The following is a 43,004-nucleotide window of genomic DNA, read 5'->3' as shown; positions in this document are numbered from 1 at the left end:
GCAAACTGCTCACCATCCTCAACGCAATCATCCGGGACGAAAAACCATGGCAAAACGCTTGACTGCCAAGACAGTCGCTCTCCCCAGCGGGGAGAGGGAAGCCGAGCGCAGCGGACGCAGGGTGAGGGGGCGGGCGGGCAGCCACCCTCCCCTCGAGGGGGAGGGTCGGAGCGCAGCTCCGGGGTGGGGTGATGGCGTCAACCGTTTCCCTGCTTGATGCGTCGAACTCGCAGTGTGGTTCACCCCCACCCGCCGCTTTGCGGCGACCTCCCCCCTCAAGGGGGAGGTGGGGAAACCCGCCTCCGCCAGTCGCTCGGGCTTTCGCCGGTCACGCGCAGGAATTCTCGGTTGAAGTTGGATTTGGTCATGAAGCCCGCCTCGAAGAGGATGCGGGTCACGGGCAAGTCCGTCTCGGCGAGCAGGCGGCAGGCCTCGGTGATGCGGTGGTTGTTGACGTAGTGCGAGACGCTGACGCCGTGAACGCGGTTGACCGCTTCGGAGACGGCGCGGGCCGGCATGCCAAGGCGGCGGGCGAGACGGGCCAAGTTCAGGTTCGTATCGGTCCAGAGACGCTTTTCCGTCATCAGGCGGTCAAGATCAGCGGCAAGGCGGTGATGGTCTTCGGTGGCGGTCCTTGCCGTGGAGGCGGCCGCCGTTTGCAACCGGGCATCGGGGGACGCTGCAGGCAAGGCGGCGGCCTGACCCTGACCCTGACCCCGACCGGATGCCTGCCGATCCGGCCGGTCTGTTTCCGCATCCGCTCCATCGTCCCCACCTGTTTCCTCGCCGGCGGAGACGGCGCCGAGACCGAGCAGAAGCAGGATCAGCGTGGTGGCGGCGGAGACGACCATGGGCGAATAGCGACCGCCGGACCAGAGCATGTCGAGGCTGATCGCGACATCGGTCAGCGCCGAGGTGATCAGGGCAATGCCGGTCAACTGCAGCGCGCGCCAGGAGCGCAGGGAGCCGTCGAGGCGCGAGGCGACAAGGCCGTCGGGACCCAGCCGGGCCAGCCAGAGCAGCGCCAGACCATAGGCAAGGAATACGGCAATCAGGACGACATCGACGGGGATATGCCGGATGGGCGGAATGCCGAGACCCGCCGGCAGGTGGGTGACGATCAGAATCGCCGCGATCAGCAGTGTGGGCAGCAGATGCGGCCAGTCGGCGGCGGAAATTCCCTGCCGTTCCCGGGCGAGATCGCGAAAAGCCAGATAGGAAAGCGCCGGCATCAGACTTGCCAGGACCGGCAGGACGGCAAGCACCTGTGTCAGGCCATAGCCCCAGCGCAGGCCGACCAGCAGGCTCTGCAGGATGTAAAGGGCGATCAGAGGCAGGAAGAGGCCATGGGCAGTCCAGCTGTCGCGCCCCTCGCGCAGAAGACGCGCAAGGAAGATGCCAAGGAAGAGGGCAACGAGAAAGGAGAGCGGGACGAAGAGCATGGGGCGGTTTTCGGACTTTCGGCATCAGGATGGCGCGATCATGACCGCAAGCGCGATCCAGGTCGACCTGAAACGCGATCGAGGTCGAAGCTCCAGCGCGGCTTGGCGCAGATGAGGCATCGAAACGGCCCGGGGACCCCGACGGCGGACACCGCCGGGCCACAGCAAAGGAGCCTTATCATGCGCAAGAGAACCATCGTGCTTTCCATCCTCGGCGGCCTTGTCGGTCTCGCCATTCTCGACGGCAGCGTGCAGATGATCCGGGCCGACGAGGCGATCTCCGGGCCCCTCGACCTGACAGGCGTCACGCGGCTGGAGGTGACGGGCGCGGCGAGCGACATCGTCATTTCGACGCGCGGCGACGGCGCCCGGGAGGCGGTGCTGACCGGAACGCGGCGGGGCTGGGGCGCGCTGTGGCGCTCGGCCTGGTTCTCCCCCGGCTGTGCCCGGCAGGGCCGGATGGGCCGCGATGGCACGACGCTGACAGTGGACATGGGCGACCGGGGCGGTTTCTTCGGCTGGAACGACCTCGACGACTGCACGCTGACCCTGAATGCGACGCTGGCGCCGGATGTGGCGGTGTCGATCAACCAGAATGCCGCCCGCATGCGTCTTGATGGCGATTTTTCCAGCATCGACGTTTCCAGCGATGCCGGGGACTTTTCACTCGCCGGCCATGCCACACGCGTGGCGGTGGACGGGGCGGCGCTCAGGGCCCGGCTGACCTTCGACCGGGTGATGCGCAACGAGGCGGTGCTCGTTTCCGGAACGATGCTGGATGCCTCCATCCGCTTCCTCGTCCCGACCACCATTTCCTATGGCGTCGATGCCGTCGCGTCCTATGTCGACAGCGCACTTGCCAATACGCCGGGCGCGCAACCGGCCATCACCATCCGGGGCGAGATGGTACATGCCACCATCCGGTGACGGTGCATGGGAGTGCGGGGCTGGCCTGCCCCGCCTCTCACAGCAGCGAAAAGAGGAGCTCTGTCAGGCGGCAGCGCGGTCCATCGCCTTGATCAGACGGATGAGATGATCGCCGATCGCCTTGCCGAGCAGCGGTGGCACGGCATTGCCGACCTGCACATATTGCTCGGTTCGGGAGCCGGCAAATTCGAACCAGTCCGGGAAGGCTTGCAGGCGCGCCGCTTCTCGGACTGTGATCGCCCTATCCTGTTCGGGGTGGATATAGGCACCCCAATGAATGTCGCATTTGGTCAGCACCGTGCAGGAGAGCCCGTCCCAGGTCATCCGCCCATAACGTTTCGTGTGGTCCGAGCGTTTCGCCCGCTTCATGCCCTCCGGCAGGAGATCATGGGGAATGTCGCGCCAGCTTCCGCCCGGCGGAATGTAGGGCAGGCGCTGCATGTTGACCTTGCCCAACGTCGGTGCGGCATGGCCGTCCACGACCGTCTGATCGCCGCGCATCAGTTGCTGGAAATGGCTCGGAGCCACATCCCGGTAACGCACCCGGCCCTTGTCCTCACCATTTTCCAAGGGTGGCAGGTCTCCGATCGCATCCTTGATCGTGGTGAAGGGCTCGGCGCGATCCGGGCCATGCGTCGGCAACGGATGGGAGATCGGTACGCCCAGCCTGTTGCCGATGAAGACGACACGACGACGCTCCTGGGGCACGCCATAATCCTCGGATCTGAGGACCTGCTCCTCCACCGCATATCCCAGAGCGCCAAGCTCTGCCTTGATCGCGCGGACAGCCTCACCGCCACCGATCGAATAAATACCTGTGACATTCTCCATCACGATCCATTCGGGTCGCAGACCGTCGACGATGCGCAGATACTCCTTGAACAGAGTGGCCCGAGCATCATGCATACCGCGCTGGTGATTGTAGACCGAATAGGCCTGGCAGGGCGGGCCGCCGGCAAGTACGGTGAGTTCGCCCCGGCGAAGCCCCGTCTGCTTCATCAGGTCTTCGACGGTCAGCGCCTCGATCGGGCCGGGGATGAACTTCGCGTCCGGATGGGTGCGGGCAAAGGTCTCGCCGGCTGCAGCAAAGATATCATTGCCGGCCAGCACCTTGAATCCGGCCATTTCCAGGCCAGCAGACAATCCGCCTGCACCGCAGAATAGGTCGATTGCCGTCGGGCTCATGGTCGCTACCGCCTCGGTTGTTCTCATTTTGTACTCGTTATAGCAACAAAATATTCAACGAACAATGTGGTCCTGTTTCGTCTTCGATCTTATTCGCTGTTCAAACTCTGCCTTTGTCACCGGCAAGCCGCCGGTGAGGCCCAACGTGGCCGCGTCGAGCGTCGTACAGACCTCGCTGACCACCGTCAGTCGAAATGGGCCGCCATTTGGATTTTCAACAAAATCGACAAGAAACCAGACGATATCAGCGTTGGAGACATCGCTAACCGTTTCCATCGTGCCCATGGATTGAAAGAAGGGCGCATCAACCACTACGGCCATCTTGCGCCCCCAGCGCCTGAGCGTCGGCACCTTTGTCAGCAGTTGCGGCATCAGGCGCTTGACGCCGCTGCTGCGGTAATCGGGGCGCCGCTTGACTCGTGCCATCGACAGGGCGCCGCCGGTGTCCTTGATGTGATCGAACTCCAGGGACATTTTCTCGCCGGAGAAATAGACCGCCTGTATCTCGACCGCCACCCAGTCGATGGCATCGGACACTCCGCCATTACCCTTGACGAGGATCATGTCGATCCGACCGACGTCTTCACCCGCTGAACTGTCGAGATTGCCCGTCGACTTCAGGAAACCGACTTCACCGACACGGTTTGCCCGGGGATCGTCGAGCAGGCTCTCGCCGATCGCATCGAAGACGAGACCGCCCTGGTGAAAGCGCGCGGGACACAGGGCGCGGATTCGACCGCGATCCCCCTCGACCGGCGCGATCCGCCCCTCATCCTCGCCGTAGATGCGGATGGAGCAGACACCGCCCGGCTTGGTGCAGGTCGGGTGGGCGCTGTTGATCTTGAAGGGACAGGGGCGCTCCTCGGCCTGCTGTTTTTCCAGTTTGCGGCGCAGCTCTTCCAGCCGCTTTTCTTCCCGCGCACGCAAATTCCCAAGCTGCGTCTGGCGCTCAAGATCCGCCAGACGATCCAGATCCGCCTTGCTCATGGCCGCACCACCGACCTCATGGTCCGCCAGGGCCAGACGCTCGGCATCGGTCAGGGCCAGGAAGGGGTGCCCATACCATTCAGCAATGTGAAACCGTTCCTGGGACACGCAAGCACTCCAATGATCCAGCAGCCATTGGGCTGATTCGCACCTTTGCCGTCAACTGCGTGGCGGCGCCGGTCATGTCCTGCAGATGTCCAATCGTAGGGATGCCCCGGGTCGCTGGTCACCCCCACCCGCCGCTTTGCGGCGACCTCCCCCCTCAAGGGGGAGGTGGAACTTCACTCCCCGAGCTTCAGTTCCATCATCGTCAGGTCCAGCCAGCGGCCGAATTTCTGGCCGACTTCGTGGTGGGTGCCGACGAGGCGGAAGCCGAGGCTTTGGTGGAGCGCGATGGAGCCCTGATTGCCGGCTTCGATGGCGGCGATCATGACATGGATGTTGCCTGCCCTTGCCCGTTCGATCAGGGCCGCCATCAGGGCCTTGCCGAGGCCCCGGCCATAATGGTCCTTCTCGACATAAACGGAATGCTCGACGGTATGACGGTAGCCGTCGAAGGCGCGCCAGTCACCATAGGAGGCATAGCCGGCGATGCGGCCGTCCACCTCGGCGACCAGGACGGGAAAGCCCTTCGCGCGGCGCAGTTCCAGCCAGGCGCGGCGGTTATCGAGGTCGATCAGCACGTCGTTCCAGATCGCGGTCGTGTGTTCGACGGCGTGATTGTAGATGTCGCGGATAGCGGACAGGTCGGCTTGCGTTGCATCGCGCAGGGTGACGGGCATGGTCATGATCGGTATTCTACATTTTACGGCGGAAAAACCGCCATGTGGGACTGAGGTGTGACGGGCGATACTTCGCCGCATCGACACATCGGGCAACAAGGGTGCAAAGGCAAGACCCAAGACTTTCGGAAACCGATGCCCATGACCTCTCTGCTTCCCGGACTGCTGACCCGCTACGTTCTCGTGCTGATCGGCGCACAATTTGCGATCTTCCTGCTGGCGCTGGTGCTCGACGCCTTCGGCTGGGGCGACAGCCTGTCCTCGGCGGCCAATGTGGCCGTGCTGATCGCGGCCGGGTCTTCCGCCGGCAGCTTCGTTGCCCAGCGGCTGAAGGGGCGGCCGAGTTGGGGAGTAAGCCTGAAGCTTTCGGGTCTGCTTGCCCTTGTTGCCGTGGTGGCAGGCTCGCTGATGCTTGTCGGCATCGTGCTGCTGAACGGGATTACCGAAGCGGAACTGCAGCTTCTCGCGGCGCAGATGGGCATGACGCCTGCCATGGCTGCGCTGGTGCTTGCCGGTGTATCGCTGGTGCTGAGCTATCCCGTGACACTGGCAGGGTTCCGGATCGGCGCGGGCGCAACGGCAAAGCAGATGGCACGGCAGGCGGCGCTGACGGGGATTTGAGGCGATCCGCCCTTAACCGTCGGCATGTTGGGGCCGTATCCCGGGCATCCACTGCCGTTGCAACGGGTGTGGCGAGCGCGGATGCGTCGAGACCGGGGCCGGCCCCGGCAGATCCTCGGCAAGAGGGTCCGAGGATGACGATCCTTCGCGCCCGGGAGTGGGGTTTCCTCAGCCTAGGCTGATCGCCGTGAATACCGCCGAATAATGGACGATCGCGGCGGTCACGACGAAGGCGTGCCAGATGGCGTTCTGGAAGCGCAGGCGTTCCCAGACGTGGAAGACGACGCCGGCGGAATAGATGCAGCCGCCGATGATGATCAGCGTGAGCGTGATGCCGGGGATGATTTCCGAGAGCGGGCCCATGGCGAGCGCGCCGCTCCAGCCCATGCCGAGATAAAGCAGGATGGCGAGCCGGTCATAACGGCCGGGGAAGCGGAATTTCAGCCAGATGCCGGTGAAGGCCGTCGCCCAGATGCCGAGAAGCAGCGCCAGGATCAGCGGGCGGTCGGCGCCCTGGATGAGGAAGGGCGTGTAGGTCGAGGCGATCAGGATGAAGATCGCCGAGTGATCGCATCGGCGCAGCCACCACTTGATCTTGGAATGCGGCCACATGTTGTAGGTGAAGGAGACGCCGAGCGCGATGATGAGGCCGAGGCCATAGATCCAGCTGGCGGCGATATCGGCATAATCCGAATAGACGGTGGCGTAGAAGATCAGCGCGGTGGCCCCGACCAAAGCAAAGACGACACCGATGCCATGGATGATCCCGTCAGCGACCAGCTCGTGCAGGTCATAGGCGCGGCCAAACTTGAAATTCTCGGTGGTCATCGTGTCTCTTCGTCTTTTCTCATGGGCGGCAGCTTCAGGTTCCGAAGCAATGCTCGGGATGATGGCGGAATTCGCCGGGTCGAACAAGCAGTGCTGCCTTCACAAACATGCAGTGACCGTAACCTTCCTTGCTTGCCTAATCGTGGCACGCCGCCTACCAATCAATGGTTATCGCCAAAATTGATTGCCGAGAAAAATCATGCGTTTCACGATCCTTGCCACGTTTGCCGCGCTCACCACCTATTGCTGGTTTCTCCTCAAGGTCGGCCAGGCGCGCCGAAAGTTCGGGGTCGAGGCACCGAAGACCACCGGAAGCGCCGATTTCGAACGGGTCTTTCGCGTGCAGCAGAATACGGTGGAGCAACTGGTCCTCTTCCTGCCGTCGCTGTGGATCTTCGGCTTTTATGTTTCGGACGTTCTGGCCGGACTGCTGGGCCTCGGCTGGACGGCGGCACGGGCGCTTTACGCGGCGGAATATTACGACGATGCGAAGAAGCGCGGGCCGGGGGCAGCGCTGACATTTCTTGTTGGCATCGTGCTCTTGATCGGCGGCACAATCGGGGCGCTGGTCAAGGGGGGCTGAAGCCCCTACCCCTCCAGAAACCCTCCAGAACCCTTCCCGGCGCTTGCAGACTCTGCAAAACGTGCATTTCCCGCCGGCTCACGGCTTTGTGCGCGCGACGGTTGTCGCATTAACAAATAATTGTTCTGAATCTGCGCAAATACTCACATGCCAGGCGTATTTGAGGGCAAACTTTAGCAAAGCGTAAACGGATCACCCCTAGATTCTGCAGGGGTCGGCACATGCGACGGCAGAAGCTGGTTTTGCGTAGACCGACGAGCATGCCACCCGTGACAGGGGTTGAAGCCGGCTTTGGCCGGACAGACCCGTCATGTGTTTGCCCGCGCCGTTGTGACTTGAAACCGTAGACGCTTCCGAGGTTCTCATGACCATAAGATTGAAACTGCTGGCCTGCATTTCGCTTTTGACAGCTGCCATTTTCGTCATCTCGGCTTTCGCCTTTTATGCGAAGGAAGAGCAATCGAAACTGACCACGTCGATCGTGGCCGACCGGGTCATTCCGATGGAACAGCTCAAGGTGATCGCCGACTCCTATGCCGTCGACATCGTCGATGCCGTGCACAAGGTGCGCTCGGGCGCGTTCAGCTTCGAGCAGGGGCAAAAGAGCGTCGATGCGGCGATGGGCAAGATCGAGCAGAAGTGGGGCGAATACATCGTCACCTATCTGACGCCCGAGGAAAAGGGCATTGCCGATGAATTCCTGAAGGTCCGGGAGGGCGCCGATGCCGGCGTCAAGGAGTTGCAGGCGCTGCTTCTGGCCAAGGACATGGAGGGTCTGGCGAGCTTTGCCGACAAGAAGCTCTATCCGACGATCGATCCGCTGGGCACCGAGATTTCCCGGCTGATCGAGCTGCAGATCCGGGTGGCCAAGGAAAACCTCGAGACCGCCAATGCGCTGAAGGCCATGCTGACGACATTGATGGTAGCGATGTCCGTGATGGCGGCTGGCGTTGCGGCCTTTTCAATGTGGACCGTGGTTACCGGCGTCATTCGCCCGGTCAGTTCGATCACCACGGCCATGGACAGGTTGGCGCATGGCGATCTCAACGTCGCCATCTATGGCGAGGGCCGCCGCGACGAGATCGGCGTGATGGCCTCGACCGTTGCCGTGTTCCGCGACAATGCCCGCGAGCGCGTGCGGCTGGAGAAGGAGGCGGAGGCCAACCGCACGCTTTCCGAGCGGGAGCGCATGGAACGCGAACGCCAACAGGCGCAGGATGCCGCCGAAGTGCGCTTTGCCGTCGACAGGATCGGCCATGCGCTCGGCCAATTGTCGGATGGCAAGCTGACCTATCGGATCACGGAAGCCTTTGCCGAGCGGCTGGACGCGATCCGGGTGAATTTCAACGATGCGGTGGCAAAGCTCGAGGATGCGATGCGCCGCGTCGGCCAGAATGCCCAGGTGATCGCGGCGGGCTCGACCCAGATCCATGCCGCTGCCGACGACCTGTCGAAGCGCACCGAGCGCCAGGCGGCGTCCGTCGAGGAGACAGCCGCAGCGCTGGAACAGATCACCACCACCATCGGCGAAACCAGCCACCGCGCCCGGGAGGCCGGACGGCAGGTGCAGGAGACACGCGGGGCGGCAGAACGTTCCGGGACGATCGTCGAAAAGGCGGTTTCCGCCATGCAGGAGATCGAAGGCTCCTCGAAGGAAATCACCACGATCATCAGCGTGATCGACGAGATCGCCTTCCAGACCAATCTGCTCGCCCTGAATGCAGGCGTCGAAGCGGCCCGTGCCGGCGAGGCCGGCAAGGGCTTTGCCGTCGTTGCCCAGGAAGTGCGCGAACTTGCCCAGCGTTCGGCAAGTGCAGCCAAGGAAATCCGCTCGCTGATCGGCAAGTCCGGCAACCAGGTGAAGAACGGCGTCGACCTCGTGGTGGCGACCGGCAAGGCGCTGGAAGAGATCGTCGCCCAGGTTCAGGCCGTCAGCGTCAATGTGAACGCCATTGTCGAGGCTTCCGGCGACCAGGCAACGGGGCTGAAGGAAATCAACACGGCGGTCGCCATCATGGACCAGGGCACCCAGCAGAATGCCGCCATGGTCGAGGAATCGACCGCGGCCAGCCGCTCGCTGGCCAAGGAGGCGGAAGCGCTGTTCCAGCTGATCGGGAAATTCGAGATCGACGGACAGAGCGGATCCGGGCAGTCGGGCATGCGCCGGGCGGCGTGAGGCTTCAGGATCAGGCGGATAGTGCCCGGGCCTTTGCCCGCAGCGACATCTGCGTCCAAAGGGACGTCCAGGCGCGTGGCGGAGACTGGCTTGATGAGGTCAGTGCGCTGGCGTCCAAGCCGAGGCAGTTCAGGCTTCGGTTGACCCGATTTCGGACGGGCCGGAGGAATGAAAGGCTGGAGATCCGAATTGCAGCAAAGGCCGACGGTTTCTTTTTGTCCACGGTGTAAGGGAAGTCAGCGACCGCACTCGGCCCGAATCCGCCTCTGCCCTTAAGGGATACGAACCCACGGCCGCAAAGCTTTCAATACCAGCCATCCTAAACGAGTCATGGATAGCCGCACCAAATGGTGCTAAATTGGCCACTCGTCTGCGGGAGCATAGACATGCGGTCCACCATAAATCTTGATGATAACCTGTTGGAACGGGCGCGCTCCCTTACGGGCACGAAGGAAACGGCAGCACTTGTTCGACAGGCGCTCGAGACCCTTGTGCGTGTTGAATCGGGTAAACGGCTCATCGCACTCGGAGGCTCCATGCCAGAAGCTGAGGCCTCGCCGCGCCGCAGGAGCGACGGAGCAACGTGATCCTGGTCGACACGTCGATCTGGATCGACCATTTTCGCCATGGTGACGCAGACCTGCGAAACACAATCACTGATGACCGGCTGCTCTGCCACCCTTTCATTATCGGCGAACTGGCGCTTGGAAGTCTACGACAAAGGGAAGTCGTCATCGCTTTCCTGGCCGCTCAGCGCGAGGCAGCGATTGCGACGCATGCAGAGGTCATGATGATCATTGATCGACATTCGTTATTCAGCATGGGGATCGGTTACACCGACGCCCATTTGTTGACGTCAATATTGCTCGACCGGCGAGCCTCTTTATGGACAAGAGATAAGCGTCTGGCGGCCGCAGCACAGAAAATCGGTGCAGCGCTCTATCAGCCCGCGCAAGCGTCTCATTAGAACGGCAACGCCCAGACAGAGGTTTTGATGGGATGCGCACCCGCGACCCTTGTCCAGCGGCTGGATGGCATGAGTGCTGGGTATGTTGAGCACAAATGCCGCGCTGGATTGGGGCAGTCTTGGCGCGAAGCGGTCATCCAGATCTGAAACCCTGAAGGCAGCTGCGGCCCGAAGCGGACTTCCTGTTGCACCCTGAAACCGCTACTTCAATGCCATTGAATTGAGCGGAGGCGGTTTCAAGTGCGTGACTTCAGTTGCTGGTTTTGCAAGGGGACTATCAAAGAGACTGACGTCAAAGCGGTTTCAGTTGAGGTATCGAACCTCTGGTCTGACACCGCAGATATTCCTCGGCAAACTCTCTACGCGCACTCTGATTGTGCAACAACCTACCTAAGCGGGGCCTATCGCTTTGATCCGGAGGACCTCCGAGAACCGCGATAATCACAATGCGAATGACTGCTTGTGGCGCGAGGCGCGCATTACCAGTTAGCTTCTATGCCGATACTCCCACTCACCAATGCCATCGATCTTGAGCATTGCAGCCTCAATGCTCTTGCCACTTTCGCCTGCACATGTTGCTTTAAGAAAATCACCGAGGGAGTTTCGATCGAATCTGGGCATAAAGATCACATTGCGGCCGCTCGTCACCTCTTCTCCACGTTCACGGGCGAACCATGATGGCGTACAGACTAGGACGGTAAAGGCGTCACTTCCACTATCGTTACCGATATAGAAGTCCATCCAAAACCCGAAGTCTGTCAAATCAGCGGGTTGCCATTCGTCACCTTCAAAGATAACGAACCCGTTGTATCGCAAGGTCATGTTTTACCTCCGGTGATGGATAACACCGGCGATTGATCGCATGGACTTGATTTTAAAAACAAGTACATCGACAGCCTCCGGAGAATGTCCGCTCCTGGCGCGAAGCGGAAGCTTGTTATCCGCAGTCGAGCTGGCGAAGATATTCTTCACCGCTGATCGTCGTCCAGCCACCGCTCGGGAAACGTTGAGAGTCGAGCTCATCCGTTAAGAAATAGGCTCCGAAGAAGTCACACGCCGTATCAAGCAAGGCAATTCTTCGTCTTAGATCATTGCCGCAGTCGGAAATCTGATCTTCGAGTGTCTCCTGGTTCTCATTATCCATCAGGAAAGGGATCCGTAGGCATCCGATACAGATATCGAGAACCGGATAAAGTGGCTCGGCGCAGATGCCGACCTTCACCTTTTCCAGGTCCCACAAACCACTCCGCAGGAAGCCCGAAACCGAGGTCCCGATCATCGGAAAATCGTTGCGCATGCGAGCGTAGTAACTAAAGTTTGTCATCCTCCCCTTATGGGCACCCACGGGCGAAAGCTTGTACCACTCCAACAAATAGGGTGGTTCTGGTTCGAAACATAACTCGAGACCACCAGGATAAATCCAATATAACGGCACCGGCTGATCATCATGTGCATCAGTTATCCACCCTTTCGGTGGCCCAAACCTCTCTGCGATTTGCAGGAGCGGGGTGCCAAATTTGAGGAGTTCAATATTGAGCGACCTCAAGCTCTCTTTGAGAGAGAAGACGACTGGTTCTTTACGCATGATGTCCTTTTAATGGTTCGGAAGACCGTGGAGTGCTCGCTTGGGATGACCTGATGTCCGCACTTGGCGTCACGCCCCCCCCTCTTGCAGCCGCGATTTCGGCGGCTGCCTGTCTGCCTGTCCCAAACTGTTATCGGCAATACCGGGCCGCGAGGAGTGATCCTCGCGGCATTTTTTTTGTGGTGTGGCGGGGCGAAGGTGTTTGGGACGAACACTGGGGATGGTGGCGTTGTATGGCATTCGGTGATGTCTGTGTTCGGCCCATTGCGGACCCATTGACAAATCATGCAGCAGTTGGCCTGGATTTGCGCAGACAATGTAGGAGTTTACGTGTGAATGGCTTTCCCTGCTTCTGAAGAATGCATCCAAATTGCTGAAACGGCTTTAGGGAGGCGGTTGCCTCAGGAGCTTCGTGAGCGTCTTCGGATCAACAATGGCGGAGACGTATCGACGACGGAAGGCGATTGGATACTGAACCCAGTTCGGGATGCATCTGATCGAAAGCGTTCGGCAAGAACCGCGAACGATATGGTCAAGGAAACTCAGGAGGCCCGAGGCTGGCGGAGTTTTCCAACTGGTGGCATCGCAGTTGCTTCAAACGGGGCGGGAGACCTACTAATCCTGCAGGCTGGTTCTGAAAACATGTTTCTATGGAACCATGAAACAGGAACCACTTCTCCCGTATCTGTGGACTGGAGTTGAGTTACACAAGGTGATGTCCGCTTGTGGCGCAAAGCCCAAGTCCCTTCACTCTGGCAAAAGCAAACTAGCCAGGTACGGCAATGCTACTTACGCCCCAAAGCACACACTGAGGGAGGCATTGACGCCAGCTTGCCACTGATTAATAGGGTGGGGCAAGGTGTTAGAAGGACGAATAGCGGTGTCAGAGTTCCTGCAATTCGCGAAAACAAAGAACCCGGTTCGGCTCACGCTCGATGATGTCCTCCAATGGGCAGGGACGCTTAATCACCCGGACTTCTACAACAGCGTGGCGCTGGAAATTGCACAGAGGTACCACCGACGAGAGCTGAGCTATACTTTCTGCGACGGCCTCATGAATGATCTATGGTCTGCAGTTCAGGACGGCTTCGGGAGTGGCAAAAATCAGGTGCCAGAGCCGTTTTTTGAAATCTACGAAGCATTCGATGCCGGAGAATTTCACCGCAAACCCGACAAGACCGATGATCCCGTTGCTGAATTCACAGACCCTCTCCTCGCGGACATAGTCCTCCGCTTCAGCCTTTGACGCCGTGGGCAGGAGGCTGAAATTGGCCCGAAGCGGTCACCCGATGGTCGATACCGGCAGCACAGCTAGCGACTATTTCTTGGCTTAGTGCGGAATGTCCGTCTCAGTTTGCAAGCTGAGACGATGTCTGAGCCCATATGGCCGATGAAACAACTTCTAAGTTTTTCTTGCAGGATCACTTGAGACGGACTGCGAGATCGCCTCTCCCCTTCAGCCATGTAAAGCCAATCAATGAACTGCTCGACCGACACCTTCCCTCGTTCCGGAACGAAGTCGATCACGTCGATTGAGCCCTCGTCCTGCAGGCTTCCACAGAAGCCGTATTCGACACAAACGGCTCGGCGAAGCCTGGCGGAATCTGAAAGTTTTTTCACTGAAACACCCGACGACCGGGCAAAGGGGATTGATACAAGAGGAAAATGTATCCTGCGTTGCGCCTGGTCAATACGGAATCAAAATGTCTCCTTTTGGCGCAAAGCGGAAGCCGGCATCCGCCCTCAAGGGGGAAGTAGAGCCGCCTTGGATGGCTTTAATTGTCCGGTTTATTCACCGCGTTGGTTTGACGGCCCGAAGTTGCCGCTTCTCCTGTGCTCGAGCAGCGGGTTATGTGGCTTGACCTCGACGGTCCGATTGGCGCGGTAAACTTTGCCGAGATCAGACGTGATTGCGATCTCGCAAAAAGCATTCGTTGGACCCGTCAAAGAAAATATGATGCACGCATCGGCGAGCCAGTTGGGCGGCATCTCGTTCGCAGCCATCAGCCGCATAACCGCACCTCGATAGTATGTCGCCGAAGCTGAAAATCTGGAACGCGCGGGCAAACGGGAATTCTCCTGCAGCTGAATTTGCAAATGCTGCTCACCTGCTTGCATCAGGAATGTCGCGTATTGCCCCAAGGCCCAATAGCCATCCAGGTCATTGTAACGACTGACAAAGCTAGCCAGGGTGTCGGAACAAATTCCGTTAAACTGCTTTCTTCGCGGCATTGAAAACCCAACACGGCACCTGCGTTTAACATTGTGGCGCGCAGAGCAAGCATATGCAAATTTCAATCGGCATCAAACGGTCGCCGCCGTGGGACAAACGCAAACGAGGGAGCTTTCGCCCCCTCGCCTGTCTCATTTCACTGTCTCTCGGCTCACGCCGTCTGCATGGCCCCTGGTCCGGGCACTGCCCCCGGAGGGCACTTGCCGAGGATGATCATCCCTAAGACTTCGTCCTTGGTGACATCCTCGGTGCGGGCATGGCCCACCACGCGGCCGTTCTTCATGACGAAGACGCGGTCGGCGAGGTCGAAGACGTCGTGGATGTCGTGGCTGATCAGGAAGATGCCGATGCCGTCCTTCTTCAGCTGCTGGATGAGCTCGCCGACCTGGGCGGTTTCCTGCGGTCCAAGGGCTGCCGTCGGTTCGTCCATGATCAGGATCTGGGCGTCGAAGAGGATCGCACGGGCGATCGCCACCGACTGGCGCTGACCACCGGAGAGGGCTTTCACCGGCTCCTTGAAGCGCTGGAAGTTGGGGTTCAGGCGCCCCATGACTTCGCGGGCCTTGGCTTCCATCGCGACGTCGTCGAGCGTGCCCCAGGCGGTGCGCAGCTCGCGGCCGAGATAGAGGTTGGCGGCGGCATCGACGTTATCGGCGACAGCAAGCGTCTGGTAGATCGTCTCGATGCCGTATTTCTTGGCGTCGCGCGGATTGTTGATGTCGGCAAACTCGCCGCGGACCAGTATATCGCCGTTGTCGCGCTTGTAGGCGCCCGAGAGTATCTTGATCAGGGTCGACTTGCCGGCACCGTTGTGGCCGAGCAGCGCCACGACTTCGCCAGGGAAGAGGTCGATCGTGGCGTCATCGACGGCGTGAATGCCGCCGAAGGAGATGGAAACGTTGCGCATTTCCACGAGGGGGGTGCGATTTTCAGACATGAGTTCAACTCCCCTTACTTCGCACGGGCGCGGTAGACGGTGTCGAGCCAGACCGCAACGACGAGCACGATACCGATGACGATGCTCTGGAGCGGCGTGTCGAGACCGAGCAGGACCATGCCCGAATTCAGTGATTGCATGACGATGGCGCCGAGCATGGCGCCGACGATGGTGCCGACGCCGCCGGCAAGCGAGGTGCCGCCGATGACGGCTGCGGCGATGGTGTAGAGCTCGTCGAGCGTGCCTTGCGCGTTGGTTGCCGCGTTCAGGCGGGCCGTCGAGATGGCAGCGGCGATGGCGCAGAGTGCCCCCATCAGCGCGAACAGCTTGACGGTGACCCACTTCACCTTGATGCCGGCGAGTTCGGCGGCTTCCGGGTTGCCGCCGATCGCGAAGACATAGCGGCCGAAGCGGGTGCGGTTGGTGATGAAGGCCATGACCATGGCAATGCCGATGGCGATCAGGACCGGAACGGCGATGCCGAGACCAATCTGCAGCCCGCCTTCCGGCCAGGCGATGCCGTTGGCTTCGGCGTATTTCTTCGCGAGGTTTACCGGCATGTAATAGCTGTTGGCGACCCAAACCGCACCGAGGATGGCAGCGCAGCCCGAGGCGACGAGGAAATACTCGGCCCAGACGGGACGCAGCGGGAAGCCGAAGCGGCGGCGCTGCTTGCGGGTGTTGAGGATCGACAGAACGATCATCAGGCAGGCGACGAGGCCGACAATCCAGCTGGCGGTCACACCGATCGAACCATCCGCGCCACCGCCCATCAGACGGTAGGTGGTGTCCATCGGGGCAACCGTTGCGCCCGAGGTGACCATCCATGCTGCACCGCGCCAGACCAGCAGGCCGCCGAGCGTGACGATGAAGGCGGGCACGCCGAGGAAGGCGATGATCGCACCGTGGAAGGCACCGATCGCGGTTCCGACGAGGATGCCGGCACCGAGCGCGATCACCCACATCATCGGATGTTCGAAACCGATGATCGGCGGCAGGATGCGGGCCTGAAGGACCGCCATGATCATGCCGACAAAGCCGAGGATCGAGCCGACCGAGAGGTCGATGTTGCGGGTGACGATGACCAGCACCATGCCGGTGGCCATGACCGAGACGGAGGCAGCCTGGACCGAGAGGTTCCACAGGTTGCGCGGTGTCAGGAACAGGCCGTTCGACAGAATGTCGAAGCCGACCCAGATCAGCCCCAGCGCGATGACCATGCCGAGCAGGCGCGTGTCGATTTCCGTGGCTTGAAAGAAGCGCTTCAGCGCTGAAACATTGGATGCCCGGGCGCCGGGCGCGGGCGTGGCAAGGCTGTGATCCGCCATTACGAATTATTCTCCCCAGTCGTTTGTCGGCTTGCGAAGGGCCGCGCCTCGCGCGGGCTTGCGGGCGCATGCCCGCCATGCGGATCGAGGCATCTCTCTTATGTCTGCGGATCATGGACTGAGCCCGGCGGCCCTTTAAGGCCGGCGGTCATGTCCTGCCGCGATGCTCCCGATCAGTCGAAACGCCGCAGCGCAAACGGCTGCGGCGTTCCGGCTCAAGCTCTAAGGTCAGTCACTCGATCAGTTGCAGGCAGCAACCGAACCGGCGGCAACACCCTGGCAGGCTTCTTCCTTGGAGATCCAGCCAGCGTCGATGACGACGTTGAGGTTTTCCTTGGTGATCGGCAGCGGAGCGATGAAGTAGGAGTTCATTTCGACGCCCTTCGGGCCGCCGGAGAACTTCACGGTGCCTTCGACTTCGTCCATCGTCTTGCCAGCGGCGAGAGCGGATGCGATCTCACCAGCCTTCTGGCCGAGAACGCGGCTGTCCTTCCAGACAGACACGGTCTGAGTGCCGAGAGCAACGCGGTTCAGAGCGGCCTTGTCGCCATCCTGACCGGAGACCGGAACGGCACCGGCGAGACCCTGGGCTTCGAGCGCTGCCACAACACCGCCGGCCATGCCGTCGTTGGACGATACGACTGCATCGACCTTGTTGTTGTTGGCGGTCAGGAACTGCTCCATGTTCTTCTGAGCAGCTTCCGGCTTCCAGCCGTCGGTATAGGCTTCGCCGACGTTCTTGATCTTGCCGGCGTCGATGGCTTCCTTCAGGACTTCGATCTGGCCCGAATAGAGGAAGTCAGAGTTCGGGTCGGTCGAGGCGCCCTTGATGAAGACATAGTTGCCTTCCGGCTTCGCCTTGAACACTTCGCGAGCCTGCATGCGGCCCACTTCCTTGTTGTCGAAGGTGATGTAGTAGGCGTCCGGGTTCTCGATCAGACGGTCGTAACCGACGACCGGGATGCCTTCGGCAGTGGCCTTTTCGATGGCCGGAGCAATGGCTTCCGAATCCTGGGCCAGAACGATCAGGGCGTTTGCGCCCTGGGCGATCAGGCTTTCGATGTCGGTCAGCTGCTTGGCGGCAGACGTCTGAGCGTCGGCAGAGATGTACTTGTTGCCGGCGGCTTCAAGCGCTGCCTTGATCGCGGCCTCGTCCGTCTTCCAACGCTCTTCCTGGAAGTTCGACCAGGAGACGCCGACGGTCAGACCTTCGGCATTGGCAACGGAATGCAGGCTCACGATGACGGCAGTTGCTGCCATCAGCTTCATAACGGATTTCATTTTTAAAACCTCCCAAGGTGAGAGCGGACCGTCGGAAGACCTCCCAACCTACGACCCGCTGCGAAACTGCCCTTACCCCATGGACCCCCGTCCAATGGTTTTTCTCGACAGTCGAGAAAATAACTGGCAGAAGATTCTCACGCTGTCAACACGGGCCGGAAGCGTCTTGCCAAGACAGTGACCAAATGCTTTGGGAGGAGCATGCGGTGGACCATACAAGAGCGGGCGACAAGCCCATGACGACTGCCAGTCCGAGGGCGAGCACGGAGGCCGTTCGCCACCAGAACAACGGGCTTGTGCTGAAGGTGCTGCGGCGCGAGGGGCCGCTGGCGCATACCGATCTGTCGGCGGCGACCGGGCTTTCCTCGGCGACCGTTTCGGCAATTACCTCGCATCTCGAGAAAAATGGTCTGCTCGATCGCCGCGAGGTGGCCAATGCCGGCCAGCGCGGCCGACCGCGCGTGCTGTTTGCCCGCAGGCGGGACGCAGCCCATGTGATCGCGGTGCGCATCTCCTCGCATGCCGTGCAATATTCGCTCGCCGATTTTCGCGGCACAATGATCGACCGGTTCGAGGAAGCGCGCGAACAGGGGCCTGAAACGCCGCAGCATTTCCTCGACGGATTTCGGGGCGCGATCGCCCGGTTGATCCAGCGCTCGCGCCTGCCGGCCTCGGCGATCTCGACCATCTCCATCTCCAGCAAGGGGCTGGTCGACCGCGAAGGGGCAAAGCTCCTGTGGTCGCCGGTCTTCGGCTACCAGGAACTCGATTTCGAGGCAGCACTTTCCGATTTCGCCGCCAGCCGCATCCATCTCTTCAACGAGAGTCTGCTGGTGACCCATGCGCTGGCGCTTCGGCTGGAAAAGAATCGCAGCGGCCCGCTTGCCTCGCTCGCCACGCTGTCGCTCGGCCATTCGATCGGGCTCGGACTGGCCTATCGCGACCAGCATGGCGATCTCGAAATTCGGGCACCGAATTTCGGCCACATGCTGCATGCCGATGACGGCAAGCTCTGTCGTTGCGGGGCGATCGGCTGCATCGAGGCGTCCGCCGGCTTCTACGGCATCCTGCGCATGGCGTTTGAAGTGCCGCCGGACACGATCCCGGCGAAGTTCGTGCCGCTTGCCGAGATGGAAAAGATCGCCAGCCGCGCCCGCCAGGGACACCGCGCCTCGCAATATGCCTTCCGGCAGGCGGGGCTGGCGCTCGGCCAGGGGCTGTCGCGCATGCTGAGCCTCGCCGAAGAGACCATGCCGATCGCGATCACCGGCCCCGGCACACGCTTCATGGACCTCCTCACGCGCGGTCTCGACGAGGGTCTGGCGCAATCGCAGCATGTGCGGGTGCGCGGCGCGCCGGAGATCCTGATCATAACGGAAGAGGAAACGCTGGTGTTCGAGGGGCATGTTGACAGGGCGCTGACTGAGATTGATCAAGATTTGGGTGGGTGAAGGTGCGTGCCGCATTCGTTTGCTTGCCGATTCCTCCGCAAGAGTGACTCCAAGGACTTTTTGTAGTAACAAAAATGTCGAGCTGCTTTCGATGCGAAGGAGCAACTGGACATGAATAAAACTGTGACCAAGGTCGACTTGTCGGACATTGACGACGAGGCGCCTGATCTTTCGACCAGCCCTTGGGTGGAGAAATTCCAGGCGGCAACGGTTCGTAGCGGTCGACCCAAAAGCCCCAAGACAAAGGTCTCGACAACAATCCGCCTCGACCAGGACGTGATCGACGCCTTTCGCGCCGAAGGTCCAGGCTGGCAGTCGCGGATCAATGCGGTGTTGAGGGACTGGCTGCGGACCAAATCCTGATTGCCCCTCGACGAAGACGAGCGATCTCCGTGATCGACTGGGCCGCATGGTGCATTTTCGAATCGACGCTTGCGAAAAGCTCAGGCATAGCAGCACGCAATTCACGTTTTGACGCGCCGGCGGATATTCGCTGTGCCCGCGTCATCCGATCTGCGGCCTGGCCTCAAGACTGGGACGGCTGCGATCGGTATTGTCCGGAGAGAGACCCCGATGATCAAGATCATGGTATTGCTGCATGCGGCGCAAGGCCGGGACTGGCAGACGCCACCGAAGGGCACGAGCCTGAAGACCCTGGCCGAGGCTGAGGAACAGGGGCTGATCGAGATCCGTGGCGAGTTTCAGAAGCGCCAGTTCCGGCTGACGACGCGTGGCTTTTCGACCGTCGAACACGACCGAAAGCGGCTCGCGACACGCCACAGCTGATTGCGGCCTCGCGCGGGTCGCTCGCCGCTTGAACGGCGGACGCCTCAGCCCTACCCTCCTTCAAGGAGGACGCTTCATGACCGACGCAATCGCATTGCAGGATGAGGATGGGCCCAAGGACGGGCCGCAGGCCCATGTCTTCGATGCCTATGGCACGCTGTTTGACGTGCATGCGGCGGTGCGCCGGCATGCCGAGATAATGGGGCCGGACGCTCCGGGCTTTTCAGATCTCTGGCGGATCAAGCAGCTTGAATATACCTGGGTGACGAGCCTCATGGGACAGTACCGGGATTTTTCTGCGCTGACCGAAGACGCGCTCGACTTCTGTCTCGCGCGGTTTCCCGGTGTCGACAGCAGCCTCCGGGCCGATCTGCTCGACGCCTATCACCGGTTGGAGTGCTTTCCGGAGGTGCCTGACGTGCTGACCGGCCTGCGGCAGAGGGGGCAAGGATCGCCATCCTCTCCAACGGCACGCCGCGGATGCTGGAAGAGGCGATCGAGGCTGCCGGCCTTGGCGGGTTGATCGACGAGGTCTTCTCGGTCGATGCGCTGAAGATCTACAAGACCGCGCCGGCGGCCTATGGGCTTGTTACCTCGAGCCTGCGGATCGCCGCACCCGATATCGCCTTCCAGTCCTCCAACCGATGGGATATCGCCGGCGCCAAGGCCTTCGGCTTCACCTGTCACTGGATCAACCGCTCCGGTGCGCCGGACGAGTATGGCGATTTCCCGCCGGATACGGTGTTGTCCTCGCTTGCGGGCCTGCTGGACATCCGGTCATGAGAGGCATGTGGATGCGGATCAGACATTCCCGCACGGGCGAAGGCGGCGGCTTCCGGTCTGACGGGATCTTTCCTGACCGCCAAGAATGACTGCCCGACCATGGCGGAATGCCGGTCTCATCGCTATAGAGGCGGCCATGAACAGGCGCTGAAGCGCCGCCGAACACGAAAGAGACACGAAGACATGACGAAGACCTGGAGCAAGCCGGTGATCCTGCACGGGATCGGCGAAGACGGCGAGGATGTGGTGGTCGACTGCTCGCTCGGCGCCTCCTGGGCGCTGATCGAGGACTGGCCGGAAGAAGAGAGCGAGGCGCTGGACAAAGCACTCCTGGTGCTTGGCGCGGTGGCCCAGGGCAAGGCCAAGGAAGAGGACGGGCGCAAGGCGCTGATTTCGGCGGCGATGGCAGCCGGGGTGAAGTTCACCGCCTGACACGCCCTGGCGATTGCGCGGAATTCCAGCATCACGGCCCTTGCGCCGCCGGTTCGACATGCGATGATGGCCCCATCTCATTCCGAAACCATTTTGTCCTTCACCTCTCGATACGTGCAATTCATGTTCAATCTCGCCGAAGAGCGCCCCTTCCATCTGCAGATCAACATCGCGGCGGCCATTTCGGTGGTGATCCTGCTGTTCGGCAGGCTGCTCCAGCCGGAGACCGGGGGGTTCGGCAGCCCCTCCCATCTGGCGAGTGTCGGCCTGCTGTGCATCTGCTGGGCCGTTCTCGTGCGGACGCGGCGGGACGTAACGTTCCGGATCTTCGGGCTGCTCGGCATCGTGGTCTGCGCCATCGCCTTCCGCATGCTTCTGAGCAAGCTCGCCCCGCATGGAGACTATTGGCGCTTTCTTGTCTTCGCGCTGATCCTGGTCCACGGCGCCGTGCTCTTCTCGCGGATCCGCGACTATGTCGTGGTGGCCATGCTCAGCGGCGCAATCTCGTTCGCTGGTCTGGGCTCCGACTATTTCGCTGCCGCCGGCTATCCGGAATTCGTCATCGCCACGGCGGCGGCATCGGTGATCGGCGTCATGCTGAACATCATCGTCATGTCATCCTACAAAAGGTTGTACGAGGCCAAGGAGGGTTACAGGCTGCTGTCGAGCACCGATCCCCTGACAAGGCTGTTGAACCGGCGGGCCTTCATGGCGCGGTTCGCCGAATTGCGGATCGAAGACAGCGCCCTGCCGCTGCATCTGGCGATGATCGATCTCGACCATTTCAAGCAGATCAACGACACGCATGGGCATGAGCGTGGCGATTCGGTGCTGCTCGCCGTGGCCGACTGCCTGCAGCGGCATGTGCCCGGCATGGCCGGGCGGTTGGGCGGCGAGGAATTCGCCATCCTGTTTTCCGAAGGCAGCAGAAGCGAGGCATTGCAGCGGCTGGACACGTTGCTCACCGAGGTGCGCATGCTCGATATCGACGGGGTAAGCCTGACCTTCAGTGCCGGCCTCGTGACGGCAGGGGCGGAGGAAGAGGCCGGCCTGGCGCTGGCACGGGCGGATGCGGCGCTTTACCAGGCGAAGGCGGCCGGGCGAAACCGGATCGTATCCGCTGACGTGGCGCCCGTGTCCCGGGACGACAATGTCAGGCCCTTCCCCCGGCAACGGGTTCCGGCAGAATAGCGTCGCTCGTGCCCGAGCGTCACATCAGGCCGAGCGTCACCGCCGCCAGCACCGCATAGCGCCCGGCCTTGGCAAGCGTGACGAGCGCCAGAAAGGTGAGGAAGGGCGTGCGCAGCACGCCGGCGACCACCGTCAGCGGATCGCCGATGACCGGCACCCAGGAGAGCAGCAGCGACCAGATGCCGAAGCGGCGATACCAGGCCTCGGCGCGGGCGAGCTTGTCTGCGGATACGGGGAACCAGGGCCGGTTGCGGAAGTGCTCGATGAAGCGGCCGAGCAGCCAGTTGACGACGGACCCCAGCACATTGCCTGTTGTCGCGACGAGAAGAAGCACGGGGAGCGACTGGTCGCCAGCGAGGATCAGGCCGACAAGCACGGCTTCCGACTGCGCGGGCACGATGGTCGCGGCGAGGAAGGCAGCCAGGAAGAGGGCGAGATAAGCGGCAAGAGCTGTAATCACGCAGCCGGTCTAGCCTGCGCACCTTGCTCTGGCAATGCGCAGCAGGCCGGGAGGGCGCCGAGATTGATGGGCGCGTTGCCGCCGACGCTTCGTGTTGCGACGCCCGAGACGTCTCAGAGATGAAAAGGCCGTCATGCAGCGTGGGACGATGCATGGCGGCCCGATGGCCCCCGGGGGCGGGCCATCGGGACTGTGCCGGATCAGACGAGGCGGCGGGCGGCCTGCTCGATACGGTCGTCGTGTTCGACCGCATCGGCATCGATCACGTGGTGGCCTTGGACGCGTGCGCCGGGTTGGAGGCCCTCAGGCCCGTGTTCGCGCACCTGATGCGGTGCCGGCGTGGTGATCGCACCATGGTTCGGGTCGTTGACATCCTGGCCGCGCACGCCGTTCTCATCTGCCACGGGTTCACCGGGCGCGCTGCGGGTCTCGCGCTCGCGGCTGGCATCGGCGATCAATCTGTCGAGTTCGGGCCGTGTCATGGCGCTCAGATCGAATTGCTGCATAGTGGCCTCCCTGTTCGTCCGCTGGATGAAGCGTGTTCGCAGCATCAACGCGCGAGCGGGCGAAAGGTGCCGCAGGAGAGCCGGTGCATTGCAACCGACCGGCACGGCGGGCGTTGCGTTCGGCAAGGAGACAGACCATGGAATTTGCCAGCATCATGCATGTGATCACGCGTACGATCGAAGCCGTGGGCGTGTCGGTGATCGTGATCGGGATCGCGGTGGCGGGCTGGGCCTATCTGAGGGCACCACGCACGCTTTCCTCCTATGGCGAGCTGAGGGCCGGCATGGGCCGGGCGATCCTGCTCGGGCTGGAACTGATGGTGGCCGGCGACATCATCAATACGGTGGCGGTGGAGCCGAGCCTCAATTCGGTGCTGGTGCTCGCCATCATCATTGTCATCCGCACCTTCCTCAGCCTGTCGCTGGAGGTCGAGATCTCCGGGCGCTGGCCCTGGCAGGGCGTGCGCGGCGAGCAATCCGTGCATCACGGCAAAACGGGGCCGGTGGAAGAGAAGGGCGAGCGCGTCTGAAAGAGGCGTCTGTCGTCTTTGTGGGGCGGTTTCACCGGGCCGCGCGAGGCGGTCGGCCGCCACCTCGGCGCCTTGATGATGCTCAGCGTCCCATCGCTTTCCAGCGCAACGGCTTCGATGAGGGCGATGCCCGGTTCACTCCTCACCCTACCCTCCAACCAATGCCGGGTCCGGCTCGTTCCCGACCGCCGGGATGATGCGATCGGCGTGGTGCCGGGCAGGTTGCAAAGCACCCTGCAACCTGCTTTATGAACAGGCACTTAAATATTTTCACGATGGCATTGGAGGACGTATGGCCTTGACGGTCTGGGGTCCCGATATGGTGTTGCGCTGGTTCCGGACCATCCAGATCGGAAGCGTCCTGTTGCCGATCATCGGCTGCCTGATCTGGGGGGCAATCGCCTGGCGCGACCAGCGGGCCATCGCCACGGATCATGCGGTCGATACCGTGGAACTGGTGCGCCAGTATTCGCAGCGACTGCTGGAAACCCAGACGGTGAAACACCGGGCCGCACAGGCCCGCGCCGCGACGGAACCCGAAGGCTTCCTACGCTCCGAAAGCTATCACCGTTTCCTGACGCGCCTCGATACGGCAGACCCGAACGACTATGGGCTGGCGGTCGTGGCGCTGGACGGCACGGTGCTCGCGTCCAGCCAGCAGTTTCCCGCTTCCACCCGTTTCGGGCAGCGCGACTATATCGATGCGATCCGGGAGGGGGCCGCGGTCTTCATCGACCGGATCAAGCTGCAGCCGGGCGATGAGGACGCCATTATCGTCGCCCGCCCCTTTGTCACCGACAGCTTTCGCGGCCTGATCGTCTCCTCGATGGCGACCGAAAGCAGCCGCAGCTTCCTCGACAGCATCACCACGCGAGAGGGGGAATCGGCCTCGCTGATGCGCGACGACGGCAAGCTTCTGGTGCGGCACGAGCCTGGCGAGCCCGTCTGGCTGCCGGAGGATACGCCGGCGCGGCAAAGCCTTACCCGCGCCAGTTCCGGCACCTATGAGGTGGTCGCTATTTCCGACGGCGTACGGCGGATCTACGCTTACAACCGGATTGGCGACCTGCCGCTGGTGGTCAATTTTGGCGTGCCGACAGAGGCGATCCTGACGGCGACCGTGCTGAACTCCCTGCCCGTCTGGATCCTGATGCTGGCCATGGGTGCCTTTACGCTGATTGCCTCGGCGCTCGCGCGGCGCAGCGTGGAGGCGCAGATGGAGGCCGAGCTCAAGGCGCTGAAGCTCGCCGAGGCGCAAAGCCTGGCGCAGCAGCGGGCCGAACTGGTGCGCGAAATGAACCACCGGGTGAAGAACAATCTCGCCCTGGTGACGAGCCTGATCAATATCCAGGCGCGGCGCGGCAGCTTCGATCCGCAGGACCTGCAGCGACGGATCCAGGCGCTGGCGGAGGTGCATGACCTGCTCTATCGCTCGAACCACGGCGAACGGATCGATCTCGGCACGCTGCTGGAGCGTGCCTGCGACCCGGAAACCCTGGTGCCGGAGGACAGCCGGATCTCCCTGCAGACAAGCCTGCCCGAGGGCATGTTGATCCCGGCCGACCGGGCCTCGCCTCTCGCGCTCGCCGCGCTCGAACTCGTCACCAATGCCGTGAAACACGCCTTTGCCGGACGGGACCAGGGGATCATCCGCCTGGTTCTGGCAGAGACCGGGGACGGCCAGGCGTGCCTGACGGTGGCCGACGACGGGATCGGCATGGCACAGGCCTCATCCCGCCGCTCCGGCACCGGCCTGGTCGATGCCTTTGTCCGGCAGATCGACGGCGAGATGACGCGGGCCTCCGACCACGGCACGACCTACACGATCCGCTTCACCCTGTGAGGGATGCCGGCCGGGGCTGCCTCCTGCCTCCCCCTTGCGTCTCTCTGCCTTCTGCCCTCGCCCGTCGCTTCTCAGCTATTTCCCCCCATCTGTCTCTCAGACGCTCATCTTCTCCTTCGGGTGCGGGCTGTCTTCATAGGCACCCCAGACAGACTGGTCGAAATTGATCGTGGCGCCGGTCATCAGTCCGCTTTCTTCCGACGACAGATAGGCGCAGGCGCGCGCCACTTCGGCCGGATCGACGAGGCGACCGAAGGGCTGGCGGGCGGCGGCCTGTTGCAGCCAGTCATCGGGCGCGCCGTGATGTTCGCGCTGGATGCGGTCCTCGCCGTCGCTCGCCATCCAGCCGATGTTCAAGGCATTGCAGCGGATGCGGTTTTTCAGAAGGCCGAAGGCGACGTTGCGGGTCAGCGTGTCGAGCGCGCCCTTGGAGGCGCAATAGGCGGCGATGAAGGGCTGGCCGGCCATCGCCGACATCGAGGAGATATTGACGATGCTGCCCTCGATGCCATCGCGCAGCATCAGCTTCACCGTCTCCTGGATGAGGAAGAAGGGGGCGCGGGTGTTGATCGCGAACATGCGATCAAACAGCGCCTCGTCGGTATCGAGTATGGTGCCGCGATCGGTGATGGCGGCGACATTGACCAGGGCATCGATGCGGCCGAATTTTTCACCCGCAGCGGCAATGACGGCGCGGCAATCCGCGACCTGGCCGAGATCGGCGGCGACGAAATGGACCGGCGTGCCATACCGCTCCGCGATCTCGCGCGCCTTCGCCTTGCCCTTGTCGCGGCTTCGCCCGCAGATGACGAGGCCGCCCGCACCCCGCTCGGCAAACAGGCGGGCGACTTCTGCGCCCAGCCCCTGCGTGCCGCCGGTGACGACGGCGATCTTGTTGTCCAGTCTGCCCATGCTGTTGCCTCCCGATGGCCGTGATTCCTCAAGGCTTATCCTGATGGTTTCGGGAGGGCGCGCAAGGGCGGCAGGGTCAGTCGTCGCGGCGGATCATGCTGGAGATGGCGGCAGCGGCGATGAAAATCGAAATATCAATCCATTAAAAGTAGCATCACCGTTACGCGCAACTTGACAAAAAACCATCCAAGCTGAATAATATTTACCTAATTACTCAATTCAAATTGTCTCCATAACCGCTGCGGCAAGGAAATACCTTTCTGCGGCCCAATATTATGCTTGCCAAAATGACCGATATATCGGGCTCGTTTGGCAGCTATACGCCCATGAATGATGCTAAATCGGGGGCAGGCAATGTCGAAGATCTTTGCAATCACCCATGATGGCGCCCCGCAGAAGAGGGGCAACAAGTGGTTTGCTCAGGAAGCAAGCAACGCAGAGCCCTTTATTGTCGGCTATACGGTACCTTTTTCAGATGGCGATGGAGACCACAGGGGGTTGTCACAGACCAAAGTTGCGAACCAACTGCCGCAATTGATGTACAATAGGCATCAGGCCGCGACCACGATCGGGCTCTGGGCTCATTTTGCCTGGCCGACCATCATGGGGGAAAGCGGGGGGCGTCATCTAACAGTGAACACGTATGATCGCGCCCGGTTTACGTTTGGATTCTATCAACTGGCAGCCCACACGCCGAACGACAATCTAATCCTTCTGTTCCGTGAATTGCTGTCGCAGCCCGATGCAGAAGATTACTTTCCCGACCTCACTCTGAGGAATGGCGTCGTTCACCAAGTGCTGCCAGGCGGGTCACTGGCATCGCTCGAAACCGTGACAACCGTCAATCGACCGAACGGCAAAATCGAGAAACAGATCCTCGGCTTTATGAACTATCTGAATCCGGACACGGCTAACGCTGGCGAACGCGAAGCATTGAATGCCGCCAAACTGATGCATTGGCTGATGAACCATCAAACCGCCGTTGATGCCTCTGTCCGGGTCTCCATGCAAATCATGCGGCGAAAGGTGAAGTCGGCCTCCAGCAAATATGGTCTCGCAGGCCAACGCCCTGAGTTGGCGATCTGGGTTTCCGACATCATCCACCAGTCGCGCGGCGGCCCCGAAACAATCAAGGCGGCGCTCAAGGCCAATACATTTGAAACAAAGCTCGACGCGCTCTTTCAGATCGGCGCACCCGATTATGAAAGCCGGCGAAAACTCGTGCGCCAGAACATAGAGACACTGATCTCAGAAAACAGGTTCGCCGGCGTGTTGCTGGGCGATTCCAAACTACCGTTGGATTGAGGATCACACGATGTCGATACACAGCGCATTGATGGAAATAGCACTTCGCGAATGGACATTCTTCGGCAAGGACCTCGGGCGTAGCGACAAGCTTGTCGACGGCAAGAACAAGGAAAGGGTGCAGCCTTACTGCGACCGTGTCGGCGACTACTGGCTTTCGATCAGCAGCACCGACTATGCCCGGCTTGTCAAAGACCACGACCCCATCCGCAAGAAACTCGACGGGGAGACGCGGCTTCCATGGTCCGCGGCGTTCATATCCTATTGCATGAACATGGCCGGGGCCGGCAACAAGTTTCCCTATTCATCCGGCCATGCTGCCTGGATGATACGGGCCGCCAAGAATAGAGCAGCCAACAAACTCTCCGCTCCCTTGGTCGCCTACAGGCTCGGGGAAAAGGCGCTGAAGGTCGGGGATCTCATTGCAAGGCCCCGCGGCGGTGGCGCCAGTTCAGTCACTTATGACAATCTCGCAACCCAGGGCTGGTTTGAAAGCCATTCCGACATTGTCGTCGGCATCAACCTTGCCGAAAGAGAGGCTTATGTCATCGGCGGCAATATGGGACAATCCGTGGGGCAGGCCACCGTCAAGATCGATCAAAAGGGTAGCCTGATCGATCCTGACGGGTGGATTGTTCACATAGAGAACAATATCTGAGGTAACCCGCAGAGGCCCGGCAATTGTGGGCGTTCCACCGAGGAAACGCCCACGTCTCGTCTCAGACGAACTGGCTCAAGCCCGGAACCGAGGCCACAACCTCGTCCACCACATCCGCACCCGCATATTCGCGGGCGACGGCCATGGTTTCCTTGGCGAGCGTCGAGATTTCGCCCATGCCGAGGCCTTGCGACATCAGCTGCTGGCCGAGGCCCATGATGCCGCCGCCGCCGATGGCGCTCATCAGGCCGCCGAGCAGGCCGCCGCCGCCTGTACCTTCGCCGTTATGGGCGGCCACCAGTTCCATGGCGCCGGGGATGGCTTCGATCATCTTGGCGACCGGCCCGTCAGCGGCTTCGCGCTGCAGGAAGCCGAGCATCATGCCGAGCGCCGTTTCGGCCTTTTCCGGGGAAATGCCGACATTGTCGGCGATACGGGTGACGATTTCGCTCATTCTCGAAGTCCTCCTGAGGCGATTTTGACGTTAACGTCAACGTAATGGATGTTCACGGTGAACTCAAGCGGTCCAGCCCTGGGGTGACAAAAATTGCCGGGGACAGGACGGACCTGGCAGAGCACCCGAAACCGCCTTGACGCCAACGACCGTACCAAGGTGAGACATCCGACCGTTGTCGATGTTCCACAGTCCTCCTATAAGAGCAAGCTCAAGTCTTGATGACGCAGGGAGAAACGTCCGCATGCTGCAAGAAGGTTCGCTCTATCTCGGCACCAGCCGCAATCCGGACGACAGCCTGAACAAGGCGGAATATCTGGCGCTGAAATATGGCAATCGCCATGGCATCGTGACCGGGGCCACCGGCACCGGCAAGACCGTGACGCTGCAGGTGCTGGCGGAAAGCTTTTCGGAAGCCGGCGTGCCGGTGTTTGCCTCCGACATCAAGGGCGACCTCTCGGGCATCGCGACCATGGGCGAGCCGAAGGACTGGATCACCCAGCGCGCGGAGCAGATCGGCTTTACCAATTATGCGCCCTCCGAATTTCCCGTGATCTTCTGGGATCTCTATGGCGAGAAGGGCCACCGGGTGCGCACGACGGTGGCCGAGATGGGGCCGCTGCTGCTCTCGCGATTGATGAATGCCTCGGAGGCGCAGGAGGGCGCGCTCAACATTGCCTTCAAGATCGCCGACGACGGCGGCTTGCCGCTGATGGACCTGAAGGACCTGCAGGCGCTGCTCACCTATATGGCAGAGCATGCCACCGAGCTTTCCAGCCAGTTTGGCCTCATCTCCAAGGCTTCGATCGCCACGTTGCAGCGAGGCTTGCTGATTCTCGAGCAGCAGGGCGCTGAGAATTTCTTTGGCGAACCGGCGCTGAAAGTGACCGACATCATGCGCACGACGCATGACGGGCGCGGGGCGATCTCGATCCTTGCCGCCGACAAGCTGATGATGAACCCGAGGCTCTACGCTACATTCCTGCTCTGGCTGCTCTCGGAACTCTTCGAGGAACTGCCGGAAGTCGGCGATCTCGACAAGCCGAAGCTCGTCTTCTTCTTCGATGAGGCGCATCTGCTGTTCAACGATGCGCCGAAGGTGCTGATCGAGCGTGTCGAACAGGTGGTGCGGCTGATCCGCTCCAAGGGCGTCGGCGTCTATTTCGTCACGCAGAACCCGCTCGACGTGCCGGAAACGGTGCTCGCCCAGCTCGGCAACCGCGTGCAGCATGCGCTGCGCGCCTATACGCCGCGCGAGCAGAAGGCGGTGAAGACGGCCGCCGATACCTTCCGGCCGAACCCGGCCTTCGATTGTGCCGAGGCGATTACCCAGCTCGGCATCGGCGAGGCGCTGGTTTCGACGCTGGAGGCCAAGGGCATCCCCTCCATGGTCGAGCGCACGCTGATCCGCCCGCCCTCGGGCAAGGTCGGCCCGATCTCCGACAGCGAGCGGCAGAAGGTGATGAACCTGTCGCCGGTTGCCGGCCAGTATGACGTCGATCTTGATTCGGAATCGGCCTACGAGATCCTTTCAGCCCGCGCCAGGAAGGCCGCCGAGGCAGAGGCGGCCCGCAAGGCGGCAGAGGAGAAGGCAGAAGGCGGCGACAGCGCGGCAGGTCGCTGGACGCTTCCGGGCTTCGGCGACGAGCCCAAGGAGACATCCTCAGGGCGCAGCACGACGAAACGGTCCAGTGGCTATCAGCGCGAAACCGTGGTTGAGGCGGCGATGAAGAGCGCGGCGCGCTCTGTCGCAACCTCTGTCGGGCGGGCGCTGGTGCGCGGCATCCTGGGCAGCCTGCGGCGCTGACCACGCCTATTTTACGCAAAACACAAGAACTGAGTGACGAAAGCTCACCCTTTTGCACCAGTTTTTGTTCACCTCCGTGCAACCATCCCTGATATATAGTGCATCGGTACAATTCGCCTGTCGGATGGCAGGCAGACCCTGAGGTTGATCTTGGACAGCAGCCTGGACCACATCGTTCTGGTCAATAATGCGAAGCGCGCGCTGGAACGCGGTCGCTTCGAGCTCACTTATCAACCCATCTATTCCGTCGATCACCGCGAAGTGGACAGCGTCGAAACCCTGCTGCGCTGGCGCCTGGGACCGGGCACGCTGGCTGCGGCGCAGGACTTCCGCTCCGTTTTCCGCGATCCGATGTTATCGCTGTCGATCCGCGACTTCGTGCTGTCGACCACGCTGCGGCAGGCCGCACGCTGGCGGGCCGAGGGACATGATTTCGGCCGAATCAGCGTCAATGCCACGGCCTTCGATCTCTGTGCCGGCGATTTCGCCATGCGTCTCAGCGACATGGTGCAGGATTTTGGCCTCACGCCCGACATGCTGGAGATCGAGGTGGCGGAGCCGGCCTTTTACGGCCCGCTCGCCAAGCAGGTGGGGCTGGCACTGGAAGGGCTGCATTATTGCGGCTTCGCGCTGGCCATGGACAATTTCGGCGCCACTCATGCCGGGCTTTCGGCACTCAGAAACCACGCCTTCCGGCGCCTGAAGATCGATCATGGGCTGATGCGCAGCGCGCTCACCAATCCTGTCGACAAGGCGATCGTTCGGCACGTGATTGCGCTTGGTCACGATCTCGGCCTGATCGTCACGGCGGCCGGCGTGGAGAACGAGGACCAGATGGAAACGGCGGTGCAGCTGGGCTTCGACAGCGTGCAGGGCTTCTTCGTGTGCTTCCCGAAGGAGGCAGAGCTTCTGCCGCGGGTCTGTCACGTGCTGAACCTGCAGGGCCGTTCCGGCTGAGGCTCCTCGACCGCTGCCCTTTCGCCGGGCTGCCCGCCATGGCAGGATCGGCGCCATGACCTTCCTCATCTATCCCCTCGCGGCACTCGCCGAAATCGCCGGATGCTTTGCCTTCTGGGCCTGGCTGAAGCTTGACCGTTCGCCGCTGTGGCTGATCCCCGGCCTCATGTCGCTTGCTCTCTTTGCCTGGCTGCTTACGCTCGTACCCTCGGAGGCGGCGGGGCGCGCCTATGCGGCCTATGGCGGGGTCTATATCTCGGCCTCGCTTGGCTGGCTCTGGCTGATCGAGGGGCAGCGGCCTGATCGCTTCGACCTGATGGGTGCCGCAATCTGCCTCGTCGGGGCGGCGGTGATCCTTTTGCCTGCCCGGACCTGAGCGGAAAGCCCCCAGATTGGCAGGATGCCGGCTTGCGGAATTTTCGTATATACATAAACTATGGTGATCGTCTGGGATGAACCGAAGCGGCTGGCGAATATCGACAAGCACGGGCTGGATTTCGCCGACCTGTCGCTTGAGTTTTTCGAACGGGCGCTTATCCGCCCCGCCAAGAGAGGGAGGCTGCAGGCGATTGGACGCTTGGCGGATGGAACGGTCGCCGTGATTTTCGTGCGGCTCGGGACCGAGGGGCTGTCGGTGATTTCCATACGGGCCGCAAATCCGGCAGAGCGGAGGGCATTGCGATGAAGAAGACAAAGCCTGTGGCAGACGGTTTTCGAGAAGGTCGGGGCTACACGCGGGCCGACTGGGAAGAGGTCGACGACAATCCCGAAATGACCGAGGCGGAGATTGCAGAGCTTCGCCCCTTCCGCGAGGTGTTCCCGGATCTCGCCGAAGCGATCGATCGCAAACTCGGACGACCGAAATCCGAGACGCCGAAGAAGGCGATCAGCCTGCGGCTCGATGCCGAGGTGATCGAGCGGTTCAAGGCGACAGGCGACGGCTGGCAATCGCGGATGAACGAGGCCTTGCGCAAGGCAGTGGGGCTGTAAGACCCCTGCCCCGCTCCGTCTGCCCGGTTGCTCACCAGTTGCGCCACCCCTCAACCAGCATCAGCGCCGCCACCACGACCAGCAGCCAGCCGGCAGCGCGGCCGATCCAGATGGTGATCTGAGGTTTGGAGACCAGTGCATCCCGCCCCTTGGCCGCAGCGACAGCAAGTCCGCCATAGACGAGCGCCTGCAGCATGAGAGTGAGCGCGCCCATCACCAGCGCCTGGCGCCAGAAGGGGCCGTATTCGGGGCGCATGAATTGCGGATAGACGGCGAGGATGAAAGCCCAAGCTTTTGGATTGAGCAGGCAGGTGATGAGGCCCTGGGTGAAGATCCGTGCGGTCCGGTGCAGCTTTGACGCCTCGATGCCGTCGATGACGATGGCGCTTCTGGCCAGCGTATAGCCGATCCAGATCATATAGGCCGAACCGATCACCAGCATCGGGCCGGCAAGCTGCGGCACCAGCGTCGAGAGCACTGTCACGGCGACCGTGCCGAACAGCGTGTGGAAGGCACCGCCGAGCATGATGCCGGATGTGGCGGCAATGCCTGCGCGGCGGCCGCCGGTCAGGCCATTGGCGATGACGAAGATCATGTCCATGCCGGGAACGATGATGATGCCCGCCAGCAGGGCGGAAAAGAGCCAGAGATTTTCGGCATAGGACATGTCAGTAGGATCCCCTTCAATAGGCAGGCTCCCCGCAGGGAATGACCTGTTTTCAATGCTTTGGAGATGCTTTAGACAAGGGCTACTGACAAAGGTGTGTCAGTTGAGGTGAGGTCTGACCCATGCGCAAGGCGTCCCGGCTGTTCGAGATCATCCAGATCCTGCGCCTTGCTGCCCACCCGATAACGGCACAGCAGATGGCCGAGCGGCTGGAGGTGACGCAGCGGTCGATCTACCGCGATATCGCCGCCCTTCAGGCGATGCGGGTGCCGATCGAGGGTGAGCGCGGCATCGGCTATATCCTGCGCCCCGGTTTTCACCTGCCGCCGCTGATGTTCACGCCGGAGGAGACGGAAGCGATTGTGCTCGGCATGGCGCTGACGAAGCGGACGGCGGACCCTGAGCTGCGCGAGGCCTCGGCGCGCGTGCTGGACAAAATCGCGGCTGCCCTTCCCGACCCGCTGCGAGAGGCGATCATCTCGCGCACGCTTTATGCCTGGGGACGGGTCGCGGAGGCACCTGAGGCCATCGACTTTGCGATGATCCGCCGGGCGATCCGCGACGAGGAGACGCTTGAGATCGACTATGTCAACGAGCAGCAGCAGGCGACGACGCGGCGGATCCGGCCGATCGCGGTGATCCATTATGCCGAGGCGGCCGTGATCGTCGGCTGGTGCGAGTTGCGGGAGGCGATCCGCAACTTCCGCGTTGACCGGGTCAGGGACTGCCGGGCGACGGGGGCGCATTTCCGGCGCGAGGGCGACAGGTTGCGGAAGTTGTGGGTCGCGGGGTGGGACACCTCCAGCCAGGGCACAGGACGCGGCTGACCGGACGCCACCTATTGCGCCGCAGCCCGATCCGCCTGACTTCGGCCATCATAACCCCAGTCGGTGGCGGGCAGTTCATGCACCACGACATAGGTCGCGGCAGGAAGCTCCGGCCATTCGGCGCGCAGCAGGGCCATGGCTCTCTTTAGAAACTGCCGTTTCTGATCCACCGTATTGGTGCCGGCGGTGACGAAAACTTCGAGATGCGCCGCTGCGGCCTGCGGCTCGCCGCCGATGGTCCAGGTCTGCGCGGGCGTCGCTTCGATCTGCACCGAGGTCAGGTCGTGGCGCTTGGCGAGATCGTTTGCGACGAGGTCGGTCACGGCGCGAGCGAGATCTTGTTCACGATCAGGATGGGGTGGGTGATAGGTCAGGCGGGCAAAGGGCATGGTCGAACTCTCCGAAACAGGGTTACGGAGGCATGATAGTCGCGCTATGCTCAACTTATATCGGCATAATACCAAGACTGACCTGAGGAAAACTCATGCTTCCCGATCTTCCCTCGCCGCTCCTGCGCAGTTTCGTGGCCGTTGCCGATTGCGGTTCGCTGGCAGCGGCGGCGCTTCGGGTCAACCGCAGCGAATCGGCGCTCAGCCTGCAGATGCAGCGGCTGGAAGATATTGTCGGGCAAGCGCTCTTTGACCGGGACGGGCGGGCGCTGAAACTCAACAGCACGGGCAGCTGGCTGCTTGCCCATAGCCGGGCGATCCTGGCACGGATCGATGCGGCGCGGGCCGAGCTTGATGCGGCATCGCGCCCACCGATCCGGCTCGGCGTGGTGCAGGATTTCGTGGCCCAGGTGTTGCAGCCGACCCTTGCCGACCTGCGTGGGGACGACGGCGCGACACGGTTTTCGATTGTCATCGGCAGCAGCAGCGAATTGCTGCAGGCCATGAGTGAAGACCGCATCGACACGGCGGTCGTTGCCGGCGATCTGGCCGCCGGCGGGGTGGACGGGACAGTTTTTCCAATGGCGTGGTTCGGTGATGCGCGGCTGTTGGAAGACGAGGTGGTGCCGCTGGTCAGCATCACGCCGCCCTGCCCGTTTCTCTCGGCGGCAACGCGGGCGCTGGACGCGGTTGGTCGTCCATGGCGGCTGGCGCTGGTCACGCCGAGTCTGGACGGGGTGAAGGCTGCTGTTGCGGCAGGGCTCGGGCTTGCCTGCCGGACGGAAGCGGGCATGGGTCAGGCTGCGCTTAAGGCGTCAGGATTGCCTGATCTTTCCGACATCCGTTACTCGGTGATCGAAAAACGGCCCGGAAAATCCGGGCCGTCAGAGGCAGCACTCAGAATGGCGGCGCATCTATCGGCGCTTGGCCAAACCTGACGGTTCAGGCGACTGCCATCCGCCTTGCTTCGCGGAACGACACGAGCCGTCCGCGGGCTTCGTCCCAGAGCACGAGCTTCACGCAGGCGAAGCTTTCCTTCAGCGTGATTCGGCTGATCGTCTTCAGCTCCGGGTGGTCGCGCAGGACTTCCGGCAGACGGTAGAAGGGGATCTTGCTGGAGAGGTGATGCACGTGGTGCACGCCGATATGGCCGGTCAGCCAGCGCAGGCCCCAGGGCAGGTCGTAATGCGAGGCGCCATGCAAGGCTGCGTGCTGGAACTGCCACTCCGGAGGGTTGGACCAGTGGGTGTCTTCGAACTGGTGCTGCACGTAGAAGAGCCAGATGCCAAGGGCGCCGGCGAGTAGCACGATCGGCAGATGCACGATCAGGAAGGCATCGAGACCGGCGAGCCAGATCATCAGCGCGGCCATCGCGACCATGCCGGCATTGGTGGCCATGGTGGAAACCCAGGGCAGAGCCCCGTCCTTCATCATGCCGAAGGGCAGACGCTGCTTCAAAAGGAAGACCCAGATCGGGCCGATGCCGAAGAGCACGACCGGATTGCGATAGAGGCGGTAGCCGAGGCGGCGAAGCGGCGACAGGGCCTTGTATTCGGCAACGGTCAGCGTGGTGATGTCGCCGACGCCGCGTTCCTCGAGATTGCCGGCGGTCGCATGGTGTTCGGCATGCGCGCGGCGCCAGTAGTCGTAAGGGGTATAGGTCAGGACGCCGAGCAGGCGGCCGGTCCAGTCGTCGATCGAACGGCGGGCGAAGAAGGCGCCGTGGCCGCAATCATGCTGGATGATGAAGAGGCGCAGCAGGAAGGCGGCTGCCGGCACGACAAGGATGAGACCCGGCCAGAAGGCGAAATGGAAGCTTGCCCAGGCGCCCGCCCAGAGCAGGATGAAGGGCACCAGCGTGATGCCAAGCTCGAAGCTCGAACGGGTGATGTCGGGCTTGCGATAGGCATTGACGATCTTCAACCAGGCCTTGGCATCCGGCGTGTCGTCCTCGGGCGTGCGATCGTCGCGGTAGTCGAGTGCAGCGCTCATCGGCCGGCCTCCACAAGGTTTTCAAGGTAGAGGAAGGTGGCGGGAAGGCTCGGCACGCTGGAAATCGAGGCGTGCGACACGGGGCATCCGAGGGAGAGGCCCGCAGCAATGGTCATGGTCGGCTGGCTTTCGTGACGGGAGAAATCGGCCCGTCCTCCCATGGACGGGTGCGTTCTCCTATCAGATCACGACCGGCTTGTCGCCATGGAACTCGGTCACGCGACCGACTGCGGCATTTGGTCGAGCGTCAGGAGAATGGCACGATGCGCTGCGATCCGACGATGACAATGGCGCGCCGGCCAGCGAGCTCAAGGATGACAACGCTTTCAGTGGTCGGGTCTGCACCTTCACCAAACAGCCTCAAGCTTCTATGTGCATGAAAGACAAGCGCCCCGCAGCAGAAGCTGCGGGGCGCTGAGGCATGGGTGGACAGCGAATCACGGGGTGCTTGCGCCCGCTTTCGGGTTCACTCGGCCGGCTTGATCGAAGCCAGGATCTTGTTGACTTCCGGAATGTTCTTTTCTTCCGTCTCGGCCGAGGCCCAGTAGGTGACGATGGCGATCTTTTCTGCCGACAGGGTGACGACGCCGACGCCGATGGTTACGGGGCCGTCCTTGTCCGTGCCCTTCCAGGACAGCGTCTCATAGGCCATGCCGTTCTGCTCGCCCTTGCTTTCCGTCTGGCTCGTCGGATCAGGCGTGACACCATTTTCCTCGAGGAAGGCGAAGACGTCGGTCATCACCTGTTCCATGTCCTCGGCACCGGCGATGTCGAAGGAGATATAGGTGCCGGCGTCGGGCGAATTGCCTTCGATGCCGTAATCGGTCGCGGTCGGCTGCCAGTCATCCGGAATTTCGACGGTGGCGGCCGGCTCGTCGGCTGGGAAGGTGAAGCTGCCCGCCAGGGATGCCGTGGCGGAAATCAGAAGAATGGTGGTTGCGGCGAGGAACTTGTTCATCGGTAATGCCCGTTGCTGAGAGATATTCGGGAGCCGGCACGGTGCCTTCAGAACACTGCGGCCGGAACAGGCAAGTCCTAGCAAGGGCTCATTAAGATTCGTTGTACTGTTTTTGCGTGGAACGACCGCAGCCCCGTCGAAGGGCCGATATTGCCGAATTTGGATAAGAAAATACGAATAAACCCCGTTCGGCGGGGCCTGCCTCCACCAGCACAGGGAGGCTGGCGACATCACCAAAACCCTGTTTTCCCGGGCATTTTCGAACTTCATACACCGGGAATTGCCACCCACGGGGTGGCAAATGGCCATTTTTGCTTGTCATGGGCGCTCACACCCACTATATTGCCGCCATCGAAGATTGCGAGCGACTTTGTCTACGCGCCTCCGGCGCACGCCAGATTTCCTTCAACGTCGATATACCGCCGGTCGAATGTCTCTCCGGCAAGCCCAACGATTGAAAGGAAATCGTTATGAGCACAGGTACCGTAAAGTGGTTCAACAGCACCAAGGGTTTCGGCTTCATCCAGCCGGATGAAGGCTCTGCCGACGTGTTTGTCCACATCTCCGCAGTTCAGCGCGCTGGCATGCGTGACCTCGTCGAAGGCCAGAAGATCGGCTACGACATCGTTCAGGACAAGCGTTCGGGCAAGAGCTCGGCCGACAACCTGCGCGCCGCTTAAGGATCTGTCGCTCGCCCTTCTGACCACGGATGTACCGGCAGAGGGGCTGAGTGGCGAGGGAAGGTCGGGTTCCGCCCGGCCTTTTTTGTTTATCCTGCGATCGATGCCGCCAGGCACGGTCCACGTCTTTGCCCGATTTTGTCGGGATCTTCGCCGGGGCATGGCGCGTTAGCCTGTCGTATCCCCTCCTTCGAAACTCGAAATCAAGCGGGCATTGTCGCCCGGAAAGGAAACGACCGTGCAAGTTCTCGTTCGTGACAACAATGTCGACCAGGCACTCCGCGTGCTCAAGAAGAAGATGCAGCGCGAAGGTCTCTTCCGCGAAATGAAGGCCCGCAGCGCCTTTGAAAAGCCCTCGGAAAAGCGCGTGCGCGAAAAGGCTGAAGCCGTTCGCCGCCAGCGCAAGCTTGCCCGCAAGAAGCTGCAGCGCGAAGGCCTGCTGCCGGCGCCGAAGAAGGCTGCCGTTCGGGGCGCTCGCTAATACGACCCTGTCCGTGCGCTCCAGGGCGCGCGGACCCGCCCGCCCCGCCAGGACGGCGCAGCGCATAGCGCGACACGGGCAAAGACACGACATGCCGAGACAGGCAGCCAGGCTGCAGGAAGGACCCGGACATGACCGCCACCAAAGACGCTTTCTTCAAGCCCGAGAAGGTTTCCCCGCAGGACAAGGCCGCAACCACAGACAGCGTTGCCCGGTCGCTGATCGAGGCCGAAGCCGTTGCCCGCGAACGCAAGACCGAAGCCCTGAAGGCGCTGCGCCTGCAGCGCGAGGCGCTGGAAGCCGACAATGCGCCGGCGCCCAAGAAGCGCGTCGTCAAGAAGGCCGTAAAGCGCGGCTGAGGCGCGTCGCGATCGTTCAGTTTCGCTGTCCACGCTTCACCCGGTTCGCCCCCTCTGTCGGCTAGGCCGACATCTCCCCCACAGGTTGGGAGATTGCCATCAGGCACTGCGGCCCGGCCACCTTCAGCCCCTCTTCAACGCGTGCCCGCCGTCAGGTTGAAAAACGCGCCTTGCGGATCCAGGCAGGCGGCGACCCAGGAACCGCCGGGAACCTGATGCGGCTCCATAAGCAGCTGTCCGCCGAGCGATTTCAGCTTCTCGACGGCTGCATCAATGCCCGGCACGATGAAGTAGAAGCCCCAATAGGGCATGGGCATCTCCGGCATCTTGGTCATCATGCCGCCAATGCTCTGGTCGCCCAGCTTGAAGGTCTGGTAGATGCCCATGGCATCCATGTCGACGGCCATGTCCTTTTCCCAGCCGAAGCGGGCGGCGTAGAAATCCCAGACTTTCTCCCAGTCTCCGGCCATCAGCTCGTTCCAGCCGACGGTGCCCACGCTGCCCGGGGTCGGCCAGCTGCCGGTCTCGCCATCGGGCATCTGCGGGGTCATGAGGCAGACCACGGCCCCCTGCGGATCGGCGACCACGGCGAATCGACCGATGCCGGGGATGTCTTCGGGGGCTTTGTGGATGGCGCCACCGTTCGCCTCATATTCGCCGGCCGTCCTGTCGACGTCATCGACCTGGATATAGCCGGTCCAGCTTGGCGGGATGCCCTGGGCTGCCATGTCGGGGGTGAGCGCCATCATGCCTGACACGCCGGAGGGAAAGCCCGGGACAGCGAAGGTTGTGTAAGTGAAGCCCGGACCGTCCATATCGGTCGGTTCCCAGCCCAGAAGCGCGCCATAAAAGCCCTTCGCGGCAGCGGGGTCGGGCGTCATCAATTCATGCCAGAGAAATGAGCCATGCATGGAAAAGTCTCTCCCTTTTGAAATCAGCCGATGCGTTTTGATTCGCTTGTCATGAAGGTCTTGAAGCTGCCGTCCGGCTGTCGGACGCTGCCGGAAAAGGTTCTGGTGTCATCATCGATGAAGTGGATGACATCGCGATAAAGCTCGGTGCGTTCAGGGTCCTGCATGCTCGGGCCTTCGGCCTCGAGGATGAGTGTCTGGCCGTCATCCTCCAGCCAGCCCTTGTAGATCCAGAACTTGTCCATCATCGAACCGATCCAGCTGCCGACATAATGGCCGAGGCGGGGATCATAACCGAGCGTCATGATCATGGTGGCGCTTACCCCCTCGCCCATGCCGCCCTCCCCTTCGGCGACGACCCAGAGGCCGCCGATGGAGCGGACCTTTTCGGTCCAGCGCTTCAGCGGGTCTTCGGGATCGTAAGCCTCATGGCCGGTGGAGGTGACATAAAGCCAGTCGCCGACGAGGCGGTCGAGCACGCGATGGTGCTCGGTGGGTTTGGGAAATTCCATAAGGCGTCCTCCCTCAGTGGCAGCAGCTGGCCTTGTCAGCGGGCTTTTGCACATATTCGTCCTTGCGCTTGACGAAGCTCAGCGTGCCCGTCTCGTTGCGGCCAAGCGGTGCATGGTCGAGGATCATCAGGGTTCCCAGCGCCTCTTCGCCGCCACGGGCATATTGCGAATAGGTGTGGAAGATCTCGCCCTCTTCGTTGCGATAGAAGGCCGAGAGGCCGGGCAGCTCATCATGTGCCTTTTCGCTCGGCGTCTCCCGGAAATTGTAGGTGACCGCGCCGGACGCGAGCTTCTCCTTGGTGAAGGAGACATGGAAGTCGAAGTTGAAATCGCTGCCAAAGGACGAGACCCAGGGGAAATGCCAGTTCATCCTGATCTTGTAGGCCTCGATCCTGTCGAGCGGCGCACGGGAGACGGTGACGAAGGTGACATCGTGGTTGTTCAGGTGCGGCAGCATGCCATCGATATGATCGGCGAAGAAGGAGCAGCCGGGGCAACCGGCATCCCAGTCGGGTCCGAACATGAAATGGTTGATCATCAGCTGGCTGCGGCCGTCAAAGAGATCGGCAAGGCTTTTGCGGCCGGTCGGGGTGTCGAAGACATAGTCCCTGTCGACCTTCGCCCAGGGCAGCGCCAAGCGTTCGGCATTGACCCGGTCACGGGCGCGGGTCAGTTCCTTTTCCTTTGTCAGCAAGGCCTTGCGGGCCTCCAGCCACTCCTCGCGGGACACAACAGAATTCTGCATGATGATGGCCCTCCTCTTGATTTTTAGGTTGATATCAACATATATAGTGCATGTCAATGAACCCAGTGATTCCCTATTCGACGACCATTCATGTGCGCGACACGTGCCTTTGCCTGCATACGCAGCGCGCCGCACGGGCACTGGCCCGGCGCTTCGATGCCGCCCTGAAACCGGCGGGCCTCACCAATCAGCAATTTTCCCTGATGATGGCGCTGAACCGCCCGGAGCCACCGCCGATGGGCCCTGTTGCCAGACTTCTGGCCATGGATCGCACCACGTTGACGGCGGCGCTGAAGCCGCTTGCGGCGCGCGGCTGGGTGGCGATCGAGCCTGATACGAAGGATAAACGCGGCAAGCGGCTGCGGCTGACAGCGGAGGGTGCCGATGCTCTCTTGGGCGCGGTCCCGATCTGGAAGGAACTGCATGGCATGATCGAGGCGGGAATGGAAAGCGATCCGCATCTGCTGCGGCGGGGCCTGATCGAGGTGAGCGTCTGATCTGCGTCAGAGGATCAAGGCAATCGTGCGGAAGGGGCGGTTCAAGCTGAACCGCCCCTTCCTGTTTTGAGTGCTTAGGCCTTTTTCAGATCTTCCGCATTGACCGGCAGGGTGCGGATGCGGTGTCCGGTGGCGGCGAAGATGGCGTTGGTGAGCGCCGGGAAGACCGCAGAGGTGGCCGCTTCGCCCATGCCGCCGGGCGCTTCTGCGCTGGCGACGAGATGGGTTTCGACATGCGGCGCCTCGTCGATGCGCAGCGGCAGATAGTTGTCGAAGTTGCTCTGCTCGACCCGACCATCGGCAAAGGTGATCGCGCCGTAGAGGCCGGCGGTCAGGCCGTAGAGCGCGCCGCCCTCCGTCTGGGCTACGACCGTATCCGGGTTCACCGTCATGCCGCAGTCAACAGCCGCGACGATCCTGTTGACCTTGACCGTGCCGTCATCCGCGACCGTGGCCTCCAGAACCATGGCGAGATAGCTGCCGAAGGCGAACTGGACCGAGACGCCGCGGCCTTGTCTCTCACCGAGCGGCGTGCCCCAGCCGGCCTTTTCGGCAACGAGTTCAAGCACTTTCAGGGCGCGCGGGTTCTCTGTCAGGAGCCCCTTGCGGTACTCCACCGGATCGACCTTGGCGATGGCGGCCAGTTCGTCGATGAAGCTTTCGACCACGAAGACATTGTGCGACGGGCCGACGCCGCGCCACCAGCTGGTCATGACGCCCTGCGGCTCGACCTGGCGGAATTCGACGCGCATGTTCGGGAATGCGTAGGGCGTTTCCTTTGCGCCGTCGACACCATCGGGATCAACGCCGCTCGCCATGACCGGCGGCGCGATGCGGGCAAAGATCGAGGAGCCGGAGACACGATGCGTCCAGGCGACCGGCTTGCCCTGAGCATCAAGACCGGCCGAGAGACGGTCGTAGTAATAGGGGCGATAATAGCCGTGCTGGATGTCTTCCTCGCGGCTCCAGATCACCTTGACCGGTCCTTCGACCTGCATGGCAACCTCGACGGCATGCATGATGCCATCGACCTCAAGGCGTCGGCCGAAACCGCCGCCG

52 protein-coding genes and 1 pseudogene (1 of these 53 running past the window's edge) are annotated in these 43,004 nt (G+C 61.9%); 29 read left to right on the top strand and 24 right to left on the bottom strand.

The genetic code is table 11. The features are described from left to right. Window positions 1-275: 275 nt before the first annotated feature. A complete protein-coding gene (locus tag J2045_RS18145) occupies window positions 276-1,442 on the bottom strand; it encodes a helix-turn-helix domain-containing protein (protein WP_307375373.1) in 1,167 nt (388 codons plus the stop codon). A gap of 180 nt (window positions 1,443-1,622) precedes the next feature. Between J2045_RS18145 and J2045_RS18140 the strand changes: the two genes are divergently transcribed. Continuing rightward, a complete protein-coding gene (locus J2045_RS18140; RefSeq protein ID WP_166605093.1) occupies window positions 1,623-2,369 on the top strand; it encodes a hypothetical protein in 747 nt (248 codons plus the stop codon). A 63-nt stretch (window positions 2,370-2,432) separates the two neighbouring features. Here J2045_RS18140 and J2045_RS18135 read toward each other — a convergent pair whose 3' ends face one another. From J2045_RS18135 to J2045_RS18125, 3 genes are all read right to left on the bottom strand, one after another. Then, window positions 2,433-3,581 (bottom strand): DNA cytosine methyltransferase, encoded by a 1,149-nt coding sequence (locus J2045_RS18135; protein ID WP_307375369.1) that lies wholly within the window; start codon window positions 3,579-3,581, stop codon window positions 2,433-2,435. 27 nt (window positions 3,582-3,608) lie between these two features. Next, complete coding sequence (locus tag J2045_RS18130) at window positions 3,609-4,649, bottom strand: NotI family restriction endonuclease (RefSeq protein ID WP_307375366.1); 1,041 nt, start codon at window positions 4,647-4,649, stop codon at window positions 3,609-3,611. A gap of 173 nt (window positions 4,650-4,822) precedes the next feature. Then, window positions 4,823-5,329, bottom strand: coding sequence for a GNAT family N-acetyltransferase (locus J2045_RS18125; protein ID WP_281409164.1), 507 nt, complete (start codon window positions 5,327-5,329; stop codon window positions 4,823-4,825). 135 nt (window positions 5,330-5,464) lie between these two features. On the opposite strand from J2045_RS18125, the gene J2045_RS18120 reads away from it, so the two are divergent. Beyond that, window positions 5,465-5,944, top strand: a complete 480-nt coding sequence (locus J2045_RS18120) for an ABZJ_00895 family protein (RefSeq protein ID WP_307375362.1) — start codon at window positions 5,465-5,467, stop codon at window positions 5,942-5,944. 168 nt (window positions 5,945-6,112) lie between these two features. Here the strand turns inward: J2045_RS18120 and trhA are convergent, their stop codons facing one another. Beyond that, the gene (gene trhA, locus J2045_RS18115; protein WP_307375359.1) at window positions 6,113-6,772 is read right to left on the bottom strand and encodes a PAQR family membrane homeostasis protein TrhA; all 660 of its coding nucleotides are present in this window, start codon (window positions 6,770-6,772) and stop codon (window positions 6,113-6,115) included. Window positions 6,773-6,971: 199 nt separating this feature from the next. Between trhA and J2045_RS18110 the strand changes: the two genes are divergently transcribed. From J2045_RS18110 to J2045_RS18095, 4 genes are all read left to right on the top strand, one after another. Beyond that, a complete protein-coding gene (locus J2045_RS18110; RefSeq protein WP_307375354.1) occupies window positions 6,972-7,355 on the top strand; it encodes an MAPEG family protein in 384 nt (127 codons plus the stop codon). Window positions 7,356-7,719: 364 nt separating this feature from the next. Continuing rightward, complete coding sequence (locus tag J2045_RS18105; RefSeq protein ID WP_307375352.1) at window positions 7,720-9,531, top strand: HAMP domain-containing methyl-accepting chemotaxis protein; 1,812 nt, start codon at window positions 7,720-7,722, stop codon at window positions 9,529-9,531. A gap of 386 nt (window positions 9,532-9,917) precedes the next feature. Continuing rightward, window positions 9,918-10,118 (top strand): type II toxin-antitoxin system VapB family antitoxin, encoded by a 201-nt coding sequence (locus J2045_RS18100; RefSeq protein WP_307375349.1) that lies wholly within the window; start codon window positions 9,918-9,920, stop codon window positions 10,116-10,118. Next, on the top strand, window positions 10,115-10,498 hold the full coding sequence (locus J2045_RS18095) for a type II toxin-antitoxin system VapC family toxin (RefSeq protein ID WP_307375347.1): 384 nt from the start codon (window positions 10,115-10,117) through the stop codon (window positions 10,496-10,498). Before J2045_RS18100 ends, J2045_RS18095 begins: the two co-directional genes overlap by 4 nt. 486 nt (window positions 10,499-10,984) lie before the next feature. Here J2045_RS18095 and J2045_RS18090 read toward each other — a convergent pair whose 3' ends face one another. Next, the gene (locus J2045_RS18090; RefSeq protein WP_307375344.1) at window positions 10,985-11,320 is read right to left on the bottom strand and encodes an Imm8 family immunity protein; all 336 of its coding nucleotides are present in this window, start codon (window positions 11,318-11,320) and stop codon (window positions 10,985-10,987) included. 115 nt (window positions 11,321-11,435) lie between these two features. After that, window positions 11,436-12,083 carry a hypothetical protein gene (locus J2045_RS18085; protein ID WP_307375342.1) on the bottom strand — a complete coding sequence of 216 codons (648 nt, stop codon included), beginning with the start codon at window positions 12,081-12,083 and terminating at the stop codon, window positions 11,436-11,438. A 336-nt stretch (window positions 12,084-12,419) separates the two neighbouring features. Here J2045_RS18085 and J2045_RS23180 point away from each other — a divergent pair, with 336 nt between their 5' ends. Both J2045_RS23180 and J2045_RS18080 read left to right on the top strand, forming a co-directional pair. Beyond that, the gene (locus J2045_RS23180; protein WP_370873163.1) at window positions 12,420-12,785 is read left to right on the top strand and encodes an SMI1/KNR4 family protein; all 366 of its coding nucleotides are present in this window, start codon (window positions 12,420-12,422) and stop codon (window positions 12,783-12,785) included. A gap of 178 nt (window positions 12,786-12,963) precedes the next feature. Next, complete coding sequence (locus J2045_RS18080; RefSeq protein ID WP_307375338.1) at window positions 12,964-13,329, top strand: hypothetical protein; 366 nt, start codon at window positions 12,964-12,966, stop codon at window positions 13,327-13,329. Between the two features lie 542 nt (window positions 13,330-13,871). Here J2045_RS18080 and J2045_RS18075 read toward each other — a convergent pair. The 4 genes from J2045_RS18075 to xylF form a co-directional block, all read right to left on the bottom strand. Further along, the gene (locus J2045_RS18075) at window positions 13,872-14,315 is read right to left on the bottom strand and encodes a hypothetical protein (RefSeq protein WP_307375335.1); all 444 of its coding nucleotides are present in this window, start codon (window positions 14,313-14,315) and stop codon (window positions 13,872-13,874) included. A 152-nt stretch (window positions 14,316-14,467) separates the two neighbouring features. Continuing rightward, window positions 14,468-15,253 carry an ATP-binding cassette domain-containing protein gene (locus tag J2045_RS18070; protein ID WP_112242093.1) on the bottom strand — a complete coding sequence of 262 codons (786 nt, stop codon included), beginning with the start codon at window positions 15,251-15,253 and terminating at the stop codon, window positions 14,468-14,470. Between the two features lie 14 nt (window positions 15,254-15,267). Continuing rightward, window positions 15,268-16,581, bottom strand: coding sequence for a sugar ABC transporter permease (locus J2045_RS18065; RefSeq protein WP_307375332.1), 1,314 nt, complete (start codon window positions 16,579-16,581; stop codon window positions 15,268-15,270). Between the two features lie 240 nt (window positions 16,582-16,821). Beyond that, the gene (gene xylF / locus J2045_RS18060; RefSeq protein WP_307375329.1) at window positions 16,822-17,862 is read right to left on the bottom strand and encodes a D-xylose ABC transporter substrate-binding protein; all 1,041 of its coding nucleotides are present in this window, start codon (window positions 17,860-17,862) and stop codon (window positions 16,822-16,824) included. 236 nt (window positions 17,863-18,098) lie between these two features. On the opposite strand from xylF, the gene J2045_RS18055 reads away from it, so the two are divergent. From J2045_RS18055 to J2045_RS18030, 6 genes and pseudogenes are all read left to right on the top strand, one after another. Continuing rightward, complete coding sequence (locus tag J2045_RS18055) at window positions 18,099-19,313, top strand: ROK family transcriptional regulator (RefSeq protein ID WP_307375326.1); 1,215 nt, start codon at window positions 18,099-18,101, stop codon at window positions 19,311-19,313. 111 nt (window positions 19,314-19,424) lie between these two features. Continuing rightward, window positions 19,425-19,676 (top strand): BrnA antitoxin family protein, encoded by a 252-nt coding sequence (locus J2045_RS18050; protein WP_307375322.1) that lies wholly within the window; start codon window positions 19,425-19,427, stop codon window positions 19,674-19,676. Between the two features lie 210 nt (window positions 19,677-19,886). Continuing rightward, window positions 19,887-20,099: a hypothetical protein gene (locus tag J2045_RS18045; RefSeq protein WP_307375319.1), complete on the top strand. Its 213-nt coding sequence runs from the start codon at window positions 19,887-19,889 to the stop codon at window positions 20,097-20,099. Between the two features lie 76 nt (window positions 20,100-20,175). Next, a pseudogene (locus J2045_RS18040) lies at window positions 20,176-20,882 on the top strand (haloacid dehalogenase type II). Window positions 20,883-21,065: 183 nt separating this feature from the next. Beyond that, complete coding sequence (locus J2045_RS18035; RefSeq protein ID WP_166602840.1) at window positions 21,066-21,314, top strand: DUF982 domain-containing protein; 249 nt, start codon at window positions 21,066-21,068, stop codon at window positions 21,312-21,314. A 123-nt stretch (window positions 21,315-21,437) separates the two neighbouring features. Beyond that, window positions 21,438-22,505 carry a GGDEF domain-containing protein gene (locus J2045_RS18030; RefSeq protein ID WP_307375316.1) on the top strand — a complete coding sequence of 356 codons (1,068 nt, stop codon included), beginning with the start codon at window positions 21,438-21,440 and terminating at the stop codon, window positions 22,503-22,505. Between the two features lie 19 nt (window positions 22,506-22,524). Here the strand turns inward: J2045_RS18030 and J2045_RS18025 are convergent, their stop codons facing one another. Beyond that, on the bottom strand, window positions 22,525-22,962 hold the full coding sequence (locus tag J2045_RS18025) for a YqaA family protein (protein WP_307375390.1): 438 nt from the start codon (window positions 22,960-22,962) through the stop codon (window positions 22,525-22,527). Between the two features lie 203 nt (window positions 22,963-23,165). Continuing rightward, window positions 23,166-23,471 carry a hypothetical protein gene (locus J2045_RS18020; RefSeq protein ID WP_307375314.1) on the bottom strand — a complete coding sequence of 102 codons (306 nt, stop codon included), beginning with the start codon at window positions 23,469-23,471 and terminating at the stop codon, window positions 23,166-23,168. Between the two features lie 137 nt (window positions 23,472-23,608). Between J2045_RS18020 and J2045_RS18015 the strand changes: the two genes are divergently transcribed. Together J2045_RS18015 and J2045_RS18010 are read left to right on the top strand one after the other, a co-directional pair. Further along, window positions 23,609-24,001, top strand: a complete 393-nt coding sequence (locus J2045_RS18015; RefSeq protein WP_307375312.1) for a DUF1622 domain-containing protein — start codon at window positions 23,609-23,611, stop codon at window positions 23,999-24,001. Between the two features lie 292 nt (window positions 24,002-24,293). Further along, window positions 24,294-25,844, top strand: coding sequence for a sensor histidine kinase (locus J2045_RS18010; RefSeq protein WP_307375310.1), 1,551 nt, complete (start codon window positions 24,294-24,296; stop codon window positions 25,842-25,844). 96 nt (window positions 25,845-25,940) lie between these two features. Here J2045_RS18010 and J2045_RS18005 read toward each other — a convergent pair whose 3' ends face one another. Continuing rightward, complete coding sequence (locus J2045_RS18005) at window positions 25,941-26,756, bottom strand: SDR family oxidoreductase (protein WP_307375307.1); 816 nt, start codon at window positions 26,754-26,756, stop codon at window positions 25,941-25,943. A 354-nt stretch (window positions 26,757-27,110) separates the two neighbouring features. On the opposite strand from J2045_RS18005, the gene J2045_RS18000 reads away from it, so the two are divergent. After that, complete coding sequence (locus tag J2045_RS18000) at window positions 27,111-28,061, top strand: hypothetical protein (RefSeq protein WP_307375304.1); 951 nt, start codon at window positions 27,111-27,113, stop codon at window positions 28,059-28,061. 10 nt (window positions 28,062-28,071) lie between these two features. Next, window positions 28,072-28,719 carry a DUF2272 domain-containing protein gene (locus J2045_RS17995; protein ID WP_307375302.1) on the top strand — a complete coding sequence of 216 codons (648 nt, stop codon included), beginning with the start codon at window positions 28,072-28,074 and terminating at the stop codon, window positions 28,717-28,719. Window positions 28,720-28,780: 61 nt separating this feature from the next. Here the strand turns inward: J2045_RS17995 and J2045_RS17990 are convergent, their stop codons facing one another. Further along, window positions 28,781-29,173: a hypothetical protein gene (locus J2045_RS17990; RefSeq protein WP_307375300.1), complete on the bottom strand. Its 393-nt coding sequence runs from the start codon at window positions 29,171-29,173 to the stop codon at window positions 28,781-28,783. Between the two features lie 244 nt (window positions 29,174-29,417). Between J2045_RS17990 and J2045_RS17985 the strand changes: the two genes are divergently transcribed. The 5 genes from J2045_RS17985 to J2045_RS17965 all read left to right on the top strand — a co-directional run bounded on the left by J2045_RS17985 (window position 29,418) and on the right by J2045_RS17965 (window position 32,927). Next, complete coding sequence (locus tag J2045_RS17985; protein WP_307375297.1) at window positions 29,418-30,980, top strand: helicase HerA-like C-terminal domain-containing protein; 1,563 nt, start codon at window positions 29,418-29,420, stop codon at window positions 30,978-30,980. Between the two features lie 150 nt (window positions 30,981-31,130). Then, a complete protein-coding gene (locus J2045_RS17980) occupies window positions 31,131-31,937 on the top strand; it encodes an EAL domain-containing protein (protein ID WP_246699975.1) in 807 nt (268 codons plus the stop codon). Window positions 31,938-31,992: 55 nt separating this feature from the next. After that, window positions 31,993-32,313: a YnfA family protein gene (locus J2045_RS17975; RefSeq protein ID WP_307375293.1), complete on the top strand. Its 321-nt coding sequence runs from the start codon at window positions 31,993-31,995 to the stop codon at window positions 32,311-32,313. Window positions 32,314-32,373: 60 nt separating this feature from the next. Beyond that, window positions 32,374-32,622: a BrnT family toxin gene (locus tag J2045_RS17970; RefSeq protein ID WP_307375290.1), complete on the top strand. Its 249-nt coding sequence runs from the start codon at window positions 32,374-32,376 to the stop codon at window positions 32,620-32,622. Further along, complete coding sequence (locus J2045_RS17965; protein ID WP_307375289.1) at window positions 32,619-32,927, top strand: BrnA antitoxin family protein; 309 nt, start codon at window positions 32,619-32,621, stop codon at window positions 32,925-32,927. The genes J2045_RS17970 and J2045_RS17965 overlap by 4 nt, the downstream gene beginning before the upstream one ends. Window positions 32,928-32,958: 31 nt before the next feature. Here the strand turns inward: J2045_RS17965 and J2045_RS17960 are convergent, their stop codons facing one another. Further along, window positions 32,959-33,594 (bottom strand): LysE family translocator, encoded by a 636-nt coding sequence (locus J2045_RS17960; protein ID WP_307375287.1) that lies wholly within the window; start codon window positions 33,592-33,594, stop codon window positions 32,959-32,961. 122 nt (window positions 33,595-33,716) lie between these two features. On the opposite strand from J2045_RS17960, the gene J2045_RS17955 reads away from it, so the two are divergent. Next, complete coding sequence (locus tag J2045_RS17955) at window positions 33,717-34,421, top strand: helix-turn-helix transcriptional regulator (protein WP_307375285.1); 705 nt, start codon at window positions 33,717-33,719, stop codon at window positions 34,419-34,421. Between the two features lie 11 nt (window positions 34,422-34,432). Here J2045_RS17955 and J2045_RS17950 read toward each other — a convergent pair whose 3' ends face one another. Further along, window positions 34,433-34,810, bottom strand: coding sequence for a tautomerase family protein (locus J2045_RS17950; RefSeq protein ID WP_307375282.1), 378 nt, complete (start codon window positions 34,808-34,810; stop codon window positions 34,433-34,435). Between the two features lie 95 nt (window positions 34,811-34,905). Between J2045_RS17950 and J2045_RS17945 the strand changes: the two genes are divergently transcribed. After that, window positions 34,906-35,748 carry a LysR family transcriptional regulator gene (locus tag J2045_RS17945; RefSeq protein WP_307375278.1) on the top strand — a complete coding sequence of 281 codons (843 nt, stop codon included), beginning with the start codon at window positions 34,906-34,908 and terminating at the stop codon, window positions 35,746-35,748. A 4-nt stretch (window positions 35,749-35,752) separates the two neighbouring features. Here J2045_RS17945 and J2045_RS17940 read toward each other — a convergent pair whose 3' ends face one another. From J2045_RS17940 to J2045_RS17930, 3 genes are all read right to left on the bottom strand, one after another. After that, entirely contained in the window at window positions 35,753-36,802 is a 1,050-nt protein-coding gene (locus tag J2045_RS17940; RefSeq protein ID WP_307375276.1) for a fatty acid desaturase, read from the bottom strand. Further along, on the bottom strand, window positions 36,799-36,963 hold the full coding sequence (locus J2045_RS17935; protein WP_307375272.1) for a hypothetical protein: 165 nt from the start codon (window positions 36,961-36,963) through the stop codon (window positions 36,799-36,801). The genes J2045_RS17940 and J2045_RS17935 overlap by 4 nt, the downstream gene beginning before the upstream one ends. A gap of 305 nt (window positions 36,964-37,268) precedes the next feature. After that, entirely contained in the window at window positions 37,269-37,760 is a 492-nt protein-coding gene (locus J2045_RS17930; RefSeq protein WP_307375269.1) for a histidine kinase, read from the bottom strand. Between the two features lie 470 nt (window positions 37,761-38,230). On the opposite strand from J2045_RS17930, the gene J2045_RS17925 reads away from it, so the two are divergent. From J2045_RS17925 to J2045_RS17915, 3 genes are all read left to right on the top strand, one after another. Beyond that, entirely contained in the window at window positions 38,231-38,440 is a 210-nt protein-coding gene (locus tag J2045_RS17925; RefSeq protein WP_298466534.1) for a cold-shock protein, read from the top strand. Window positions 38,441-38,678: 238 nt separating this feature from the next. After that, window positions 38,679-38,921 (top strand): 30S ribosomal protein S21, encoded by a 243-nt coding sequence (rpsU, locus tag J2045_RS17920; RefSeq protein ID WP_307375267.1) that lies wholly within the window; start codon window positions 38,679-38,681, stop codon window positions 38,919-38,921. 131 nt (window positions 38,922-39,052) lie between these two features. Then, entirely contained in the window at window positions 39,053-39,280 is a 228-nt protein-coding gene (locus J2045_RS17915; RefSeq protein ID WP_307375263.1) for a hypothetical protein, read from the top strand. 134 nt (window positions 39,281-39,414) lie between these two features. Here the strand turns inward: J2045_RS17915 and J2045_RS17910 are convergent, their stop codons facing one another. From J2045_RS17910 to J2045_RS17900, 3 genes are read right to left on the bottom strand one after another with little or no spacing between them, the layout of a single operon-like run. Continuing rightward, entirely contained in the window at window positions 39,415-40,191 is a 777-nt protein-coding gene (locus tag J2045_RS17910; RefSeq protein ID WP_307375260.1) for a VOC family protein, read from the bottom strand. 23 nt (window positions 40,192-40,214) lie between these two features. Beyond that, window positions 40,215-40,703: a DUF1579 domain-containing protein gene (locus J2045_RS17905; RefSeq protein ID WP_307375259.1), complete on the bottom strand. Its 489-nt coding sequence runs from the start codon at window positions 40,701-40,703 to the stop codon at window positions 40,215-40,217. Window positions 40,704-40,716: 13 nt separating this feature from the next. After that, complete coding sequence (locus tag J2045_RS17900) at window positions 40,717-41,448, bottom strand: DUF899 domain-containing protein (protein WP_307375255.1); 732 nt, start codon at window positions 41,446-41,448, stop codon at window positions 40,717-40,719. A 50-nt stretch (window positions 41,449-41,498) separates the two neighbouring features. Between J2045_RS17900 and J2045_RS17895 the strand changes: the two genes are divergently transcribed. After that, entirely contained in the window at window positions 41,499-41,945 is a 447-nt protein-coding gene (locus tag J2045_RS17895; RefSeq protein ID WP_307375253.1) for a MarR family winged helix-turn-helix transcriptional regulator, read from the top strand. A 74-nt stretch (window positions 41,946-42,019) separates the two neighbouring features. Here J2045_RS17895 and J2045_RS17890 read toward each other — a convergent pair whose 3' ends face one another. Further along, a protein-coding gene (locus J2045_RS17890) for a xanthine dehydrogenase family protein molybdopterin-binding subunit (RefSeq protein ID WP_307375251.1) crosses the window boundary here: on the bottom strand, window positions 42,020-43,004 show its 3' portion. The gene runs 1,175 nt beyond the window's last position; only the last 985 of its 2,160 coding nucleotides appear in the window; the start codon falls outside the window, past its right edge; its stop codon occupies window positions 42,020-42,022.

Origin of the sequence: Peteryoungia aggregata LMG 23059, from assembly GCF_030814435.1 — a bacterium.
Taxonomy (GTDB): Bacteria; Pseudomonadota; Alphaproteobacteria; order Rhizobiales; family Rhizobiaceae; genus Allorhizobium; species Allorhizobium aggregatum.
The sequence above is the reverse complement of the archived record's forward strand: the minus strand, read 5'-3'. Positions and strand labels throughout refer to the sequence as shown.

Bases quoted from the DNA above. Each gene is read 5' to 3' on its own strand.
- J2045_RS18005 (WP_307375307.1), bottom strand. From the start codon at position 26,756: ATGGGCAGACTGGACAACAAGATCGCCGTCGTCACCGGCGGCACGCAG.
- J2045_RS17960 (WP_307375287.1), bottom strand. From the start codon at position 33,594: ATGTCCTATGCCGAAAATCTCTGGCTCTTTTCCGCCCTGCTGGCGGGC.
- J2045_RS18140 (WP_166605093.1), top strand. From the start codon at position 1,623: ATGCGCAAGAGAACCATCGTGCTTTCCATCCTCGGCGGCCTTGTCGGT.
- J2045_RS17915 (WP_307375263.1), top strand. From the start codon at position 39,053: ATGACCGCCACCAAAGACGCTTTCTTCAAGCCCGAGAAGGTTTCCCCG.
- J2045_RS18070 (WP_112242093.1), bottom strand. From the start codon at position 15,253: ATGTCTGAAAATCGCACCCCCCTCGTGGAAATGCGCAACGTTTCCATC.
- J2045_RS18015 (WP_307375312.1), top strand. From the start codon at position 23,609: ATGGAATTTGCCAGCATCATGCATGTGATCACGCGTACGATCGAAGCC.
- J2045_RS18075 (WP_307375335.1), bottom strand. From the start codon at position 14,315: ATGCCGCGAAGAAAGCAGTTTAACGGAATTTGTTCCGACACCCTGGCT.
- J2045_RS17970 (WP_307375290.1), top strand. From the start codon at position 32,374: ATGGTGATCGTCTGGGATGAACCGAAGCGGCTGGCGAATATCGACAAG.
- J2045_RS17975 (WP_307375293.1), top strand. From the start codon at position 31,993: ATGACCTTCCTCATCTATCCCCTCGCGGCACTCGCCGAAATCGCCGGA.
- J2045_RS17945 (WP_307375278.1), top strand. From the start codon at position 34,906: ATGCTTCCCGATCTTCCCTCGCCGCTCCTGCGCAGTTTCGTGGCCGTT.
- J2045_RS17995 (WP_307375302.1), top strand. From the start codon at position 28,072: ATGTCGATACACAGCGCATTGATGGAAATAGCACTTCGCGAATGGACA.
- J2045_RS17940 (WP_307375276.1), bottom strand. From the start codon at position 36,802: ATGAGCGCTGCACTCGACTACCGCGACGATCGCACGCCCGAGGACGAC.
- J2045_RS18120 (WP_307375362.1), top strand. From the start codon at position 5,465: ATGACCTCTCTGCTTCCCGGACTGCTGACCCGCTACGTTCTCGTGCTG.
- J2045_RS17910 (WP_307375260.1), bottom strand. From the start codon at position 40,191: ATGCATGGCTCATTTCTCTGGCATGAATTGATGACGCCCGACCCCGCT.
- J2045_RS17935 (WP_307375272.1), bottom strand. From the start codon at position 36,963: ATGGGAGGACGGGCCGATTTCTCCCGTCACGAAAGCCAGCCGACCATG.
- J2045_RS18055 (WP_307375326.1), top strand. From the start codon at position 18,099: ATGACGACTGCCAGTCCGAGGGCGAGCACGGAGGCCGTTCGCCACCAG.
- J2045_RS17895 (WP_307375253.1), top strand. From the start codon at position 41,499: ATGTCAATGAACCCAGTGATTCCCTATTCGACGACCATTCATGTGCGC.
- J2045_RS18010 (WP_307375310.1), top strand. From the start codon at position 24,294: ATGGCCTTGACGGTCTGGGGTCCCGATATGGTGTTGCGCTGGTTCCGG.
- xylF (WP_307375329.1), bottom strand. From the start codon at position 17,862: ATGAAATCCGTTATGAAGCTGATGGCAGCAACTGCCGTCATCGTGAGC.
- J2045_RS18000 (WP_307375304.1), top strand. From the start codon at position 27,111: ATGTCGAAGATCTTTGCAATCACCCATGATGGCGCCCCGCAGAAGAGG.
- J2045_RS17905 (WP_307375259.1), bottom strand. From the start codon at position 40,703: ATGGAATTTCCCAAACCCACCGAGCACCATCGCGTGCTCGACCGCCTC.
- J2045_RS18045 (WP_307375319.1), top strand. From the start codon at position 19,887: ATGATCAAGATCATGGTATTGCTGCATGCGGCGCAAGGCCGGGACTGG.
- J2045_RS18105 (WP_307375352.1), top strand. From the start codon at position 7,720: ATGACCATAAGATTGAAACTGCTGGCCTGCATTTCGCTTTTGACAGCT.
- J2045_RS18020 (WP_307375314.1), bottom strand. From the start codon at position 23,471: ATGCAGCAATTCGATCTGAGCGCCATGACACGGCCCGAACTCGACAGA.
- J2045_RS18065 (WP_307375332.1), bottom strand. From the start codon at position 16,581: ATGGCGGATCACAGCCTTGCCACGCCCGCGCCCGGCGCCCGGGCATCC.
- J2045_RS17950 (WP_307375282.1), bottom strand. From the start codon at position 34,810: ATGCCCTTTGCCCGCCTGACCTATCACCCACCCCATCCTGATCGTGAA.
- J2045_RS23180 (WP_370873163.1), top strand. From the start codon at position 12,420: ATGGCTTTCCCTGCTTCTGAAGAATGCATCCAAATTGCTGAAACGGCT.
- J2045_RS17965 (WP_307375289.1), top strand. From the start codon at position 32,619: ATGAAGAAGACAAAGCCTGTGGCAGACGGTTTTCGAGAAGGTCGGGGC.
- J2045_RS18090 (WP_307375344.1), bottom strand. From the start codon at position 11,320: ATGACCTTGCGATACAACGGGTTCGTTATCTTTGAAGGTGACGAATGG.
- J2045_RS18135 (WP_307375369.1), bottom strand. From the start codon at position 3,581: ATGAGAACAACCGAGGCGGTAGCGACCATGAGCCCGACGGCAATCGAC.
- J2045_RS18125 (WP_281409164.1), bottom strand. From the start codon at position 5,329: ATGACCATGCCCGTCACCCTGCGCGATGCAACGCAAGCCGACCTGTCC.
- J2045_RS18030 (WP_307375316.1), top strand. From the start codon at position 21,438: ATGTTCAATCTCGCCGAAGAGCGCCCCTTCCATCTGCAGATCAACATC.
- trhA (WP_307375359.1), bottom strand. From the start codon at position 6,772: ATGACCACCGAGAATTTCAAGTTTGGCCGCGCCTATGACCTGCACGAG.
- J2045_RS17900 (WP_307375255.1), bottom strand. From the start codon at position 41,448: ATGCAGAATTCTGTTGTGTCCCGCGAGGAGTGGCTGGAGGCCCGCAAG.
- J2045_RS17930 (WP_307375269.1), bottom strand. From the start codon at position 37,760: ATGAACAAGTTCCTCGCCGCAACCACCATTCTTCTGATTTCCGCCACG.
- J2045_RS18085 (WP_307375342.1), bottom strand. From the start codon at position 12,083: ATGCGTAAAGAACCAGTCGTCTTCTCTCTCAAAGAGAGCTTGAGGTCG.
- J2045_RS17985 (WP_307375297.1), top strand. From the start codon at position 29,418: ATGCTGCAAGAAGGTTCGCTCTATCTCGGCACCAGCCGCAATCCGGAC.
- J2045_RS18145 (WP_307375373.1), bottom strand. From the start codon at position 1,442: ATGCTCTTCGTCCCGCTCTCCTTTCTCGTTGCCCTCTTCCTTGGCATC.
- J2045_RS18100 (WP_307375349.1), top strand. From the start codon at position 9,918: ATGCGGTCCACCATAAATCTTGATGATAACCTGTTGGAACGGGCGCGC.
- J2045_RS18050 (WP_307375322.1), top strand. From the start codon at position 19,425: ATGAATAAAACTGTGACCAAGGTCGACTTGTCGGACATTGACGACGAG.
- J2045_RS17955 (WP_307375285.1), top strand. From the start codon at position 33,717: ATGCGCAAGGCGTCCCGGCTGTTCGAGATCATCCAGATCCTGCGCCTT.
- J2045_RS17990 (WP_307375300.1), bottom strand. From the start codon at position 29,173: ATGAGCGAAATCGTCACCCGTATCGCCGACAATGTCGGCATTTCCCCG.
- J2045_RS17925 (WP_298466534.1), top strand. From the start codon at position 38,231: ATGAGCACAGGTACCGTAAAGTGGTTCAACAGCACCAAGGGTTTCGGC.
- J2045_RS18035 (WP_166602840.1), top strand. From the start codon at position 21,066: ATGACGAAGACCTGGAGCAAGCCGGTGATCCTGCACGGGATCGGCGAA.
- J2045_RS18110 (WP_307375354.1), top strand. From the start codon at position 6,972: ATGCGTTTCACGATCCTTGCCACGTTTGCCGCGCTCACCACCTATTGC.